The sequence below is a fragment of the Nocardioides sp. NBC_00850 genome (genome assembly GCF_045207335.1).
Taxonomy (GTDB): domain Bacteria; phylum Actinomycetota; class Actinomycetes; order Propionibacteriales; family Nocardioidaceae; genus Nocardioides.
Map to the genome: position 1 here is coordinate 2,931,955 of NZ_CP108845.1, position 56,901 is coordinate 2,988,855.

Sequence of the window (56,901 nt, forward strand, 5' to 3'; positions counted from 1 at the left end):
CTGCTGACCGCCCAGCCTGACCACGACTACCAGCTGGCCTGGCTGACCCGCAGCCCGCGGTTCTTCTCGATGGAGTACACCAAGCTCACCCTCGAGCTGACCTCCCCGGAGTACTCCGCCTACTTCCAGGCGCTTCCCAGCGACAAGCGCGACCGGCTGCTGAAGGCGCAGCAGAGCCTCTACAAGGGCATCTCCGGCGACACCATCGACGCGATCCACGAGGCGCTCTACACCCGGTCGGTCACCGAGGCGGCCGAGACGACGCTGCTGACCAACACCGAGGTGCGCGGCGTGACCCGCACCGAGAGCGGCTACCACCTCGCGCTCCACCACGTGGAGCAGGAGGAGGACTACGAGATGGCGACCGATGCGCTCGTCCTCGCCACCGGATATCGCGCCGGTATCCCGGCCTTCCTGGAGCCCGTCCGCGACCGGCTCCGCCTGGACGAGCAGGGGCGCTACGCCGCCAGCTCGACCTTCTCGGTCGACACCGCCGACCGAGAGATCTGGGTGCAGAACGGCGAGGAGCACACCCACGGCTTCGTCGCCCCCGACCTCGGTATGGGCGCCTACCGCAGCTCGGTGATCCTCGCCGCCATCCTCGGCCGGGAGCCGTATCCGGTCGAGAAGCGGGTCGCCTTCCAGGAGTTCGGCGTCCCGGACCGCTTCAAGATTCAGCCTACGGAGGAGAACCGATGAGGATCACGATCGAGCCGCTCGAGATCGAGGCCCACCTCGCCACCGTCCACTCCTGGGTGACCCACCCGCGCTCGGCGTACTGGATGATGCTGGACGCCACGCTGGAGGATGTCGCCGCGGAGTACGCGCGCATCGCCGGCCACCCGCACCACGACGCCTGGCTCGGCCGGGTCGACGGCGTGCCGGCGTTCCTGGTCGAGACCTACGACCCCGCCCGCAGCGAGCTCGCCGGGATCACTCACGTGCCCGACCTCGCCGCCGGCGACCTGGGCATGCACGTCCTGGTCGCACCGACCTCAGGCGAGCCCGTCACCGGCTACACCACCCGGGTCTTCCGAGCGGTCATGCGGCACTGCTTCGCGGACCCCGGCGTGCGTCGCGTGGTGGTCGAGCCGGACGTACGCAACGAGGCGATCCGGCGCAAGAACACCGAGGCCGGCTTCGTCGAGCTGCGCGAGATCAGCATCGGCGAGAAGACCGCGATGCTCTCGGTCTGCACCCGGGAGATGTACGCAGCCGCGCACCTGCGCCCGGAGAACCTGCGCGTCGCGCACCGCCACCTGGTCGCCAAGGCGATCGCGGAGTTCAGCCACGAGCGGATGATCGCGCCCGTGGCGACCGACACGGGCTGGGAGCTGCAGGGGCCGTCCTCGACCTACTCCTTCACCGGGCGCCGCTTCCAGCTCGAGCACTGGGTGGTGGACCCGGCCTCGATCGTCCGGACGACCGGGGGTGAGGAGGCCGAGGTCGACGCGCAGGCGTTCGTCGCCGAGTTCGCGCCCGATCTCGGGATCCCGGACAAGCTGCTGCCGACCTACCTGGAGGAGCTGGCGGCCACGATCGCCTCCGCCTGCTGGAAGCTCGAGCACCAGACGCTGACCGCCGCCGACCTGGTCGACGCCGACCACCAGAGCGTCGAGGGCGCGATGAGCGAGGGCCACCCGGCCTTCGTCGCCAACAACGGCCGGATCGGCTTCGACATCGACGACCACGCGCGCTGGGCGCCGGAGACGAGCAACGACCTGAGCCTGCTGTGGGTCGCCGTCTCCCGGGACCAGTCCCACCTGGCCCTGGGACGTGGCGAGGAGGAGCAGGCTCTCTACGAGGCCGAGCTCGGCGAGGCGACGCTGGCCCGGTTCGCGGCGAAGCTGCGCGGGCTCGGGCTGGACCCGGACGGGTTCCGCTACCTGCCGGTCCACCCCTGGCAGTGGCGCCACAAGCTGGCGGTCACCTTCGCCACCGACGTCGCCGCGCGCCGGATCGTGCTGGTCGGCGAGGGCGAGGACGTGCACCGCCCGCAGCAGTCGATCCGGACGTACTTCAACACGAGTCGTCCCGAGCGGCACTACGTCAAGACCGCGCTGTCGATCCAGAACATGGGGTTCATGCGGGGGCTCTCGCCGGCCTACATGGCGGCTACTCCGGCCATCAACGACTGGGTCGCCGACCTGGTCGAGGGCGACGCGGAGCTGAAGGAGCGCGGCTTCGGGGTGCTGCGCGAGCTCGCCTCGATCGGCTGGACCGGCGACGTGTTCCACTCCCTGCCGAACCCGTCGCCCTACCGGAAGATGATCGCCGCGCTGTGGCGGGAGTCGCCGGTGCCGCGCCTGGCCGAGGGGGAGCGGTGCGCGACGATGGCGGCGCTGCTCCACCGCGACGCCGCCGGTGCCTCGTACGCTGCCGAGCTGGTCCGCGCCTCCGGGCTGCCCGCCCGCGAGTGGGTGCGCAGCTACCTCGACGCCTACCTGCGCCCGCTGGTGCACTGCCTGCTGGCGTACGACCTGGTGTTCATGCCGCACGGCGAGAACCTGGTGATGGTGCTGCGCGACCACGTCCCGGTGCGGATGTTCATGAAGGACATCGGTGAGGAGGTGGCGGTGATGGGTGATCTGCCGCTGCCCGAGGAGGTCTCCCGGATCCGAGGCTCCTTCCCCGACGACGTCAAGGCACTCGCGGTCCATACCGACATCTTCGACGGGGTGCTGCGCTACGTCGCCGCGATCCTCGATGATGAGGGGGTGCTGTCTGAGACCGAGTTCTGGGCCGAGACGCGGGCCTGCATCGTCGACCACGCCGCCGACCACCCGGAGCTGGCCGACGCGGTCGCGCGCTACGACTTCCTCCGCCCGCGCTTCCGCCACTCCTGCCTCAACCGGCTCCAGCTCCGTAACACCCTGCAGATGGTCGACATCACCGACCAGGCCGAGTCGCTCATGTTCGCCGGCACGTTGGCCAACCCGATCGCATGAGCGTTCTCCTTCGGGACGAGTGGGGCATCCCGCATGTGCGGGGTGCCTCGCTCGCCGAGGTGGCCCGGCTGCAGGGCTGGGCCACCGCGCGGGACCGCGCCTGGCAGCTCGAGATCGAGCGGCTGCGTGGCGAGGGCCGTACCGCCGAGCTGATCGGCCCGGCCGGGCTCGAGTGGGACGCCTTCGCCCGCCGCGCTCGGCTGGCGGCGGTGGCGCAGGCGGCTTACGAGCGGCTCGACGCGGAGACGCAGGGGTTCCTGACGGCGTACGTCGAGGGGGTCCGCTCCGGTCTGGAAGGCGCGGCCTGCCCGGAGCTCGACGGGCCGGACGGGCTCGGTCCCGCGCCGGGGACCTGGCAGCCGTGGACGCCGCTGGCGGTGTTCTGGGTGGCGCAGATCCTCTTCGGGTCGTTCCCCTCGAAGCTCTTCGGCGGCCGGGCGGCGCGGGTGCTCGGGGCCGACGCCGAGCTGTTCCGCACCGAAGGCCTGTCCGGCGGCTCCAACGCGTACGCCGTCGGCGGCGGCCGCACCCGGTCCGGTCTGCCGCTCGTGGCCGGTGACCCGCACCGGGTCTTCGAGGCGCCGAACGTCTATCTCCAGGTGCGGCTGGCCTGCACCGATCCCGACGACGCCTTCGATGTCGTCGGGATGACCTTCCCCGGCGTACCCGGTGTGCAGCACTTCGCGCACGCCGGCCAGGTCGCGTGGGGGATCACCAACGCGATGGCCGACTACCAGGATCTCTACCGCGTCGATCTGCGCTCGGGCGGCGATGTGGTGCGGCGGAGCGTGGAGACGGTGCTCGTCCGAGGCCAGGAGCCGGTCGAGGTCGAGGTGCTGGAGACCGACCGCGGGCCGGTCGTGCTCGGCGGTTCCGACGAGGGCTGGGGAGAGGTGCTGCGCTCACCCGGCCACGAGCTCGGCGACCTCGGCTTCGGGGCGCTGCTGCCGCTGCTGCGGGCCCGCTCGGTCGCCGATGTCGAGGCCGCGGTGGAGCACTGGGTCGAGCCGGTCAACAACTGGGTGATCGCCGACGTGGCCGGCGACGTCGTCCACGCCGTCGGCGGCCGGGTGCCGAGGCGGGACGAGGCGGGGGAGTGGACCGGCTGGGTCGACCCGCTGCCGCGGCGTACGGCGTCGGCGGATGGTTCTGTCGTGACGGCCAACGACCGGTGCATGCCGGAGTTCGAGGTGCTCGCGGCCGGATTCGCGCCGCCGTTCCGGGCGCACCGGATCGCGCACCTCCTCGCCGACGCCGGACCCCTCGACGCTGAGCAGGCGGTGGCGGTGCTCGCCGACACCACACAGACCGCGGGCAAGCCGCTGCTCGCGCTGGTCCCGGCCGATCTGCGGCCACAGGCACTGGCGGGGTGGGACGGCGCGATGGACGGCTCGCCGGGCGCAGCCTGGTACGCCGCGCTGCGTGCCGAGGTCGTGGACCGGATCTGCGCGGCACCGGTGCTCGCGCCGCTGCGGGAGCCGTCGGAGCACGGGCCCCTCTACGAGCCATGGTTCAGCCTGTCCGCACGGGTGGCCGGCGCTCTGCACATCATCCTGGCCGCGGATAAGCCCTTCGGTCTGGACCCGCGAGCGCTCGTCGCCGAGGCGGCGAAGGCCGTACGCGACGCCGGCAGCGAGCCGACGCCCTGGCCGGAGTGCCACCGCTTCTGGCCGCTGCACGCACTGGAGCAGTTCGACCTCCCGCACACGCGGACCGCCCCCGCCACCCCACTGTCCGGCGACACCGACACGGTCCGCTGCAACGCCTGGATCCCGGGCACCACCGTGACCGTCCGGGGCTCGGTGGCGCGCTACGCGTGGGATCTGGCTGACCGCGACAACAGCCGTTGGGTCGTACCCCTCGGTGTCAGCGGATCCCCGGACAGCCCCCATCACATCGATCAGCACGACGCCTGGGCCAAGGGAGGCGCGGTCCGCGTCGTCACCGACTGGTCCCTGCTCACCGAGGAGAAGACATGCCCCTGACCATTCGTGACCTTGAGCCGTCGGCCGACATCGACCTGTTGTGCGACTGGCTGCACGACGATCGGGCCCGGTTCTGGGGCATGGTCGAGAAGCCGCGCGAGGAGATCGAGGAGATCTACACGTGGCTGCAGGAGCAGCCCCATCTGGCTGCGTACATCGTCGAGCTCGACGGCGATCCGGTCGCGCTCTTCCAGACCTGGGACCCCGAGGTCGACGAGCTCGGCACCTTCTACGACCGGCGCCCCGGCGACATCGGCGTCCACCTCTTCCTGGCCGACACCCCGACCCGCAAGGGCCGGACGGAGGAGGTCCTCGAGTTCTTCATCGAGGAGGTCATCTCCAAGTCCGGCGCCCGCCGCGCAGTCGTCGAGCCCGACGCCTCCAACGAGGCCTCCCTCGCCAGGCTCGACGACTACGGTTTCAAACGGGGCCCTGTCGTTCAGCTTCCGCACAAGGTGGCCCAATACGCCTTCCTCGACCTTCCCTGACTCATGCCAGCTTCTGGGCGACCTCGTTGAGGTTCGCGCGGAGCTTGGTGCGGTAGGCGTCGTGCTGCTCGGGCAGTCGTGCGTCACAGAACGCGGCCAGGTCGGTCCCGGTGACCTCGATGACCGAGCGCCCGGCGGCGGCCTCGGTTTCGAAGAGGTCGAGGATTTCGCGGAGGGTGGCGACGATGTCCATGCCGTCGCCGGCGGTGAAGCGCCACATGTAGCTCTTCATCTCTGCGTAGACGGTGCGGTAGTCGGCGGGCAGTTCGGCGGCGCGGGCTTCCATGCGCTTCCAGTCCTTCTTGTCACCCACGAGGCGGCTGAGCAGGTTGTTCATGGTGGTGCTCCCTTTGGATCGGTTGGTGTGTTCCGGGCCCCTTGTGTGGGGCCGTGAAAGAAGCGTGCAGCCCTGACGTAGCGTCAAGGTCAAGCACCGATCCGAAGAAAGTTCTCGAAAGCCTCAGGCTGCGAGGATGTGATCGCGGAGTACGCGGCGCAGCCTGCGTTCTGCCGGCGACAGTGGTGGGTCCGGTGCCCAGGTGTCGGGTGGCGGGCTGATGTAGGTGTGCCCGGTGGGTGTGGTGGTGATGATGGTGCCGTCCGGTCCTGGCCTGGCCCGCCAGCCAAGGGCCTCCTTGGCCTGATTGCACCGTTCGCACAGCCCCTGCAGATTCTCGGCACGGGTCTCGCCGCCGTCGGCATGGCGTTCGACGTGGTCGATGTTGCGGATGGGTGCGTCACAGCCGTTGGTGCGACAGATCCCGACGTCCCGAGTCGCGATGAACTCGGCCAGCCCGTCGGGAGCTTTCCTGGAGCGGGATTCCATCGCGACCAATTGCCCAGCCGGGTCGGTGAACAGCCGGCGGACGAACACCTCAGCATCCGCGAGTGCGTCGCGGGCCCACGTTGCCGGGACGGGTCCGTAGCCCTCCACCAGCGCGGGCTGATCGGCGTTGTTAGCGAGGGAATCGGCGGTCATCACGATCTTGACCTCGATCCGAGGCTTCGCACCGGTGGTGCTGCGGCCGGTGATCCGGTCGACGAGGGTGTCGGCCATGACCTGGCCCCGGGTCCGCGCGTCGCCGGCAGCCGCAGCGGCCTTGGCCGCTTGGTCGAGTGCGGCGAAGACGGCGACGCCGTCCTTGACCGGGAGCAGGGCGCCGAGCCAGGTCATCGTGTCGGGTGCCGGGCGGAGGCTGACCCGACGGTCTTGCGTCGCGTTCGCGGCGCGTGCGACGACGGATGCTTGGTCCAGGGTGATGGCGAGTTTCTTGGCGGCGTTCTCGAGCTGTCGCAGCCCCATCGAGACCGCCTTTGCAGGCTGCGCGTCTGGGCCGGTGGCGCAAAGTTTGTAGTCGATGACGCGACGGTCGTCGAGGGAGAGACACGCGGTCTCGCGGGCCAGGATGGTGGCCTGCCACTGGGAGAACAGCCCCGCCTTCATCAGCGCGAAGGTGTGGGGCATTTCGGTGGTCAGGATCTTCGCCAGGCCGAGCAGTTTGGCGCCCTTCTCGGGCGAGACTCGCCGCGCGAGAGCGATCTGTGAGGCCACGCCCTCGCCAAGCTTCCGGGCAGGTACCCCGGCCTCGGATTGGCGTGCCCGGACGGCTTCGTCGAGACGTACCGCTGCTTCGGCTTGGACCGCTTCGGCGGTGCACTTGATCTTTTCGAGACGGCCGATCCAGTCGACCAACTCAGCCTCGGACGCACCCGAAGGCGGTCCAGCTAGGAGGTGGTCGATGGTCTCGGTCATGCGCCTTATTATATGCGATCGAGCACCCAGCCACGACCTATTTATGCTGGTCAGACCCAAGTTACGCAGTCAGCGAACAAGTAACGTTAGCTCCGCGCCACTCTCTCGCCGCCGCCCCGATACAGGCGAAATCTTTCTCGATCGGGTGCCGGGTCAAGGATGGCCGAAGGCCACCGCGAAGCGGCGGGCGAAGCCCGTCCTTGACGCGGCGCGCGATCGAGAAACAATCAAAGCAAGGGTCGGCGGCGAACCCTGAAACGAAGAACAGTCGCTAAGCGAGGTTTCCCCGAGATGAGGACCGTGTTGGTCTCGACACGCCTCCGCCTAGCGGCTCCGGCGGCTCGACCAGCGGAGCAAGGGCGGCTCGACCAGCGGAGCAAGGGCGGCTCGACCAGCGGAGCAAGGGCGGCTCGACCAGCGTGAACCGTCCCGCTATCCGGCCCATCAGCCCCACGAACGCCTCCAGCCCAACAGGTAGGGTCACGCTGAGACCTGCGACGTGCCGTCGTACGTCAGGAGGACATGTGCAACGTGGCGAAGTCTGGTGGGTGGAGTTCGACGAGCGACGGCCGGTCGTGCTGCTGTCGGGAGACGACGGGTCCGGGATCCAGGTGATGCAGGTCGTCGCCCCGGCGGGTGTCGACATCACCGGTCTGGGCGTCGAAGTGACAGTAGGCGCCACGGAAGGACTGCCGTTTGAAGGCGTGCTTCGGTTCGCGATCCCGCGCCCAGGCTTCACCCCTTGCACGTGGCTGACCACCCTGTCCCGAGAGGACCTGATCGAGCGAGCAGGCGCCCTGTCCTCCGCGAAGCTCAGCGAGATCGACGACGCCCTCCGTCTTGGTGGACTCCGGTAGACGAAGCTGACGGTGTCGACCAGCGGGTCAGTCGGCAACCATCTCGACGAGCCGCCCCATCGCACCGAGCTCAGCATCGTGAACCCCCTGATCAGGAACGATGACGAGCGACCACAGCCGACTCCCGACAGCAACATTGCCGACGACAAGATCCCCGTCATCGTGCGACTCGATACACACGAACGCCCGGTCCCCGATCTCAACCGGCGCCGGAGAGGAGATGCAGTCCTCCCGGCTGGCGGAGAGCCCAGCAGAGACCGAGGTGTCGACCAACGTCGTCACGAAGATGGCGCCCCGGTCGCTGGTGTAGGTGCAGACGTCCTCGTCGGCGGTATGCGACCAGGAGCCGGGGATGGCGCTGGCGACCTGACCAGGTTCGAAGAGACAGGGTCCGGAGGCTTCGACGGGGGAGGAGGTCGACGGGCTCGGGCCAGGGCTGCTGGTGGTGGGCTCCCCGGATCCGCAGCCGGCGAGAGCGGTCGCGGAGAGGACGGCTGCGACACTCAGCAGCTTCCTCGACACGTACGGCTCCTCGGGGTTTCGGGGGTTCCACGCAGTTTCTCAGGTCGAGCCCGGAAAAGGAGTCACGGGGGTTGCCTCGACGGGGCACAATCGCAACCGTGACCTCTGACCTGGCGCAGGGAAACCATCATCACGACGACACTCGGGCCTCCATTCGGGAGCGGCTCGCGGGTCAGCATGTGCTGCTCACGGGAGTGACCGGGTTTGTCGGCGAGGCGCTGCTGCATCTGATGCTGACCGAGGTGCCGGACGTACGTCTCAGCGTCCTGGTCCGGCCCAAGGGGTCGACGTCGGGGGCTGACCGGATCGCGAAGATGCTGACCAAGCCGATCTTCGAGTCCGTCTCGGACGCGGAGGTGAACGTCGTCGAGGGCGATCTCTCCGCTCCGCCGACGCTGCCGGCGGATCTCGACGCTGTGGTGCACTCCGCGGGCGATGTCTCCTTCGACCCGCCGGTCGACGAAGGCTTCGTCACCAACGTCGTGGGCGTCCGCGAGCTGCTCAAGCGGGTGGAGGAGACCGGCCGGGACATCCACTATCTGCACGTCTCGACCGCGTACGTCTCCGGGCGGCGCCGTGGACACATCCCCGAGGGGCCGGTCGACCACTCCGTCGACGTGGACGCCGAGCTGGCCTGGGGCCTGGGGCAGCGCGCGGCCGTCGAGGCCCGCTCGCGCGGTGTCGAGGTGATCTCCAAGCTGCGCAAGCAGGCCGAGCGCGAGCACGGTCGTGCCGGGCTGATGACCGCCGCCGCTGCCGCCGAGGAGGCGCGCAAGAAGTGGGTGAAGGACGAGCTCGTACGCCTCGGCACCGAGCGGGCGCGGTCGCTGGGCTGGACCGACGCCTACACGTTCACCAAGGCGCTGGGCGAGCGGGTGGTCGAAGCCCACGCCGCAGCAGGGCACCGGGCAACGATCTACCGCCCGGCGATCATCGAGTCGGCCGTCTCCCGCCCGTATCCGGGCTGGATCGAGGGCTTCAAGATGGCCGAGCCGCTGATCCTCGCCTACGGCCGCGGCGAGCTGCCGCTCTTCCCGGCCGCCGCCGACACGACGGCCGACATCGTGCCCGTCGACCACGTGGTCGCCTCGATCGTGGCGTGCCTGGCGCACCCGCCCGAGCACGGCGAGCCGGCCTACTTCCATCTCGCCTCCGGCGACCGCAACCCGTTGACGTTCGAGATGCTCTACGACACCGTGCGGGCCTACTTCTCGAAGGAGCCGTTCGCGGCCGGTGACCGGGGTGCGGCCAGGCTGCCGGAGTGGACCTTCCAGGGCGGGGCATCGGTCGAGCGGATGATGGCGACGGGGGAGAAGGTGCACAAGATCGCCGACACCCTGCTCGGACTGGCTCCGCGCAGCGACCGCACCCGCGGCTGGGCGCGCGACCTCGACCGGCGGGGCCGGCGGCTGCAGTTCCTGCGGCGCTACCTGGACCTCTACCAGGAGTACGCCCAGGCCGACCTGCGCTTCGTCGACGCCAACACGCTCGCGCTCTACCGGTCGCTGTCGCCGGCCGACCAGGAGACCTTCGCCTTCGACACCGGCGTGATCGACTGGCATGAATACCTCTACGACATCCACGTGCCCTCGGTGACCAAGCCGGTCCGTGAGCTCGACGAGCTGCGCAAGCTGCGGAAGAGGCCGGACTCCGGCCGGCTGCCGCGGATCTCGACAAGCTCGACCACCCAGGAGACGCGGGTCGCGGCCTTCTTCGACCTCGACGGCACCCTGATGTCCTCCAACGTGATCGAGACCTACCTGTGGCTGCGGCTCGGTGAGCTCTCCGGCACCCAGAAGGCGGCCGAGATCGCCCGGATGGCGAGCAAGGTGCCCGGCTACGTGTGGGCGGACCGCACCGAGCGCGGCACGCTGCTGCGTACGGTCTACAAGGAGTACGCCGGCGCAAGGCTCTCCGAGCTGGACGAGATCGTCGACGAGCACCTGACCACGCACATCCTCGGTCGGCTGGCCCCTGACGCGGTCCGGCGGATCCGGGAGCACCGGGCCGCGGGGCACGTGACGGTGCTGGTCACCGGCGCGATCCGGCCGCTGACCCGGCCGCTGATGCCGCTCTTCGACCACATCGAGGCCGCCGACCTGGCCGTCGACGACCGGGGGTTCTGCACCGGTCACATGGCCGCGTCGCCGCTGGTCGGGGAGTCGCGCGGGGCGTTCGTCCGCGAGTGGTCGCGCCGCGAGGGCATCTCGCCGTCCGACTGCTTCGCCTACGCCGACTCCCACTCCGACCTCCCGCTGCTCGCGGCGGTCGGGCACCCGGTGGCGGTCCGGCCCGACGTACCTCTGTTCCGGCACGCCAAGAAGTCGCACTGGACGATCGTCGACTGGGAGTCGCCGGGCCACGCGAGCCGGACCCTCGACCCGGCCGGGCTGCACCGATGAGGAGGGGCTGAATGCTCGCGCTCGAGATGTACCGCAGCGTCGCCAAGACGGCGCTGGGGAAGGTCGCCGGCGGGCGGCTGCCGCTGCTGCTGACCGGGGCGGCGGCACCGCTGCGGATGGTGACGCTCGACCCGCCGAGGGTCGAGCACGACGGATGGGCGCGGCTGCGGGTCTCCCTCTCCGGCATCTGCGGCTCCGACCTGGGGATGCTGTCGGGGAGGACGAGCCTCTACTTCCAGCCGCTGGTCAGCCTGCCGTTCGTGCCCGGCCACGAGATCGTGGGCGAGCTGCTCGACCCCTGCGGCGACCTGGAGGCCGGGACCCGCGTGGTCGTCGACCCGGTCCTGACCTGCGCCGCGCGCGGGCTGGAGGCGTGCGAGGCGTGTGCGCGCGGCGAGACCAACCGCTGCTCCCGGATCACCGTCGGCGACATCTCCTCCGGACTGCAGACCGGTTTCTGCCACGACACCGGCGGCGGCTGGTCGCAGCAGCTCTCGGTGCACCGCTCCCAGCTCCACGTGGTGCCGGAGGGCTACTCCGACGAGCAGGCGCTGCTCGCCGAGCCGGTCGCCTGCGCGGTCCACACCGCGCGAAGAGCCGCGGTCAAGCCCGGTGACCGCGTGCTCGTCTCGGGTGCCGGCGCGGTCGGGCTGCTGGCCACGCTGGCCCTGCGCGAGCTCACCGACGCCGGCGAGATCCTGGTCGTCGCCAAGCACGCTCATCAGCGCGAGCTGGCGCTGGAGTTCGGCGCCACCGAGGTCGTCGCGCCGTCGGAGACGCTGCGCAGGATCAGGCGCGCGACCAGCGCCTTCATGCTCGAGCCGGAGATGCTCTCCTCGCCCTACCTTCTCGGCGGCGTGGACGTGACCGTCGACGCGGTCGGCTCGAAGGAGTCGCTGCAGACCTGCCTGCACGCCACCCGTGCGGGTGGACGCGTGGTGCTCTCCGGGATGCCCGCCTCCGCCGATCTGTCCGCGGCCTGGTTCCGGGAGCTCGAGGTGGTCGGGACGTACGCCTCCTCGCGCGGCTCCGGCGACTTCGCCACCGCCCTCGACCTGGTCGGCCACGACGCCATGTGCCGCCTGGCCAAGACCGTCGCGCCCTACCCGCTCCATCGCTGGCGCGAGGCCCTCGACCATGCCCATTCAGCCGGTCGGCTCGGCACCGTCAAGGTGGCGTTCGACCCCAGCCGGACCAGCTGAGCACAGCCGTCTTGAAGAAGGAGAGTCATCGATGACACGCCCAGGCTTTGTGCTGGAGGTCGACGACCGTACGCCGCCCCTGCTCGTCCACGAGGGGCTCGGGTTCCGGCTGGAGGAGTTCCCGCAGGGCACCCGGGTGGTCTACCCGCCCGAGTCGCTGCCGACGGTGCCGGACGTGGACGCGGCGATCCGGGAGTCGCTGGAGAACCCGGTCGACTCCGAGCCGCTGCGGGAGCTGATGTTCCCGGGGATGCGGCTGACGATCGCCTTCGACGACCTCTCCCTGCCGCTGCCGACCATGAAGGCTCCCGACGTCCGAGGCCGGATCATCGAGCAGGTGCTCACGATCGCGGCCGAGAAGGGCGTCGACGACGTCGAGATCATCGCCGCGCTGGCCCTGCACCGCCGGATGACCGACGCGGAGATGAAGCACATCGTCGGCGAGCGCGTCTTCCGCTCGTTCGCGCCGCAGGGGCTGCTCTACAACCACGACGCCGAGGACCGCACCAACCTCGAGCACATGGGCGTCACCGAGAAGGGCGAGGACGTCGAGATCAACAAGCGGGCGGCCACCTCCGACCTGCTGATCTACGTCAACGTCAACCTCGTCGCGATGGACGGCGGCCACAAGTCGGTCGGCATCGGGCTGGCGTCCTACAAGTCGATCAAGCACCACCACAACGCCAAGACGATGGTGCACTCGCGCTCGTTCATGGACCACAAGCACTCCGAGATGCACTCCTCGGCCTGGCGGATGGGCCGGCTGATCGGCGAGCACGTCAAGGTCTTCCAGATCGAGACGACGCTCGACAACGAGGTGTTCGGGAAGCCGTACGACACCCTGCTCAAGCGCGAGTGGGAGTGGTCGCTGCGCGACCAGGCCACTGTCCTCGGCCTGCGAAGAGGGCTGGCGGTCGCGCCGCAGAAGATGCGCCACAAGATGTTCCACGACCTGCGGTCCAACTACGGGCTGACCGGGATCACCGCCGGCGCCGTCGAGCCGGTGCACGAGCTCACCGTGCAGCGCGTCCACCAGCAGCAGCGGGTCAAGGTCGAGGGGCAGTCCGACGTGATGGTGATGGGGGTGCCCTATCTCGGCCCCTACAACGTCAACTCGACCATGAACCCGATCCTGGCCGCCTGCATGGGGCTGGGCTACTACTTCAACTCCTACCTGCGCCAGCCGGTCGTGCGCGAGGGTGGCGTCGCGATCCTCTACCACCCGCTCGATGAGGGCTTCAACACCCTGACGCACCCCTCCTACGTCGACTTCTACGAGGAGGTGCTGGCCGACACCACCGACCCGGCGCTGATCGGGCCGAAGTTCGAGGAGCAGTTCGCCACGGACCCCTGGTACGTCCACCTCTACCGCACCTCGAACGCCTACCACGGCGTCCACCCGTTCTACATGTGGTACTGGATCGCGCACGCCCTCGACCACCTCGGCGATGTCATCTGGGTCGGCGGCAACCCCAAGGCCGCGGCGCGGATGGGCTTCCGGTCGGCGTCGACGCTGCGGGACGCGCTCGAGATGGCGAGCTCGACCGTCGGCCCGTCCCCGTCGATCACCTACCTCCGCAACCCTCCGCACCTGCTGGCCGACGTGCGATGAGGTGGGTCAGCGCGTCGCGAGACAGCTGTAACACGCTGTTCGTAGGACTATCCGGTCGTTCTAATAGGGCGAGTAGTCCTACGAACGACGTGTTACACCGCGAGGAGGCGGAGCGATGAGCGGGTTCTGGAAGGAGACCGCCCGCGACGTACGGCTCTTCCAGCGAGGCTGGCGGTGGGGTCACCGGGCGCAGGTGCCGCGGTCGGCGGAGCCGTTCGTACCGCCGGCGACGACGACGGTCTTCGACAACGAGTGGTCGCGCAGGCCGGCCGCGCGAGCGGTCAGGGAGGTCGCGCAGACCGGGCTCGAGGCGGTCTTCCGGTCGCAGGTGAAGACCCAGGTCGAGGGCCTCGATGTGCTCGAGAGGCTCGACGGGCCGGTGATCTTCGTGGCCAACCACGCCTCCCACCTGGACACTCCGCTGATCCTGCTGAGCCTTCCGGACCAGTGGCGGCGGCGTACGGCGGTGGCGGCCGCGGCCGACTACTTCTTCGACACCTGGTGGCGGGCGGTGGGTTCGTCGCTGGTCTTCAACACGCTGCCGATCGACCGTCGCGGGGGCGCGCTCGCGAACGCGCCCGGTGAGGTGCTCGCCGACGGCTGGTCGCTGGTCGTCTTCCCCGAGGGCACCCGGTCCAAGGACGGCACCGTCGGCCGGTTCCGGTCCGGCGCCGCCTACCTGGCCATCGAGTACGGCGTCCCCGTCGTCCCGATCGCCCACCGTGGCACCTACGCGGCGATGCCGCGAGGGGTGAACTGGCCCGGCAAGGACAAGGCCGGGGGCCGCCGCCAGCTGACCGTACGCTTCGGGGAGCCGCTCCGCCCTACCGAGGGCGAGTCGATCCGCGAGTTCGCGCCCCGGATCCGGACGGCGGTGGCGAGGCTGCTGGATGAGGACGCCACGGACTGGTACGCCTCGATGCGCCGCGCCGCCGAGGAGCGCACGCCCGACCCCGCCGGCGAGGAGATCGCCGAGTGGCGCAAGGTCTGGGCGGCCACGGAGTCACCCGACCCCGACCCGGACCGGATCAGGGCCTGGCGCCGCTGAGGATGTGTTGCTGAGCCGGGTCACGCCCAGCGCAGCAGCGCTGCCACAGGGGCGTCGCCGAGCAGGCTGGCGGGCAGGACGTACACCTCCGCGTCGGTGAGGACCGCGGCGGCGATGAGCGCCTCGCCGGCCTCGACCGGACCGGAGACCGGGGCCTCTCCGAAGGTGAGGCCGGGATGATCCGCCGGGTCGAGCATGCGGCCGGCCAGCGCGCCGGGGTCGATCAGCAGGGTCTCGACGCGGCCGGTGACGAAGGCGTCGGCGACGTCGCGTACACCGGTGGCCGCGCGTTCGCCCCTGCCCCAGGCTTCCTCGAGCCGCCGGACCAGCGCTGTGCGATGGCGTACGACAAGGTCCATCAGAGCGCTACGGATCGCGTCGTCGCGAGCCTGGTCGCCGCCGTCCGCGGCACGCTGTCCGCTCGCCAGCTCGACCACCTCGACAGGTTGGCCGGCGAGCTTCTCGCGCAGTCTGCCCACCGTGGTCGGGTCGCCGCCGACGAGCACGAGCTCGTGGCCGTGGTCGCGGACCAGCCTGGTCACCTCCTCGGCGACCTTGTCGGCGTTGTGACGCCAGACGTTGTCGGTGGTCTGCTGCATGCGGAACGCCGCCCACCCGACGTTGTCGTGGACCTTGTGGACGTGCTCGAGCTCGTCGCCCTCCACGGTGGTCGTGCTCGTGGGCTGCGGCAGTCCCGAGTCCCACAGCGAGATCTCGCCACCGGTGTGGTCGGCCAGGACCAGCACGAACGGCATCGACGTCTCGCGCGCGGCGATCCAGGAGCCGAGGTCGGGCAGCATGTCCCAGGTCGCGACCGGGTTGGGGACCGCGGCAACGGCGACCTCGTCGTAGGCGATCCCCTCGGGCGTCGCGACGACGACCCGCGCGAGCGGGGCAGGCTGACGTACGTTCGCCTCCAGCCGGTCGGAGACCTGGGCGACGACGCCCGGGGGAGCGCCCTGGGCGGAGAGCTCCTCACAGGCGGCGCGCACCCGCAGCTCCTTGGCGTGGGCCGCGTTCTCCGAGTCCTGGCTGACATCGGCCAGCACGGTGGCGTACGGCCCGGGTCGGGTCAACAGGTTGGTGAATCCAGCAGTGTCCATATCGGTGTGGTACCCACCGACAGGGGATGTGACACGCGCTCGATCAACCGGCCGCGCAGCTGACCTCGGTGACCTGCCACTCCTCGTCCTTGCCCTCGCCGGAGCGGGTGACCACGAGGGTGAACACGGACCGGCCGCCGTCGGGGGTCAGCTCGACCGTGGCACCGGTCTCGGTGAGGTCGGTGGACGTGATGCGTACCTTCTCCAGGTGGCCGCGCGCGTCGGCCGTCTTCTCGGTGGGCGGTGTCTGGACCGAGGGGCAGGCCCGCGCCCACTGCGCCACCAGCTCCGGCTTCGCCTCGACCGTGGTCCAGCTCGTGGTCCGCGCGAACTGGCTGGCGGCGGTCTCGGACTGCTCGGTGGCGTGCTCGCGGAAGCGTGAGCGCGAGTAGCCGTAGCCGGCCACCGAGATCAGCACCCCGACCAGCAGCAGCACACCGACCTTGACCGCGATCTCGCGCCGCTCGCTGCTTTGCACGGGACGTTCCTATCACCACCGGCCCCAGGACCCGAACCGGCTCGCGGATGAGAGAGCTCTCATGGTCATCTCACGATCACCTCACCGCGGGCCGAGATGGTTCTTGCATGGCGCCGGGAACACCCGGGGCAGAACCTGAAGGGACGAATGATGAAGAAGCTTCCGATGATCCTCGGTACCGGCCTGGTCGGCGTTGTGGCGGCCGGCGTGTTCAGCTACCAGAGCGCTGCCGCTGTCGATGACGACGGCTATGCCAAGCGTGAGGAGAAGTCCAACACCCAGGTGACCACCGTAGACGATGACGACGACAACGACGCCGACGACGTCACCCGCGACGCCGCCGGCAACGACACCGCGACCAACGGCACCGGCGTGACCCGGGCGACCAAGGACAACACCCGGGACAACACCCGCGACAACGTCACGCGCGACGACCAGACCAAGGACAACAACACCAAGGACGACAACACCAACGACCGGACCCAGGGCTGAGTCGAAGATGACCGACACCTGGGGCCTGGTCCAGGGTGACGCGATCACCCCCGAGCTGACCGCGATGCGGCTGCTCGGGGGCGGCTCGTCGTACGAGGCCTTCCTGGCCTTCGACGAGATCACCTACGGGCCGGTCGTCGCCAAGGTCCTGCGACCGAACCTGATCGACAGCGAGACCAGCCGCAACGCGCTGCGGCGCGAGACCGACGCACTGACGCAGCTGCGTCATCCGGTCCTCGTCCGCGGCCTGCGCGAGGACCTCGACGGCGAGCGCCCGTACGTCGTGATGGAGCACGTCGAGGGCCCCCGGCTCTCGACGCTGATCCGCCGCCACGGGCGACTCCCGGAGCAGCAGTACCTGCCGCTGGCGCTCGACCTCGCCTCGGCGCTGCACTACCTGCGGCGCTCCGGCTGGGTGCACCTCGACATCAAGCCGAGCAACCTGATCATGGGCTCGCCGGCCCGGCTGATCGACCTCTCCGTGGCCCGGCCTGTCCCGGCGGCCGCCGCGCTGCGCCACGAGATCGGCACCGACGCCTACATGGCGCCCGAGCAGTGCCTGCCCGGCGAGCGCGGCGAGGTCGGCCCCGCCAGCGACGTCTGGGCCCTCGGCGCGACCCTCTTCCACGCCGTCACCGGCGAGCGGCCCTTCCCCCATGGCGACCCGGACGCTTCGGACCGCGCCGAGCGCTACCCGCAGCTCGTCTCCCGCCCCGGCCCTCTCCCCAGACGTACGCCGCCGGAGATCGTCAAGGTCATCGACGGGTGCCTCGCCCCCGCCGCCGGTGACCGGCCCGCGCCCGCCGAGGTCGCCGAGGTGGTCTCGCCCGCGCTTGAGCGGCTCCCGCGCGCCCCGCTGGGCGGGCTGCGGATCAGCTGATTCAACTTGCGCCGGCCCTCGGGGCATGAATGCTCGGCTGCAATGAGACTGCCGCTGCTAACAACATCCAGCACGGCCGGGTTCACCCGATTGGTCGCCGTCTACGGGTGCAAAATGCGATGGTTCAAGGGATTGCTTCGGGCCCATCTGATGGGGTTGGTCCGTTAAAGATCGATCTTGATTCGCCCTGGGTTTCGTTCCGACATCTTTGACAGGATTGGGAACGATGCCGAAGAAGTATTCCTCCGAGATGCGTGAGCGGGCGTTGCGGATGCTCGCTGAGGCCCGTCCGGAGCACCCGAACCAGATGGCCGCGATCCGTCACGTGGCGGGCATGCTGGGGATGAACGGTGAGACGTTGCGTGGCTGGCTGCGACAGGCCGAGGTCGACGGTGGGCTGGCGCCGGGTGTGACCACCGATGCTGCGGCTGAGATCAAGCGACTCAAGCGAGAGAACGCTGAGCTGCGGCGGGCGAATGAGATCTTGAAGTCGGCCAGCGTGTTTTTCGCCAAGGAACTCGACCGTCCCACGACGAGATGATCCGGTTCATCGATGAACATCGTGATCAGTTCGGGGTCGAGGCCATCTGCCGTGTCCTGGGTGCGGCGGTTCGTGGGTTCATCACTTCGCGTGGCTACCGGGCCGCGAAGACCCGGGCGCCCTCGGCACGGCGGCTGCGCGATGACCTCCTCAAACCCGAGGTCGCCCGGCTGCACGCTGAGAACTATGGCGTGTACGGGGTCCGGAAGATGCACGCCCTGTTGAAACGGCAGGGCTGGGCGATCGGCCGGGACCAGACCGCGAGGTTGATGCGGGAGCTGGGGCTGCAGGGTGTGAGGCGCTCGAGGAAGGTCTTCACCACCCGCCCCGACAAGACCGCTGATCTTCCAAAAGACCTGGTCAACCGGGACTTCACCGCACCCGGCCCAGGCCGGCTGTGGGTTGCTGACGTGACCTATGTGGCGACGTGGTCCGGGTTCGCCTACGTCGCGTTCGTCACCGACGTGTACTCGCGACGGATCGTGGGCTGGAACGTCGCCGCGACACTGAAGGCCGACATCCTCCCGCTACGGGCGCTGGACATGGCTGCCTGGGACGCGGCCCGTGACGGCCGTGACCTGACCCAGCTGGTGCATCACGCTGATCACGGGTCGAACTACCTCGCGGTCGTCTACACGGACCGGATCGCCGAGTTGGGCGCGAAGCCCTCGACCGGCACGGTTGGCGACTCCTTCGGCAACGCCCTCGCCGAGGCCGTCAACGGTCTGTACAAGACCGAGCTGATCCGCCGCCGTGGACCCTGGCGCACCGTCGAACAGGTCGAGCTGGCCACCCTGGAGTACGTGTGGTGGTGGAACAACCGCCGGCTTCATGGCGAGCTCGACTACCGCACCCCTATCGAGGTCGAGCAGGCCTACTACGCTGACCACGATTCAGCCCACCCGGTGACCGCCGGACAGGGAAACCGATAGGAACGAAACCCAGGGCGAATCACCGCTACCTCGACCCCTACGGCAACCTGCTGGCCAACAAGGCCGGCGCCCCTGCCCCCGGGACGTTGCCAGGTAGCCACGGCTACCTAAACCAGCCAGAGAACAAGGTCACCGGGTTCACAGAGCTCGGGGCACGGTTCTACGACCCCACCGTCGGCAGATTCACCTCCGTCGACCCGATTCTGGCCGACACCGACCCGACCGCAGCCCACGGCTACACCTACTCCGGCAACAACCCCATCGGCTACGCCGACGGCTCCGGGCTCATGCTGCTCGACAGCCCCGGCGGTGGTGGCGGCCCCGGCCACCCCAACCCCGTCCTACAACTGGACTCCGCCCAGCCACAACCCCAACTGGATGTACCAGCCGAGAGGTGACTCGGGAGGATCGAGTCGATCCTCGAGTTCTGGCGGGCGCGACTTCACAGCCGGTGCCATCTCGGGGATGGGCGACGGCGCCCGGGAAGTGATCGACTCCTTCAACCCGGTCTCGATCGCCAACAACATCAAGAAGCTCATCGCCGACCCGCCCGACGTGAAGACCTTCTTCAAGTCCATCGTCACCTCCTTCACCCACGCCGACGACTTCAAAGCCGCCTACGACGCCTGGAAGTCCGGCGACCAATACGCCTTCGGCAAAGCAGTCGGCAAACTCGTCGTCGAGCTCAGCGCCGACCTGGTCGGCCTGATCCTGGGCGGAACGAAGGCTGTCACCGGCATCACCAGAGCCCTCAAGGGAGCCACCGCAAGCAAGAAGCTAGACGTCGGAGGCGGAGCTGGAGCTTCGTGTGCGCTGAGATCGTTCTCCGGCGACACCCGCGTCGTCATGGCCGACGGTTCGCTGAAACGCATCGACCAGGTCCACATCGGCGACTACGTCAAGACCCGGAACCCCGTCACCGGTAAGACCTCCGCACATCCTGTGATTGCGACCTGGGTCCACTCTGACAATCTCGTCGCAGCCACCTTCACCGCAGTGCGCCAGGAGGATGAGGTCGCTGGCCGGCACAGCCAAGCCAACGGCGATGACCCAGCGAGCCACCGACTAGGCGTCGCCACCACGCGTATCGCGACCACGGAGGACCACCCATTCTGGAACGCGACTGACGCTCGCTACGAAGAGCTGCGGGACTTCGAACCCGGAGACAGACTCTCGGTGACACGCGGGGAGACAGCCGTCTTCACCGGCCTGAGTTCGGGTGATAGCTCAGTCGGCGTCGCCTTCAACCTGACGGTATCTGGTCCCCACACCTACCTCGTCGCCGAGATGCACGCCCTAGTCCACAACTGTGGCGACGGCGATGACACGGTGGACTATTCGCGACCCAGCAACTACCGTGCAGGAGTTCGGGAAAAGGTTTGGACCAACGCTGTTGAGGCGAGCACGAACCAGGTGCGGGACCCGGTAACCGGGAGGTTCATGAGCAAGGACCAGCCTTGGGATATGGGGCATGTGCCTGGTCATGAGTTCCGTCGGCACGCGGCAGACGCCGCGGATCGCGGAATTAGCCGGAAACAGTTCTTGGACGAGCACAACAACGTTGCCAACTATCGGCCTGAACTTCCTTCTTCGAACCGCGGACATAAAGGTGAGATGCTTGACTAAGCCCAAACTTCCTGAGTCTCGAAAGAGTGTGTCGGACTTCCTGCGTGAGCGTCTGGGAGGCGCTAACTCGGTGCATGCCTACTATGACGCAGACGAAAGTCACGTCGTCGCGGTTGTGGATGCCGATGGCACCCCTCACGCCACGCTCCAGACGTGTGTAACGGCCTCCCTTCACGCCTATCCCAACGAGCTTGAAGGCGAAGATATTCGCGTCGAGCTCCTCATGGTCGGGAAGTCTGGTAACCCAGAGATAGCTGAAATCGTCGCGACGTCAGCATTCTTTGTAATCAAAGATCGCTGGCTTGCGGCGCCCGGCGTCGTGTTCCGGGGCATGGTTCTCGAGCACGTCCCGACGACAACGACACCGAACTTGATGTGGCAAGAGCCGTTTGATTTCGACAACGTGGCCTCGCTCGAAATCGGTGGGGTCGATCCCGTGGTTCATCTCTTGCAGGGAGTTCCCCTGAGCGACTCAGAGGCCTCCTATCTCAGAGAGTTCGGGTTCGACGCGCTGACGACATTGCTCGAAGAGAAGAAGGTTGATCACTTTGACCTGTTTCGAGCATCGGTTGTTTAGGTCGGAGGGCAGAAATTCGAGAACCGTCCAGTTGGGGCCTCGATGGTGCAGTTCAAGGAAGCCTGTTCTAGGGTGGTGAAGTTGGCGGCGTCATTATGGGACATAATTGGCGACAATCGCATTTCGATGCATACGGAGAACGACGTCGAATCGGCGATTGAAAGAGTCCGTCTTCGGCTACAGGACCTCGACCCTGTCGAATTGAGTCAGTTCCAAGACGAACTCCACGCACGCCTCTTCGAACGGACCGCGAAGAGCTCGCCTCGATCTCGGTCATGCTTAGGGACGGAACACTCCTGCCGCAAACTAGCGACGGATTCCTGTACACACGGGCCGCGTGCATACTCGCTGGAAAGTACGCCTTCGAAGCTGCAACATCATCACTCGCAGACTTTCGTCCGATTCGTGGAGCCATTTGCGAACGCCGCTGAGTCTCTTCTGTATCTGGCACCGAACGAATACCTCCGCAAGACAGGGGAGGACATGGGGTCGCGATCGCCCTCGTATGAGTCCGGCTCGAACATGACTTATTGGAGTTCGTAATTGCGGTGTGGAATGGAAGCGTCTGACTGGTCGATGGAGAATCGATCTGGTGTCAACCATGCGCCGAGGTTGACGGCGCCGCCAACTCGATCCAACTTGCTACCCGAATGACGGCGCAATGACGGACTCTGATGGCTTGACGGCCAAGGCTTCTGGAGAAATTGCCAAAGCCTTGTGCGTTGCGTTCAAAGAAGACCTCAATAGTGAGCCAACTCTAGGTGAGTTCCTAGAGGTGCTCGACGCAGGATCTCGCGAGTACTACCACTCCGATGTCTCCTTCAGCGCCAACCTTTCCGGCAGTCAACGCTACAGGCCAGAGACGCAGTCGCGTGTCGTCGAACTCAATGATGCGGCCTTCGTCGACGCAGTCGATCTGCTGCAGTCGGTTGACCCGGCTGGAGCCGAAAGGGGAGATCCGCCCGCAGATCTTGGTCCACAGATCCTTGCTGCTCTCCGCGACGGACACGTGGATTTTTCTGACGTTCCTCTAGGCGACGTGTCGAAGATCTCGGTCGTTGCCAAGGCGCCCAAACAGCGCGTCAAGATCGGCGATTTGATCGCGGTTCCTGCCAGCTTGGGTGGCTACTACATGGGTGTTGCGCTCGAACGAAACCGTTGGGGCCTTGCAGTCGGCTTCTTCACGAGTCGGGCGCCAGTTCCTCGGATCCCGGCCCTGGGTTCGGCGGGAACTGTGATCCATACAGATGAAGAGAGCATCCGCGACGGGAGTTGGAAGATCATCGTGAACGCCCCCGATCTGATTGTTCAATTTCCGACCCCAGTGACCATCTATCACGACGGATTTGTTAAGGCTCCGGGGGTCGACTATGGCGAGTTCGGACTCGCCGAAACCTCCGCCGGATACCTTCGAAAGGTCGACCGCGAAGAAGCCTCTCGAGTTGGGCTCTTGGATCGTACCTATCGCCAATCTCGGATGAGCGAGACGATAGCCCCTTACCTTGACAGTTTGACTGACTAGCCCGGTTCGGTCACCTTTCCGCGGAATCGTGAACGATCCAGCCTGGGGCTTGGTACGCCAGAATGGGGTCGTATCTGCGATCAACTGGAGCCACATGGGAATGCTCAAGGACGAGCATGTGGATTCCCGGGTAGCGACGCGCCTGTGCAAGCGCTACCCCCGACGCTCGCCCGACTCGGCCAGCATCAGGCGATGGTGGTGTCGACGTGCTCCGTGAGACTCCGGCGGGAATCGATGCGTGGCAAATCAAGCAGCACGTGGCTGCGCCTTCTTCCGGCCACGGGTTCGGCCCACGCGGCGTCCGGGCTTCCGCCAGGTCGCCGGCCGTCGGGCTGACCGTGCCGCGGGGTCCCTGAACGAGGTCGAACCCGTCCTCCGAGATCAGGTGGAGTGGGCGGCTCGCCGGCGCGGCGCGATGGCTGGAACCGTAAAGACGTACCCTGAACGCATCGATTCCGACGCCCGGGTCAGGGCTGGAAGCGGTAGCCCATGCCGCGGACGGTCTCGACCCGGGCCGAGCCCAGCTTCTTGCGCAGGTAGCCGACGTAGACGTCGACGACGTTGGAGCCCGGGTCGAAGTCCATGCCCCAGGCCAGGTCGAGCAGCTGTGCGCGGGAGAGGACCTGCCCCGGATGCCGCAGCAGCACCTCCGCCAGCGCGAACTCGCGCGCGGAGAGGTCGCTCTCGCGCCCGTCGACCCGCAGCCGCCGCGTACGCAGGTCCAGACCCACCGAACCGGAGCGGAGCTCGCCCACCTCGGCGTCGGTGTTGTCCTGCTGCCGCAGGCGTACGTTGATCCGGGCCCGCAGCTCGGCGAAGCGGAACGGCTTGGCCAGGTAGTCGTCGGCGCCGCCCTCGAGCGCGGAGACGGTGTCGTGCACCGAGTCGCGGGCGGTCAGCACGACCACCGGCATCCGGGAGCCCTGGGCGCGCAGCTGGTCGAGCACCTCGAAGCCGTCGATGGTCGGCAGACCGATGTCGAGCACCATCAGGTCGAAGGCACCGCTGAGCGCCTCCTCGAGCCCTTCGAGGCCGTCGGCGACGGTGCTGACCTGGTGGCCGTCGGCGCTCAGGCCCTTGGCCAGGAAGGCCGCGATGCGGTCCTCGTCCTCGACGATCAGGATGCGGGCCATGCCTCTCCTTCGGTGCGTGCGGGCAGGGTGATCGTGAAGCGGGCGCCGGAGGGTGTCGCGTCCTCGACGCCCACGGTGCCGCCGTGGGCGGTGGCGATGGCGGAGACGATGGCGAGGCCGAGCCCGAGTCCCGGCCGGTCGCCGGAGCCGGTCTCGGCGCCGCGCGCGAACCGCTCGAAGATCCGGTCCTGGTCCTCGGCGGGCACTCCCGGTCCGGTGTCGCGCACCCACAGCCGCAGGGTGCCGTCGACGGTCGCCGAGCCGACCGCGATCCGGTCGCCGGGCGTGGTGTGTCCGGCGGCGTTGTCGCACAGCTGCAGCATCGCCTGGGTGACCCGCTGCGGGTCCAGGCGCCAGGTGCCGGGAGTGGCCGCGTCGAGGTGCCAGTCGCGGTCGGCGAGGGCGCTGGCCTTGGCCAGGATGTCCTCGGTGAGGGTGTCGACGTCGACCTCCTCCAGGGTGAGGAAGTCGGGCCGGTCGTGCTTGGCCAGCAGGATCAGGTCGCCGACCAGACGGCTCATCCGGTCGACCTCGTCGAGCGCGAGCCGCCGGGTCTGCTCGACCTCGGCCGGGTCGGACTCGTCGAGGAGCTCGAGGTGGCCACCGATGATCGTCAGCGGCGTACGCAGCTCGTGTCCGGCGTCGTCGAGGAACTGGCGCTGGTCGGAGAACGCCTGCTCCAGGCGGGCCAGCATGTCGTTGAAGTTCCTGGTCAGGGCGGAGATGTCGTCGTTGCCCGACTCGGGCAGCCGGGCGGAGAGGTCGCTGGCGTTGACCGCTCCGGTCGCCTGCCGGAGCCTGGTCAGCGGGGCCAGCAGCCGCCCGGACTGCCAGGCCGCGACCACGGTGACGAGCAGCGCGAGGAGGGCGGCCACGATCGTGTAGGTGCGCATCGTGCTGCGCAGCTCGGCACGGTCCTCGTCGAGGTAGGAGACGACCAGGAGGGCGCCCTCGGTGGTGCCCTGGGCGTTGTCCTGCCGCACCGGCTGGCTGGTGATGCGTACCTCGCCGTCCGCGGTGTCGAGATAGGTCGTCCCACCGTCACGGACCACGTCGCGTACGGCGCTGCGGAACCGTGGCGATTCGACCAGCGGGTCCTCGGGGAAGTGCGCGCGCGGCCGGCCGTCGACCCAGGCGACGAGGAGCTCGTCGTCGTCGGGCACGTTGCGGCTCAGGAACGTCCGCAGCAGGCCCTCCACGTCGTACGGCGCCCTGGTCTCGGGGTCGATGCCCTCGGTGCGCAGCCTGGAGAACTCGTCGAGCTCCTGCTCCATCTCGCGTGTGGTCGCAGCGTCGACCCGGCTGAGCTCGACGGCGTAGACGATGAGACCGGCGCCGGCCAGGGCGAGGGTGACCAGAAGGGCGACCGAGGCGGTGATCCGGGCGCGCACGGACAGCCCCCGGCGCCGCGGGGGCGGTGTGGTCCCGGGTGGCTGAGGGTCAGTCGTCGTCATGGCGGTCGTCGCGGTCATCGTCGTCGTCATCATCATCGTCGACGGGACCAGGGGTGACGACCGGGACACCCGAGGGATCCGTGCTCGATGAGGCGCCCGGAGATCCGGGCGAGGAGGGCGAGACGGTCTCCGAGGGCAGCACGACGGGCTCGCGCGGCGGCGGGTCGTTGTCGGAGGCTCCGGCGATGGAGCCGGCGAGGTAGACGCCGACCGCCACCAGGACGACCAGCGGGAGGACGAGTTTCAGGGTGCGGGACATGACCCTCCGATAGTGCCTGACCACCTGTCCGATGTGGGGGTCCATGAGAGACCTCTCATCGATACAGTGATCCGGGTCACCACTTGCACCTGGAGGTAACGCCCGTGTTCGTCCCGTTCAGCGTCAACGACTTCATCGACCGTGCCGCATCCGTCTACGGCGAGCGGGTGGGCATCGTCGACGAACCCGACCAGCCGGCGGCCTCCCTCGGGGAGGTGACGTACGCCGAGATGAAGTCGCTCGCCAAGCGGATGGCGGCGAGGCTCGACGAGCTCGGCATCGAGGTGGGGGAGCGGGTCGCGATCGTCTCCCACAACTCGGCGCGACTGCTGACCGCGTTCTACGGCGTCTCCGGCTACGGCCGCATCTTGGTGCCCGTCAACTTCCGGCTCCGTCCCGACGAGGTCTCCTACATCGTGGAGCAGTCCGGCGCCTCGGTGCTCTGGGTCGACCCCGAGGTCGACGAGGCCCTGAAGGACGTGACCGCGAAGCACCGGTTCGTGCTCGGCGACGACGCCAACCTCTACGCCGAGGAGGGTGTCGAGCCGAAGCCTTGGGAGCCGGACGAGAACGCGACCGCGGCGATCAACTACACCTCCGGCACCACCGCCCGGCCCAAGGGCGTACAGATCACCCACCGCAACATCTGGACCAACGCGCTGACCTTCGCGCTGCACGCCGGCTGCAACGACCGCGACGTCTACCTGCACACGCTGCCGATGTTCCACGCCAACGGCTGGGGGATGCCGTTCGCGGCGACCGGCCTCGGCATCAAGCACATCGTGCTGCGCAAGGTCGACGGGATGGAGATCCTGCGCCGCGTACGCGATCACGGAGTCACCTACATGTGTGCCGCGCCCGCGGTGGCGGCCGCCGTGCTCGACGCGCTCCCGCAGTGGCAGGCCACCGAGGGCGAGATCCCCGGACGGGACAGGGTCCGGATCATCATGGCCGGTGCTCCGCCGCCCACCAAGACGGTCGTCCGCGTCCAGGAGGAGCTCGGCTGGGAGTTCATCCAGATCTACGGCCTCACCGAGACCTCGCCGCTGCTGACCATCAACCGCACCCGCGCCGAGTGGGACGACCTCGACCCGATGGAGCGTGCCGCGAAGCTGACCCGCGCCGGCGCGCCCGCGATCGGGGTGAGCCTCGACATCTCGCCCGACAAGGAGGTCCTGGCCCGCTCCAACGTCGTGCTCGAGGGCTACTGGGAGAAGCCGGAGGAGACCGAGAAGGCGCTGGCCGACGGCTGGTTCCACACCGGCGACGGCGGCAGCCTCGGCGACGACGGCTACCTCACCATCTCCGACCGCATCAAGGACGTGATCATCACCGGCGGCGAGAACGTCTCGAGCGCCGAGGTGGAGGACGTGCTCTTCCTGCACCCCTCGGTCGCCGAGGTCGCCGTCATCGGCATCCCCAGCGAGAAGTGGGGCGAGACCATCCTGGCCCTCGTCGTCCTCGCCGAGGGCGCGCAGGCGACCCAGGAGGAGCTGATCGCCTGGAGCAAGGAACGAGCCGCGGGCTACAAGGCGCCGACGGTCGTCGAGTTCCGCGACTCCCTGGCGCGTACGGCCACCGGCAAGCTGCAGAAGTTCAAGCTCCGCGAGCCCTATTGGGGCGACCGCGAGCGCAAGGTCAACTGATATGTGCGAACCCTTGTCAAGGGCAGGGTGAGGCGCCGTCGGGGCTCGAGGCTTCCGGCGGCGCCTCTGCTTCGTCAGCTTGGCTCGGTGAGCGTGTCGTTGGCGACGCGCGGTCAGACTGATATGCGCGGGTTGGTTACCGCAGGACGGTGGTTCGGCTGGAGTGGTTCCGCGTGTCTAGGGACGGGCGTGGCCTTTGTCGATGGGCTGCTCATAGTTGAGTCGCGGGTCACTCCACGCGCTGCCATCGAGCCTTTGTGCCGGTGAAGCAGCACAAGGAGAGGGGGTCAATCCTCGTCGAGGACGGCCAGCGACCAGCACCAGCCGGCCAGCTCTCGCGCGATCGCGACGTTGGCGACGGTGCTGCGTTTGCGACGGTCGATGAACGTGACCCAGCGCTGGTGCAGTCGTCGGTTGCCCTCGTCGCCACGGGCCCGGGCCGGGGCGGGTGCGAGGTCCCAGCGCTCGCGCATGACCTTCCCGACCCAGTAGCGCGGGCGGTGGTGCCAGGCGGCCTCGACCAGGAGCCGTCGGGCGTGGCCGTTGCCGGTCTTGGTGATCGGCCCCAGGGTCCGTGAACTGCCCGAGGAGTACTCGGAAGGGACCAGCCCGACGAAGGAGCCGATCGAGTTGCCGCTGAATCGATGCCAGTCGCCGATCTCGACCGCGAGTGCGAACCCGGTCAGGGTGCTGACACCACGCAGGCAGCCCAGCCGCCGCACCACCGGGGTGAACTCCGAGTCTGCGGCCATCTGTTCGATCGCGCCGTCGAGTCGGTCACGGCGCGCCTTGGTCACCAGCACCGTCTCGTAGTCGGCGTCGAAGGTCAGACGGGTCGCCCGCGATGTCAGCTGTGTCAATGCCTCGTTCCTCAGCCAGGCGTCGTGCTTGCTGGTCCAGGCGTTACCGCCGTAGTAGACGATCCCGTAGCGCAGCAGCAGCTTCGAAAGTCGGTGCCGGGCACTCATCAGGTCACCGCGGCAGTCCTCACGGGCACGAACCAGATCACGGGCAGCCTCCTGGACCACCGTCGGGATCGCCACCGGGGTGTACTCGTCCAGCCGCAGCAGCCGCGCCAGGTGGACTGCATCCTTGGCGTCGGTCTTGACCCGCTCACCCGGTGGCTTCTGCAACTTCGAGGGCGCTACGACCTCGCACCGGATCCCGGCCGCGGTCAGGTGCCGGTACAGGCCGAATCCGGTCGGGCCGGCCTCATAGGCAACAGCGACCGGGCCCGGCAGACGGGTCAGCCAGGACTGGATGTGCTCGTAGGCTGGGGTCAGCTTGGTCTGGGACAGCTCGCCCGTGACGCCATCGATCGCTGCTGCCGCGACCGATCGGGCGTGCACGTCGAGCCCAACACTCGTACGCTCGGTAAACACCGGGGCCTCCCACAATTGTCGGAAAGGCCGAGCAGGCGGCCCCTGCTCGGTAACCCACGAATCTTGTGCGTGAGGCTCCGGCCCACAACCCCCAGGGCAGCCCTCGATCACCAGCCTCCGTGCCGTCGCGTCGGAGAGTGTCAACGTGGAGCACGCGCAGCGCAGCGAGCATGAACGACGTTGACACCGACCAGCGACAGCACACCATCAGCCATCGAGGCAGCCCAACAGATTGAACCGCGACCCTCAGTGGGTCACTCCATACCGTCTAGACGATCTGGCGCACGGGGTGAGCCTCGCGCTCACCCCGTGCACCGGACGGTGGGTCGCTCAGGCCATCGCCCTGGGGCGACGTCGGGCGGCCCGACGGATCACTGAGCCCGGCTTCGAGGCCAGGAGCGGGTCGAAATCGTCGGTGATCGGGGTCAGGTCGGCCTCCTCCACGAAGACCGCGCCGTCGCGTACCTCTGCGACGAGGTCGCGACCGAGCACGGCACCGGCGGTGCCCATGCCGCCCCAGATCGTGGCGTTGATGCCGAACATGTGCTCGGTGCTGCCGCCGGCGAGGAACAGCCCGGGGATGTGGGTGCTGACCCGCGGCCGGAAGGGGCCGAGGTTCTTGATCAGCGGCGCGATGCCGTAGCAGGAGCCGTCGCTGGTCAACGTGAATCGCTCCTGGGTGATCGGCGTGGAGGCCTCGCAGAAGACCATCCGCTCGCGGATGTCCGGGATCATCAGCTCGGCGGTGTCGAGCACCCGCTGGGTGAGCTGCTCCTTGAGCTGGAGGTAGCGCTCGTCACGGCCGTAGGACGCTCCGTCGGTCGGGTCCTCGGAGACGTTCCAGAACTCGTGGTCCTTAGGCGCCCAGCTGACCAGCTCGAGCGTGGAGTACCCCGCCGGTGCCGAGTGTGTACCCTCGGGGTCCTTGGCGGTGGGGCAGCTGATCCCGACGGGCATCTGGTCGGGACAGCGGCCTGCCTCGACCTCGCGGTAGTAGCCGTCGACGTCGTTGGTGGGCCACACCCACGCCAGCGGCGGTGTGCCGCGTTCGCGCAGGTCGACGTCGAGGGCGACGTAGACCGCGAACATCGGCAGCGTCATCTCGAGGTCCTTGAGCCGGCGCCGCAGGCGGCGGGTCAGGTGCTCGTCGCCGACCAGGTCGGCCCAGGTCTTCCTGAAGTCCGCGGCGGAGACGACGACTTCGGCGCGGATCTCCTCGCCGTCGGCCAGACGTACGCCGACCGCCCGTCCGTCCTCGATGAGGATCCTCTCGACGCGGGTCTTGGTGCGCACCCGGCCACCGTGCGTGGTGATCACGTCGGTGAGGTGGGCGCCGATGACCTGCCCGCCGCCGCGCGGGTAGTAGGCGCCGGCCTGGAGGTAGTGGTGGAGGAAGCCGGCGTGCATCGCGGTGGGCGTGCGGTAGGGCGGCCAGGTGTAGTCGCCGTTCTCTGCGAGGATCACGGCCTGCGCGTCGGCGCTCAGTCCGCAGGCGTCCATCAGCTTCGTGATCGGCCGGATGCCCCAGCGCAGCAGGTGGTAGAGGCGCAGCCGCGGCTGCTCCCCGGCGGAGATGATCCGCATGATCCGTACGCAGCGGCGCAGCCCAGCCTCCTCGCTGGGGAAGGCCGCGATGAGCCGGTCGAGGTACGTGTCCCAGCCGGTCGGCGTCTGGAAGGTGGTGCCAGGGATCATCACCTGGCAGTGGCCCTCGGGTCGCTGGCGCAGCCACTTGATCCGCTCGGTCAGCGCGAGGCCGGACAGCGCGGTCTGCATCCGACCGCCGGGGCCGCACTCGCCGACGTAGTGGGTGCCGACGTCGAACTCGAACTTGTTGCCTGCGCGGCGGAAGACCTGGGTGCTGCCTCCGACGACCTGGTTGGCCTCGAGCACCAGGACCCGCTTGCCGTTGGCTGCGAGGTAGGCCCCGCAGGTGAGGCCGCCCGGCCCGGCGCCCACCACTACAGCATCCCAGGTGTCGTCGTAGGCCTCATGGCCCGGAGTGGGGGGTGTCGCAGTCCGCGTCATCGCCGGTCGCTTTCGGAGCAGTAATTTGGAGTCGGACTCCAGTTAACTCGTTTCGACCCGTTCCGCCAAGACCCGCTGTCCGTCAGGCGGGAGGCGGAGCCTGGATCAGACCCTCGAGCAAGACCAGGCCGGCTTCGATCACGGCCAGCTCGACGCGCTCGGGCTCCAGCGCCAATGCGTCCCGGCGCAACGCCAGCGCGGCGACCCCGTTCCAGGATCCGAAGAGGAAGTAGGACAACAGCTCCGGATCCACCTTCCGGATCGCGCCGGAGTCCACCGCATCGCGGATGCTCTGCTCGAACTCGCCCCGCAGCTCGCTGAACCGCTCGACGACCTGATCCTCCACCGCCGACCGGGGGCCTCGTTCGCCGGTGACCATCAGGTACTTCACAACCGTCGGGTGCTCCAGCAGCAGCTTCAGGTAGGCCGACCCGACGCCGGCGAAGCGCTCGAGCGGAGTCGTCTGCGCGGCGTAGGCCGAGCGGAGGGTCTCGGTGGCCACCGTGAGCACTCGCTCAGTGACGGCTGCCATCAGCCCGTCCTTGGTGCCGAAGTGCACATAGACCGAGGCCGGAGAGATCCCCGCCAAGGCGGCGACGTCCTCGATCCGGATCTCCTCAGGGGCGTGCCGCGACAACAACTGCTCGGCGGCATCGAGCACCCGGGCGCGGGTTCGCTCCCGGCGACGCGTCCCGCGGGCCACGGCGTCGCCGGCCGGATCCTTCGGCTTCTGGGCGTCGTTCACCCGATCAGGGTAGGGCGCAGGCCGCGTGGCCACCTGGGGTGTCCCGCGCGCCTGGGACAGTAGCGCCGACTCGGCGGGGATCGTCTGGACGAGTTACTCGGTCGGGGGCTCCGGTGGGGTGCCACCGTCACCACCTTCGGGTGGGGTACCGCCGCCCGGCGCGCCGCCCATGGAGGCCTCGGTGGCGGTGTCGACGGCGACGGCGAGCGAGCCCCTGTAGCCGGCGCTCGGGCTGCCGGTGAACTTGCCCATCTCGAGGTCGTAGCCGTCGCTGAAGACGTTGTCGTTCTCGAGGCTTACCTTGGTCAGGTTCTCGGCCGAGCCCTCGTAGGCGTCGTCCTGGTAGACCTTGCTCAGCATCTTCTCCGGGAATGCGACCTGCGAGGTGGCGATCGCGTTCTCCCCGGTGGTGGCCGAGTCGGCGTCGGGGTAGACCTCGAAGTGCATGTGCGTCCAGCGGCCGTCGTAGCAGCCGGGCACGATCGTCTTGAAGGTCACCTGACCCTTGGCGTCGGCGACCTGGACACCGCGGAGGTACGTCTCGTCCTCGACGCCTTCGGAGTACATCGAGTAGCGGCCCAGCGCGTCGCACTGCCACAGGTAGACCGCGACCCCCTCGAAGGGCACGTTGTGATTGGCCATGTCGGTCACCGTGAAGGTGAACTCGAGCGGCACGCCCTCGACCGTGGTGCCGCCGTCGAGGCTGGAGGTGATGTCGCTGCGTACGATCCCGGACTCGGTCAGCACGTTGGTGCCGTTGGTCCCGTCGGCCGGGTAGGGGCCGTTGGTCTCCTGCGGGATCTCCCCGTCGGCGGTCGTGGAGGTGTTGGCGGCGGAGCCGCCTGTGGAGGTGCTGGAGGAACCCGACGAGCTCGCCCCACAGGCGGCCAGGGCGGCCGCCCCGACCCCGGCCCCGACGAGCCCGAGGACCCGGCGGCGGGTCAGCAGCGTCGAGATGTCGAAGCCGGCACCCTGGTCGACCACCTCCTCCTCCGGGCGGGCCAGCAGGCGGCCCTCATAGGCGGGGCCTTCAGGGGTGTTCTCGGGTTCGGGTACGCGGCTCATGGGTTCTCCTTGACGTCGGTCCTGGTGCGTTGACCTGACTCTGACGTCCGGATCCGTGAGGACCTCCTGCCCCGGCTGTGGGGTTCCTGTGAAGGCCGCCGAGGATCAGCCGACGCTCGGGCGCGGGGCGGACTGGAGCTGGTCGGCCTGCTCCTTGGACAGCTTCGAGGCGTAGCCGCAGTAGGTGCAGTCCATCCGGCGCGACTTGCTGACGGGGAAGAGCGGGATGAAGAAGAGTGTGAACTTGTTGACGACCTCGAACAGGCGCTGGGCTGCCTGCTGGCGGCAGTGTGGGCAGACCAGCGAGAGCGTGGCCAGCAGTCGCGTGTAGGTCTTGAGGCCGAAGATGATCACGCCGACGAGTCTTGCACGCGATCAGCGCCGATGGACCTCGCGACCGTCGACGTAGGTGTTCGTCACCCGGGTCCGGGCGAGGACGGTCGTGTCCTCGCCGAGGATGTCGTGGTCGACGACGACCAGGTCGGCTGCGTACCCGGTCTCGATCCGGCCCGTGGACCCTTCGAGACGGTTCAGGTGGGCGGTGCCGGTGGTGTAGCCGGCGAGGGCCTCGGCGACCGTCAGCGCCTCCTCGGGCAGCAGCGGGGTGGCGTCGGCGGGCTGGTCGGGGGAGCGGCGGTTGACCGCGACGTGCATGCCGAGCAGCGGCGCCGGGTCGGAGACCGGCCAGTCGCTGCCGCACGCGATCCGGGCACCCGTACGCAGCAGCGACCCGAACACGTACTGCTGCTTGCGCGCGGCCGGTGCCAGGAACGGCAGGGTCAGCACCTCCACCGCCTCGTCCAGGCACGCCCACAGCGGCTGGATGTTGGCGGTGACCTCGAGGGCGGCGAACCGAGGGACGTCGGCCGCGTCGACGACCTGGACGTGGGCCAGATGGTGGCGCAGACCGCTGGCCCCGTTGAGCGCCCGCGCGTGCTCGATCGCGTCCAGGCTGTCGCGGACCGCCCGGTCCCCGAGCGCGTGGATGTGCGCCTGGAACCCGTTGGCGTCCAGCGCCGCGACGTACGTCGCCAGGGCGTCGGCCGGGATGAAGGAGAGCCCGCGGTTGTCGGTGAGATGGCCGTGGGAGTCGAGGTAGGGGTCGAGCATGGCGGCCGTGTGCGTCTCGCAGACGCCGTCCTGCATCAGCTTCACGCTGCCCGCGTCCAGCCCCACCTGAGCGGCAAGAGCGCGGCGCGAGATCAGCTCGGGAAGCTGCTCCAGGCCGCGGTCGCGGTCCCACCACTGAGCGAGGACGACCTTCGCGGTGAGCACGCCGGAGTCGTTGGCGGCGACGTAGGTCGGCAGCGAGTCGGGCATGCCGAGGCCGGCGCCGACCAGCGCGTCCTGCCAGCCGACGATGCCGACGGAGTGGAGATGGCGCTGTGCGGTGAGCAGCGCCTCGGTCAGGTCGCCCGAGGTCGGGGCGGGGACCAGCGAGCCGACCAGCTCCATCGCACCCTCGTGCAGCGCGCCGGTGGGCCGGCCGGCCGAGTCGCGCTCGATGCGCCCGTCGGCGGGATCGGGCGTGCTGGCATCGACACCCGCGAGCTCGAGCGCGCGGCTGTTCACCCAGGCGGAGTGGTGGTCGCGGTTGGGCAGGAAGACCGGCCGGTCGGGAAGGAGCCGGTCGAGGGGCTCGGCACTCGGCACCCCGCCCGGGAAGGAGTCCATCGACCAGCCGCCGCCGGTGACCCAGGCGCGTCCCGGGTTGGCCGTGGCGTAGGACCCGATGGCGTCCAGGTAGCCCTCGAGGGTCGAGAGACCGGTCAGGTCGCACTGGTTCATCTCCAGCCCGGCCTGGATCGGGTGCACGTGGGAGTCGTGGAAGGCGGGCAGGACCCACTGGCCGTCGAGCTCCTCGACCACCGTCTCAGGGCCGGCCAGAGCGTCGAGCTCCTCGCCGATGGCCACGATCCGCCCGTCCCGGACGGCGAGAGCCGTGTCCGCCCAGCGGCCCTCGCGCAGCACGCGACCACCGCGCAGCAGCAGGTCCGCCGGGAGGGCGTCACCGCCCATCAGTTGACGGCCATGGTGTCGGTGACCGAGGAGCCCGAGCGCTTGAGCACGAGCGCCACCAGGCCGAGGACCAGGAGCGTGAGGACCAGCAGGATCGTGGAGACGGCGGCGATCTCGGGCTTGAGACCGGAGCGGACCGAGGAGAGCACGTAGACCGGCCACGAGGTCGTGCCGGAGACGTTGATGAACGAGGAGATCACCGTGTTGTCGAGGCTCAGCGTGAAGGCCAGCAGCCCACCGGCGAGCACCGCCGGTCCGACGAGCGGGATCGTGACCTTGAAGAACGTCGCCACCGGCCGCGCATAGAGGTCCGCCGAGGCCTCCTCCAGCGACGCGTCCAGACCGACCAGGCGGGCCCGGACGATGTAGGTGACGACCGCGGTCGCGAAGAGCGAGTGGCCCACCACGAGGCGTACGTAGCCGTTGTTGAACGGCAGCAGCGACCAGTCCTGCCCGAGCGTCACGAACCAGGGGAGCAGCGCGATGCCGTCGACGATCTCGGGCGTCACCGAGACCAGCAGCAACAGCAGCGTGAACGGGCCCGCCCAGCGGCCCGGGAACCGGGCCATCGCCATGCCGGCCAGGGTGCCGAGCACGCTCGCCAGCAGCGCGGCGACCACGGCGGTCTGCAGGGAGACGGCGACGGTGTGGCGTACGGTCGGGCGCTCGATGATCGCCGTGAACGGCTCCAGGCTGAAGCCGTCCCAGGCGGTGAGCAGTCGGCCGCCGTTGAAGGAGTAGATGCCGATCACGATGATCGGGGCGAACAGGAAGAGGAAGACGAGCGTGGTCCACGCGCCGAGCGCGAGATTGGTGCCGGAGGGTCTGCTCATGCCGTCACCACCTCCTTGGTGTGCAGCCTCGTGTCCGGAGGCGGGACGGTTCCGATGACCAGCTTGCTGCGCCTGTGCAGGAGCCATCCCACGCACCACATCAGGGCGATGGCGAGGACGACGATGAGCATGGTGAGCAGGATGAGGACGACCGCCATGGCCGAGCCCAGCGCCCAGTTCTGCGCGGTCAGGAACTGGCTGGCGATCAGGGAGCCGACCATCGTTCCCTTCGCGCCGCCGAGGACCGCCGGGGTGACGTAGTCGCCCATCATCGGGATGAAGACCAGGACGATGCCGGCGATGATCCCGGGCCGCGCCAACGGCAGGGTGACCTGGAAGAACGTCCGCACCCGGTCGGCGCCGAGATCCTTGGACGCCTCACCGAGGGCGTTGTCGACGCGGTCGAAGGCGACGTACATCGGCAGGATCATCAGCGGCAGATAGTTGTAGATCAGCCCCAGCAGCACCGCGCCTCGGGTGTTGAGCAGGTCGTGCGGGTCGGCGACCAGGCCGACGTCGGTCAGGAACCCGGCCAGGGCGCCCTCGGAGGACAGGATCACCTTCCAGCCGATCGTCCGGATCAGGAAAGAGGTCCAGTAGGGGACCATCACCAGGGCGACCAGCAGCCCGCGGCGGTGTGCGGGGACCTTCACCGCCATGAAGTACGCAGCCGGCAGCGCGATCAGCAGGCAGGCGACCGTGCCCAGCACGCTCATCCACAGCGTCGCCCGGAAGATTGTGAAGAAGGTCGGGCTGAACGCCTCGGCGTAGCGGTCCAGCGACATCACCGCGTTGCTGTGGGTGCCGAACATCCCGGGTTTCTCACCGAAGCTGTACCAGGCGATCTGCAGGAACGGCACCACGAAGAAGACCGTCAGCCACAGCCACGCGGGGACAGCGAGGACAAAACCGGGGAGACGCTTACGCACTGGCGGCGGCCTTCAGCTTGTCGTAGACCTCCGTACGCCGGTCCTGAGCCTCGTTGACAGCGCCGTTCTTCATGGTGGCGAGCTGCTCGTCGTTGAAGAAGATCATCTCGGGCAGCTCGACCTTGCGCTCCGCGGCCATCTCCTCGATGCCCAGCGCGCCGGTGTTGTAGCCGATGTAGTCCATCTCCAGGAACGAGTTCTCCGGCTCCAGCACGTAGTCGAGGAACGCGTGCGCGGCCTCGGGGTGGGGCGCACCGGTCGGGATGCACCAGTTGTCCATCCACAGCTCGGTCGTCGGGCCGGGCAGGACCCACTTCCAGCGGTCGGGCTGCTTGTGCTCGAGGATCCCGAGGCGGGAGTCGCCGTTCCAGTTCTGCATCAGCGCGAAGGTGTTCTGCTGCATCGCGCCGGTGGCCGGGTAGGAGTCGAAGCCGGCGATGTGCGGTGCCCACTTCTCGACCGCCTCGGCCTCGTAGGCGTCGTAGTCGGCCATGTCCTCGGTGTTCCAGTCGATGCCATTGGCCCAGAAGTAGAGGCCCGCGACACCCTGCGGGTCGTCGAGCAGCGAGGTCTTGCCCGAGGCCTCGTTCTGCATTGCGTCGATGAAGTCGTCCCACGTCGCCAGGTCGCGCTTGATCACGGTGGTGTCGTAGACGAACCCGGTGGTGCCCCAGCACTTGCACACCGAGTACTCGTTCTCCGGGTCCCAGTCCTGGCCGAGGAACTTCGGGTCCACCTTGGCCATGTTGGGGATCAGGTCCTTGTTGAGCGGGACGATGATCTCGTTCTCGATCAGTTGCGGGATGTAGACCCCGGTCGGCACGACGATGTCGTAGCCGCTGGTGCCCTCGGACGCGACCAGCTTCGAGATCAGCTCCTCGTTGGAGCCGTAGGAGTCGAGCGTCACCTTCGGGCCGGTCTTGCCGAAGGCGTCGATCACCTCGGGGGAGTCGTAGTCACCCCAGGTGTAGATCGACAGCGACTTCTCCACCGGCCCGCCGGTCGCGCCGCCGCCCGGCTCGACCGCGCTGGATGCCCCGCCACCGCCGTCCGAGCCGCACGCGCTCAGCGCGACGCCGGCACCGGCGAGAGCTGCCAGGCTCAGGAAGTGGCGCCGCGAGAGCTCCTGACGGATCGCTCGCGCGCCGGCATGGCTGGCCAGGATGCGTACGTTGCCACTCTTGTTTACAGGCTTGTTCACTGTGGGCTCCTAGCGGTGGACGGGTCGAGCGGAGTATCGAGAGGGAAGAGACGTACGTCCTCGGCGGCCCAGCCGCAGAGGACCGGGTCGCCGGGGGAGAGCCGGGCGGCGCCATGGGTGGGGCGGCGGATCAGCAGGCTGAGCTCGTCGGTGACCTTGACGAGGTACTGGATCACCTCGCCGAGCGGGGAGACCTGGAGGACCTCGCCGGCGACGGAGTTGAGGCTCTCCGTCGCCGTCCCGGACTCGGCCCGGGGCTCGATCGAGATCATCTCGGGGCGGATCGCGGCCTGGTGGGCTTCGCCGGGCTTCCCGTCGGGCTTCGCGGGACCCTCGACCACCACGAAGGGGGTCTCGACGGTGGTGCCGTCGGCGCTGACCTCGCCGTGCAGGAAGTTCTGCTGGCCGACGAAGCCGGCGACGTACGCGCTGGCGGGCTGGTTGTAGACGGTCTCGGCGTCGGCGAGCTGCTCGATCCGCCCGGCGCGCATGATCGCGATCCGGTCGCTCATCGCGAGCGCCTCGTGCTGGTCATGGGTGACGAAGACGAAGGTGATCCCGAGGCGGGACTGGAGCAGCTTGAGCTCGAGCTGCATCTCCTCGCGCAGCTGGCGGTCCAGGGCGCCCAGCGGCTCGTCGAGGAGGAGGACGCCGGGGCGGTTGACCAGCGCGCGGGCGAGTGCCACCCGCTGCTGCTGGCCGCCGGAGAGCTGGGCCGGACCGCGGTCGGCGAAGTCGAGCATCCGCACCATCCGCAGCGCCTCGACGACCCGTTCGCGGACCTCGGCCCTGGGTGTCTTGCGCTGCTGCAGGCCGTAGGCGACGTTCTCCGCGACGGACTTGTGCGGAAACAGCGCGTACGCCTGGAAGACCGTGTTCACATCGCGCTGGTAGGGCGCGAGCCTGACCACGTCCTTGCCGCCGATGATGATGCTGCCGGAATCGGGCTTCTCGAAGCCGGCGATCATGCGTAGCGTCGTGGTCTTGCCGCAGCCCGAAGGGCCGAGCAGCGAGATGAACTCGCCGGCCCGGATCTCCAGGTCCAGGCCGGCGACCGCCGTGGCCTGGCCATAGGTCTTGGTCAGGCCGGTGATGGTTACCGAGCCGGAGGGTTGGTCCGGGGTAGCTGTCGTGGTCATCGCTGCTCCAGTCGATTGTTCACTTAGCGCTGCATTCCACCACAGGATCCGGGGAAAAGTACGGAATCAGTTGTAAAAGAACGGTTACGAACTTGATTTCGTGTACGTCGCCGCCGCTGAGTGCGGCCCCGGTCTCGGGATCTAGGGTTTACCCCATGCCGACCCCGCCCACTCTGTCCACCGTCACCTCGTTGCTGGACGACTGGTACCCGCCCGCGACCGCCGACGAATGGGATGCCGTCGGGCTGGTCTGGGGAGAGCCCTCGCAGTCCGTCTCGAAGGTGCTTCTCGCCGTCGACCCGACCCTGCCGGTCGCCGAGGAGGCGGCCGCGTGGGGTGCGGACCTGGTCGTGGTCCATCATCCGCTGTTCCTGAAGGGTGTGCACGGCTTCGCCGCGACGACCCCCAAAGGGCGTACGCTCTCGACGCTGGTCTCCGCTCGGTGCGCGCTGCTCACCGCGCACACCAACGCCGACCAGGCCCTCGGCGGCGTCTCGGAGTCGCTGGCGCTCGCGCTCGGTCTGAGCTCGCTGCGGCCGCTGGTGCCGGGGCTCACCGACGATGTCGGGACCGGCCGGGCCGGGACCGTGGAGCCGACCACGCTGGGCGCCTTCGCCGAGTCCGTGGCAGCCGCACTGCCCGCGACTGCGGCCGGGATCCGGGTCGCCGGCGACCTCGACCGGCCGGTCTCATCGGTGGCGCTGTGCGGCGGCGCGGGCGACTTCCTGCTCGACCAGGTGGCTGCGTACGACGTCTATGTGACCAGCGATCTGCGCCACCATCCGGCCTCGGAGTTCCTCGAGAAGGGCGGTGCGCTGATCGACATCCCACACTGGGCGGCGGAGTGGACCTGGCTGCCTGTCCTGGCGAGGCGACTGAACGAGGCTTTGGGAGATACGGTGGAGACCCGGGTCAGCCAGATCGTCACCGACCCGTGGACGCTGCGTCTGTAAGAAAATCGTGTGTGAATAGCTGAGGAGAATCCGCTGAAAGCCGACCCGTTCGCCCAGGTGAAGCTGCTCGACGTGTGTGAGCTGGACTCGCGCGCGCTGCAGCTGCGCCACCGCCGTGCGCATCTGCCGCAGGCCGCCGTCGTGGCGGAGCTGCAGGCATCGAAGAAGACCACCGACGATGCCGTACGCGACGCCCGGATCACGCGCGACGACCTCGAGCGGGTGCAGAAGAAGGCCGACGCCGACGTCGAGGCGGTCAAGACCCGCCGCCGGCGCGACCAGGAGCGGATGGACTCCGGGGCGATCAGCAGTGCCAAGGACCTCGAGCGCATGCAGCACGAGCTGGCCACCCTCGACCGCCGGATCTCGGTGCTCGAGGACGAGGAGCTCGAGGTCATGGAGCAGCTCGAGGAGGCTCAGGCGAGCGTGACCCGGCTCGAGGCCGAGCTCGCCGAGATCACCGAGAAGCTCGCCGTCGCGGTCGACTCCGTCGACGTCGAGACCTCGAAGATCGACGGCGAGCTCGCCGGGGTCGCCGAGGAGCGGGCGCCGGCGCTCGAGGGCATCCCCGATGACCTGCTCGCCCTCTACTCGCGGCTGAGCGAGAAGATGGGTGTCGGTGCCGCCGAGCTTCGCGCCCGCCGCTGCGGCGGCTGCAACCTCCAGCTCGACCCCGCCGAGATCTCCCGCATCCGCGGCCTCGCCGCCGACGAGGTCGTGCGCTGCGAGGAGTGCTCCCGCATCCTGGTCCGCACCGCCGAGTCGGGTCTGTGAGCGAGAAGACCGCGCGCGGCTGGGGAGCCGGCGCGGCGGCGACGACGCTGGTTCTCGTACGCCACGGGGTCACCAAGCACACCGCCGCCAAGGCGTTCTCCGGCGGCCTCGGCGGCGACAACCCGCCGCTGACCCAGGAGGGCCGCGAGCAGGTGATGCTCACCGCGGAGTGGCTCAAGCCGCTCGCGTCCTCGGTCTCGACCGTCGTGACCTCGCCGGTCCTGCGCACCGTCGAGACCGGTGAGCTCGTCGCCGGTGCGCTCGGTGCCAGCCTGGTCGAGGAGCCCGCCTTCGCCGAGATCGAGTTCGGGGAGTGGGAGGGGCTCACCTTCGGTGAGGTCGCCCAACGGTTCCCCGACGAGATGAAGGCCTGGATGGGGGCCACCGAGGTCGCGCCCCCGGGCGGCGAGTCCTTCGACTCCGCTCAGGCCCGCGTGCTCGACGGCCTCTCGCGGGTCCTCGAGGCCCACGCCGGCGAGACCGTCGTGGTCACCTCACACGTCTCGCCGATCAAGCTGATCGTCGCCCACGCCCTGGGCGCCCCGATCGGCGGAGTCTTCAGCATGGAGCTCTCGCCCGCCTCCGTCACCGTCGTCTCCTTCTTCGCCGACGACCGCGCCTCGATGCGCCTCTTCAACGGCCTCCCCGTCTCCCGCGACCCCTTCGCCGCCGGACTCTTCTGACGCCGAGTCGGCTCGTTATAACGAGCCGACTCGGCGGGCCGTCGCCCCGCTGGTCGAGCCGCCGGAGCCGCTAGGCGGAGGCGTGTCGAGACCAACACAGTCCTTATGGCGACCGCTTGCCATGACGGCGAGCGAGGTCGTGCAGCCGGTCGAGGTCCCCGGCTATCAGTGCCTCGCGCTTGGCCCGGCTCCACCCTTGGACCTGTTTCTCGCGTCGGTAGGCATCGGCCATCGTCTGATGTTCTTCGGCGTACGCAAGGGTGACCGGTAGACGCCGAACCGTGAACTCGGCACCGAGGCCGGCGTTGTGCTCGGCGATGCGTTTCTCCAGGTCGAACGTGCTTCCGACGTAGAGCATGTGATCGCGGCAGCGGAGAATGTACATGTAAGGCATGTCCCGATTCTGGGCGCGACCACCGACAGTTTCGCCGCAGGTGACCGTGTTGGTCTCGACACGCTCGCTGGCGCTCGCGGCTCGACCAGCGGTTGCCGCGCTGGTCGAGCCGCCGGAGCCGCTAGGCGGAGGCGTGTCGAGACCAACACAGTCGCTATATGGCCGAACGGGCGGACCGGGACTCAGATCTCGGCGACGATGATGTCGAGCTGGGTGCCGGTCTTGGTGGCGGGGCCGGTCTCGACGGTCCAGCCGAGGTCGCGGAAGGCGTCGGCGAGCTTGGCGGGGGTGCGGGGGTTGGCGCCGGACTCGAGGAGGGCTCGGACGAGGCGGCCCTTGGTGGCCTTGTTGAAGTGGCTGACCACCTTGCGCTGGCCGTTGTGCTCGTGGAGGACGCGGACGGTGGCGGTGCGGGCGGCGACCTCGTCGGGGCGCCAGAAGGCGGCGTACGTCCCGGACCGGAGGTCCACGAGCAGGCCGTCGCCGAGCGCTTCGGTGATGCCGGCGCCGAGGTGGGCGCGCCAGTGGGCCTGGACGCCGCCGATGCCGGGGAGGGTGGTGTCCCCCGAGAGACGGTACGCAGGGATCCGGTCGGCCAGGCCGACGAGGCCGAACACGGAGCTGGTCACCATGACCCGGCTGGTCGCGCGGCGCTTGGCGGCGGGGGACAGGGTCGCGGGGGAGAGGGCGTCGTAGAGGACGCCGGTGTAGATCCGGTCGGCGCGCGCGGTGGGGGCCTCGAACAGTTCGGCGTTCAAGGTGACGAGCTCGAGCTGGGTCTTCGGGATGCCGAGGATGTCGACGGCCTCGTCCGGGCGCGTGGTGCAGAGCTCGACGAGCGCGTCGATGACCTTGGCGCGGGCCGGGTTGAGCCCCGGGAGGCGGAGGTCGTCGAGCGCGAGCGGGTTGCCGCGTACGGCCGCGGTCTTGCCCTCCGAGGGCGGCAGCAGGATCAGCACGGGGACTATCGTGCCGCCCTGGACCAGGATGGCCGAATCGAGGATTGGGTATCTTTCAAAGCGCCCGTGACCTGGGAGAATGCGCGAGCCTACCGTCAAGTCATGATCGTTCTGGCCGCCGAGACCGCCTCCGGGCCCAACCTCGCCGGCTTCCTCGTCGTGATCATCATCGTCGGCCTGTTCTGGCTGATCCAGGACGTCTCGAAGAAGGCTCGGGCGCGGTCGGAGCACCTCCGGGCGAGGCGGTCGCTGACCTCCTCCCAGCGCCGGGCGGTGGCGAAAATCGACAGGTCGGCGAAGGCGTACAACGGGTCCACGAAGCGCCTGTGGGACCAGTTCGGCGCCTTCAAGGGCAACCCGAAGGCGTTCGGCAAGGATGCCGCCGCGCTGCACAAGAAGTACAAGGACTCGAAGAAGAAGTAGCCACTACAGTTCTGGCCATGGGCTCCGCACGCATCATCCGGGTCGCCAGTGCCGACAACGGTGTCGCCGCCACCACGCTCCGCGACGGGATCGCCGCGCTCCAGGCCGAGCTGGGGGTGACCCCCGAGTTCCCGCCTGAGGTGGAGGAAGCGGCGGCCGCCGCCGCGGCCAACCCCAGACTCCCGGAGCTGGACCGCACCGACCTGCCGTTCGTCACGATCGACCCCGAGACGTCGATGGACCTCGACCAGGCGCTCCACCTGGAGCGCGACGGGGACGGCTACGTGGTGCACTACGCGATCGCCGACGTGACCGCCTTCGTGGCGCCCGGCGATCCGGTCGACCTGGAGGCCAACAAGCGCGGCGAGACGCTCTACGCCGCTGATGCGAAGATCCCGCTCCACCCCAAGGTGCTCTCCGAGGACGCCGCCTCGCTGCTCCCGGACCAGGTACGTCCCGCCCTGCTGTGGACCCACAGGCTCGATGCGTCCGGGGAGGGGACCGACACGTTCGTCGAGCGTGCGCTGGTCAGGTCGCGGGCCAAGCTCTCCTACGACGGTGTGCAGAAGATGTTCGACGGGGACGGGTTCGGCGAGACGGACTACGCCGACTCCCTCCAGTTGCTGAAGGAGATCGGCGAGAAGCGGATCGCCCTCGAGGCGGCCCGCGGCGGAGTGAACCTGCCGCTGCGCGACCAGGAGATCTCGGTCCAGGGCGATCAGTGGTCGCTGGAGTACCGCGACCTGCTGCCGGTCGAGGACTGGAACGCCCAGATCTCGCTGCTCACCGGCTTCGGGGCGGCCGACCTGATGGTCTACGCCCGCGTCGGACTCCTCAGGACCCTCCCCGAACCCGACCCCCGAGACGTCCAGCGGCTGCACCGCACCGCTCGCGCGCTCGGGCTGGAGTGGCCGGCGGAGATGCTCTACCCCGACTTCATCCGCTCGCTCGACGGCAAGAACGGCAAGCACGCCGCGATGGCGATCGCGTGCACCCGGCTGCTGCGCGGGAGTGGGTACGCCTCGTTCAACGGCGAGCTCCCCGAGCTGACCGAGCACTCGGCGCTGGCGAACGAGTACATGCACGTGACGGCGCCGCTGCGCCGGCTGATCGACCGCTACGCCGGCGAAGTCTGCCTGGCGCTCTGCGCCGACCAGCCGGTCCCCGGCTGGGTGACCAGCGCGTTCACCACCCTCCCGGACACGATGCGTGCCTCCTCGCGCACCAGCGGTGCCTACGAGCGCGGCGTCGTCGACCTCGTCGAGGCCGGGGTGCTGTCCAAGCGGGTCGGAGAGACCTTCACCGCGGTCGTCGTCGAGATAGACGACGAGGACAAGCAGAAGGGCTCGATCACCGTCGAGGAGCCCGCCATCGAGGCCCGGGTCACCGGCGCGACGGCCCTCCCGCTCGGCGAGGAGGTCGAGGTGCGGCTGGAGACGGCCGACGTCGTCGCCCGGAAGGTCGGCTTCACCCTCGCCTGACCTCCCGGACGTACGCCGGTCGAAGATCAGGAGATCAGCTCGTCGAGGCGGTTGTAGACCTCGGCGGAGCCCTCGATCACCCGGCTGTGCTCGCCCTCGATGGAGACGGGTACGTCACCCTGGACGGTGATGCGCCGGACCTCGCGCGGCAGCTCGTCGAAGTCGGCGACGGCGTAGTGCTGGGTGGCGCGGTTGTCCCAGATAGCGACGTCGCCCTGCTGCCAATGCCACCTGACGGTGTTCTCCAGGGCGGTGACCCGGTCCTGGAGGAGGTTGAAGAGGATCGCGCTCTCCTTCTGGTTCAGGCCGCTGAAGTGCTTGACGAAGTGGCCCAGGACGAGCGCGCGCTCGCCGGTCTCGGGGTGGATCCGGACCGCCGGGTGCTCGGTCCGGTAGATCGTCGAGACGAACTCCTCGCGCTTGCGCGCGGCCACGTCGTCGGTGGACTCGGCCTGGTCGGGGCGTACGTAGTCGTAGTCGTTGGAGTGGACCGCCCACAGGTTGTCGACCAGCGCCTTGAGCTGGGGGTGGAGCCGCTCGTAGGCGGTGGCGGTGTTGGCCCAGACGGTGTTGCCGCCGTACTCGGGGATCTCTGCGCCGCGCAGGATCGAGAACGCCGGCGGCCGGTCGACGAAGGTGACGTCGGTGTGCCAGGAGTTGGCGGCCATGCCGCGGTTGGCCTTGAGGGTCAGGACGCGGGCGCTGCCGGTGTTCACGGTCGGATGGGCCGTCGTCAGCGGCCCCAGGCGCTCGCCGAACGCGATCTGCGCGCGGTCGTCGAGATGGTTTTGGCCGCGGAAGAAGACGACCTTGTTCTCCAGGATCGCGGACCGGATCTCGGCGATCGTCTCCGCGGGGAGGTCGCCGGAGAGGGCGACGCCGTCGATGCGGGCGCCGATCCGGCCGCCGACCTTGTGGACGGTCAGCTCGTTGACGGGGGATGCTTCGGTGATGGTCATGCGTGGTCTCCTCTGTCGGCGTCGGCTTGATCTGAATAAAGTCTAGTGAAATACATGACTTAAGACCACGGGTGTCTCACGAGACGTTTGGGCACTCTGACCGGTGATGCGGGTGGGAGTCGGTCGATATCGTGCGCTCATGACGCACGCAACACCCGAGACCGTGTTCACCTATGGCTCCCCGCAGCTCAAGTTCGGCACCGGCGCATCGGCCGAGATCGGCTACGACCTGGCGTCGCTGGGCGCGCGCCGCGCCCTCGTGGTCACCGATCCCGGCATCTCCGCGACCGGGCTGCCGCAGCGGGTGGCCGAGCAGATGAAGGCGTACGACGTCACTGCCGTCGTCTTCGACGGCGTCCATGTCGAGCCGACCGACGAGAGCATGCGCCAGGCGGTCGAGTTCGCTCGCGAGAACGGGCCGTTCGACGCGATCGTCGCGGTCGGGGGCGGGTCGAGCATCGACACCGCGAAGGCGGTCAACCTGCTGACCACCAACGACGGCGACCTGATGGACTACCTCAACGCGCCGGTGGGTCGCGGACTCGCGCCGGCCAACCCGCTGCTGCCGCTGGTCGCGGTGCCGACCACAACCGGGACCGGGGCGGAGTCGACGACCGTGTGCGTGCTCGACGTGCTCTCGCTCAAGGTGAAGACCGGGATCTCGCACGCGCGCCTGCGCCCGACGCTGGCCGTCGTCGACCCCGACCTGATGATGACCCAGCCGGCCGGGGTGACCGCCGCGTCCGGGATGGACATCCTGTGCCACGCGCTGGAGAGCTACACGGCCCGGCCCTACACCTCCTACGACCGCAAGGAGCCCGCCCAGCGGGTGCCCTACTGCGGCGCCAACCCGATCTCCGACATGTGGTCGGAGAAGGGGCTGTCGCTGCTGGCGGGCTCGTTCCGGCAGGCGGTCGCGCACGGCGACGACACGCTCGCCCGCGGTGACATGGCGTTCGCGGCGACCTTCGCGGGCCTGGGCTTCGGCAACGCCGGCGTGCACATCCCGCACGCGTGCGCCTACCCGATCGCCGGGCGGGTGCGCGACTTCCACCCCAAGGACTACCCGGGCGACGAGGCGCTGGTGCCGCACGGGATGGCGGTCTCGCTGACCGCTCCGGAGGCCTTCCGCTACACCTTCGACGCCGCCCCCGAGCGGCACCTCCGCGCAGCCCGACTGCTGGCGCCCGGCTTCGACGAGTCGAAGGAGGAGCCCCGTGACGTACTGCCCCGGGTGCTGAGCGACCTGATGCGGGACATCGGCATCCCGGCCGGGATCGGCGAGGTCGGCTACGTCGCCGGAGACATCCCCGACCTGGTCGAGGGGGCGCTCAAGCAGCAGCGGCTGCTCGCCACCGCGCCGAAGCAGCCGTCGGCGGAGGACCTGACCGGGATCTTCGAGAGGTCCATCACGCTCTGGTGAGGAATGCCCGGCGGGACTACGGCGTTCGGTTGGTTGTCTAATTCAACCAAACTCTCCGGAGGTTCACTCGGTGACGTCAGTCCCGCCGCGGCTCTTGCTCGCGCTCGCCCTGCTCTCGGCATCCGCGCCGCTTGCGATCGACTTCTACCTGCCCTCCTTCCCGCAGATCGGCACCGACCTCGGCGCCGCGGCGAGCAACGTGCAGCTGACCCTCACCGCCTTCCTGATCGGGCTCGCGCTCGGCCAGATCGCCTGGGGGCCGATCTCCGACCGCTTCGGACGGCTCAAGCCGCTCCTGATCGGGTCGGTCGTGGCCGCGGCGGCCGGTGTGCTGGCCGCGCTGGCACCCACCGTCGAGCTGCTGATCACGGCCCGCTTCATCCAGGCGCTCGCCGCCGCGGCGGGGATCGTGATGGCGCGGGCGATCGTGGCCGACGTACTCCACGGCTTCGCCGCCGCCCGGGCGATGTCGATCATGATGTCGATCAGCGGGATCGCGCCGATCCTGGCCCCGGTGATCGGCGGTGCCATCGCCGGGTTCGTGCCGTGGCGCGGGGTGCTCGGCATCGTGGCCGCGATCGCCGTCGCGCAGGTCGTCTGCGTGCTGCTGGTGATCCGGGAGAGCCTGCCGGCCGAGCGCCGGACCAGCCGGGTCGAGTACGCCGACCTCGGCCGTCTCCTCGCCAAGCCCGCCTTCCTCGGCTACACGCTGACGCAGTCGCTCACGTTCGCCACCCTGATGACGTACGTCTCCTCCTCCTCGTTCCTCTACCAGTCGGTGATCGGTACGTCGGCGGCGGTCTACGGCATCGGGTTCGCGGTCAACGCCGCCTTCCTGACGGTCGCCGGGCTCTTCTCGGCGCGGCTGGCCAAGCGGCAGGTGCACCCGGCGCAGATCATCCGCTCGGCACAGCCGGTGCTGGCCATCGGCGCGCTGTTCGTGCTCGTCGTCGCGCTGGCGCCGGTGCCTAAGGCGCTCATCCTGCTGCCGATCCTGGTCGTCACCACCTGCGTCGGCTTGATCATGGGCAACACCGGCGCACTGGCCATCGAGCAGGCCCGTCCCTCGGTCGGCGCCGGCTCGGCGCTGATGGGCGGGATCATGTTCCTCGGCGGTGGCCTCGCCTCCCCGCTCGGCGCCGTCGCCGGTGAGCACACCGCGGTGCCGCTCGCGATCACCATGGTGGTCACCTCGGTCCTCGGCGCCGTCGCGTTCTCCCTCGCCCGGCGCTCGGTCGCCCGCAACCCGGAGTCCGAGGCGGCCTTCGCCACCGCGGCCTGACAACCCTGCCGAGGCGTCACTCACGTCGGCCGAGTGGGCACGGTGATGCCCACTCGGCCGACGTACCTGACGCCTCGGCCGACGCGGGCGACTTCTCGGCGCTGACTAGGCTTCGCGGAGTGAAGCTCCGTGTCCATCAGCAGCGGGCGCTCTCCGCCCTGGGCGCGGCCTGGGATGCGGGGCGTTCGCGGGCGTGGGTGGTGCTGCCGCCGGGGGCCGGGAAGACGCTCGTCGGGCTGGAGACGGCACGCGATGCGATCGCGGACGGGGCGAAGGTCGTCGTACTCAGCCCCAACACGGCCATCCAGGGGCAGTGGCTGCGCCAGGCGGCCGCGCTGGGTCTCTCGGCGTCCTCGTCGCGGGATCTGGAGGCGCCGCTGACGTCGCTGACCTACCAGTCGGTCGCGGTCTTCGGCGACCCCGACGACGAGGCTGAGACCGGGGAGAGTCACCTGGCCAGGCTGCACGACAACGGCCGGGCGCTGGTCTCGGCGCTGCGTACGGCCGGGCCGCTGCTGCTCGTGCTGGACGAGTGTCACCACCTGCTCGAGGTCTGGGGTGAGCTGCTGGGCGAGATCCTCCTGCTGCTGCCGGAAGCTCGGGTGCTCGGACTGACCGCGACTCCTCCTGAGGCGCTGACCAAGGAGGAGTCCGCGCTGGTCGGGCTGCTGTTCGGGGAGATCGTCTTCTCGACCTCGATCCCGGCCGTGGTGCGCGAGGGCGACCTGGCGCCCTTCGCGGACCTGGTCTGGCTGACCGCGCCGACGCCGAGCGAGCGGGCGTGGCTGCGGGGGAGCGCGGAGCGGTTCGAGGAGCTGCTCACCGCGCTGACCTCGGCCGATCTGGGCAGCGTGCCGTTCCTGAGCTGGCTGGACCGGCGGTACGTGTCGCGGCCGGCCGGAGCTCCGTCCTGGGCCGAGCTCGCGAAGGCGTGGCCCGATCTGGCCACGGCGGCCCTGCGGGCGCACCATCTCGGGCTGCTCGCCCTGCCCGAGGGGGCGACCCTGACCGAGGCGCACCGTCGCGACCCGTCGGCCGAGGACTGGGTGGCGCTGATCGGTGACTGGGTACGCGGGCATCTGGCCGCCTCCGAGGCGGAACCCGACCAGGAGGCGCTGGCCGCGATCAAGCAGGCGCTGCCGGCGGTCGGCTACTCGCTGACCCGGCGTGGCATCCGGGCCGGGCGCTCGCCCGTCGACCGGGTGCTGGCGCGCTCGGAGGCGAAGACGACCGCGACCGCGGCCATCGTGGATCACGAGCGGCTGGCGCACGGCGACTCGCTGCGGCTGCTGGTCGTCACCGACCACGAGCGGGCCTCGGCCACGCTGCCGGTCGACCTGCGTGGGGTGATCGCCGAGCAGTCCGGGTCCGCGCGGGCGGTGCTCGCGACGCTGTGCGGGTCCCACGATGACGTCCTGCTGGTCACAGGCGCCACCGTCGCAGGGCCGGCGGCGACCCTCGCCGCACTGGTCGAGCACATCGCCGAGACCGACCCCGCTCTGGCCGAGGGCCTGGAGATCGAGCCGGGGGAGGCGTACGCCACGCTCGTGGGGCGCTGGGGCAGTCGCCAATGGGTCGGGCACGTGACCCGGTTCTTCGAAGCTGGCGGCTGCCGGGTGCTGGTCGGCACGCGCGGGCTGCTCGGGGAGGGCTGGGACGCCCGATCGGTCACCGGGATCGTCGACCTCACCGCGGCCACGACCACGACGGCGGTCGTGCAGCTGCGCGGCCGGTCGCTGCGTACGGATCCCGCTCGGCCCGACAAGGTCGCGGTCAACTGGACGGTCGTCTGCGTCGAGGAGGAGCACCCGCGCGGCGACAACGACTGGAAGCGCCTGGTCCGCAAGCACACCGGCTTCTTCGGCGCCGACGAGGACGGCTCGGTCGTCGACGGCGTCGGCCACATCGACGAGACGTTCTCTCCGTACGCCGCCCCGCCGGAGTCCGACTTCGACGAGGTCAACGCCCGCATGGTCGCGCGTTCGGAGGACCGTACCGCGATCCGGGAGCGGTGGCGGATCGGGGAGCCGTACGCCGACGTCGCCGGCCGCACCGTCCGGATCCGGCTCCGCCGGGCGGGCGTGCTGCGCGCGCCGTCGGGGGCGGTGCTGGCTCCTCGGCCACCGGCGTTCCGGCTGCGGGAGGGCCGGGTGCCGGAGTGGCGCCTGCCGGCCAGGGCCGTCCTCGCGTCCGCGGCGCTGTTGAGCATCGGGCTGGTCCTGGCGCTCGCCTTCGGTGCTGCAGGCGGTGTCGCGGGGGCCGTCGGTGGCGTGGTCGGCGGGCTGTGGGCGCTGTGGGCCGTGAACGTCTATCGGGACGGCACTCGGATCGCCTCCCAGCTGCGCCGGCGCCCGAGCGTCGGCGCGGTCGGGGCGGCGGTCGCCGACGCGCTGAACACGACCGGACAGACCTCGGTCGGCGCTGCCGGGCTCGAGATCGCGGTGGACACCGACGGCAGCTACCGCCTTCATCTGGCCGGGGTTCCCGAGGAGGAGTCGGCGCTCTTCGCCGCCTCGCTCGAGGAGGCACTGGCGCCGATCGCCGCGCCCCGCTACCTGGTCTCGCGTCCGGTCGTGGGCGACCTGGACGCTCTCGAGAGGCTGAGGCTGGGCGTCTCTGGCAGGCACGCCGCGGACGCCGAGGCCTGGCACGCGGTGCCCGCCGCCCTCGGCCGTCGTGCAGCCGACGCGAAGTCGTTCCTCGCCGCCTGGGAGCACTGGGTCGGCGGCTCCGGCCTGCTCTACACCGGCTCACCCGAGGGCGCCGGCGTACTGGCCGCCCAACGCGGCGCCGACCCCTTCGACGTCACCGCCGTCATCCGCCGCCACTGGTCCTGAGCCGAGACGTCACCCCCGTCGGGCGAGACGGCACTTACGTCGGCCGAGACGGCACTTGTGACAATCGAGTTGTCAGTTATGGCGACGTACCGGAGTGTTGCCCGCATGGACTCGGATGTTCGGCACCGGCATGCGTCATCCTTCGGAGCGGCGGCGAACGCGTACGCCACCCATCGCCCCGACTACGCGCACGACGCGATCCGGTGGGCACTCGAGCCTGCGCCCGGGCCGCGGGTGCTCGATCTCGGCGCCGGCACCGGGAAACTCACCGCGACCCTGGTGCAGATGGGCGCGGCCGTCACGGCCGTCGAACCAGACCAGGCGATGCTCGCCGAGCTGCGAAGGGGCCTCCCGGAGGTCGCCGCGTCGTCGGGCAGCGCCGAGTCGATCCCACTCCCGGACGCCTCCGTCGACGCGGTCCTCGCCGGCAATGCGATGCACTGGTTCGACATGGCCAACGCCGGCCCGGAGATCGCCAGAGTGCTGGCACCGGGCGGGGTGCTCGCCGGTCTGTGGAACACCGTCGACGACGGCGTCGACTGGGTCGCCGAGCTGGCGAGGGTCAGCGGCCCCGCGGCGATCGGGCCGCGCGACACCCCGGACGCCTGGCGTACGGAGACGGCCGACCTGCACCTGCCGAGGACGGACGCACCCGCGAGGTTCGGCTCCCCGGAGCAGGCCGGCTTCCCGCACGGGCAGATCCGCACCGCCGACTCGCTCGTCGCGACGCTCGGCACCCGGGCCGGGATGCTGGTCATGCCGGACGAGGAACGGGAGTCCACCCTCGCCCGGATCCGGCGCCACCTCGCCACCAGGCCGGAGACGTCGGACGGCGAGTTCACCCTTCCGATGATGACCTGCGTGCTCCGCGTACGACGACGCTGAGGGCCACGGCTCGTTCTGGCTCCCAGATGACAGGTTTCTGGCAGTCCGCGGACACCTGTGTCAGATTCTGGACCGATCCCAGACGGTGCTGATCGGTTGGCTTGTCACGTCAACCACCAGCCCCACCGAAGGGACACCATCATGACCTCCACCATCACCCGACGCATGGTCGGCGCCGTCGCTGCCGTCGGCCTCGCCGCCACCGGCACCTTCGCCACTGCCAGCATCGCCAACGCCGAGGTCGGCACGGGCAACACTGCCGCCGCGGTCTCCGCCCAGGCGACCCAGAACTTCGGCCTCACCGCGACCGAGGCCAAGATCGTCCAGGGGAAGCTGCTGAAGAAGTTCGGCTACACGGGCAAGCAGTACCCGGGCAAGATCGACGGCAAGCTCGGCCCCAATAGCTGGAAGGCGTTCCAGGTGTACCTGAAGAAGGGCTACGCCTACACCGGCAACATCGACGGCGATCCCGGGAAGAACACCATCAAGGCGCTGCAGCGCCTGTTGAACGACCGCGTCCACAGCAGGCTCACCGTCGACGGTGTCGCCGGGCCGAAGACGCAGGCGGCGTTCAAGACGTACGCGAAGTGGCTCAAGACCCACTGATCCCGTACGCCTCGTGACACCCGGCCGCCGGCGAGATGCCGCGGCCGGGTCTCACATTTCCGAGGCTGGGGTCCAGGTCGGGAACTTGGCGGTGCGGCCGTCACCGGAGGAGCGGCCAGTGAGGCGGCGGTGGATCCAGGGGCCGACGAACTCGCGGTAGTAGGCCAGACCCTTCTTGCCCGCGGCGGCCTCGAAGTCGAGGTCCCACCAGCCCTCGGGGACATCTACGCCGAGCGAGTCGAGGACGCGGGCGGCGACGCGGTGGTGGCCCCGGCCGTTCATGTGGAGGCGGTCCTCGGACCAGAAGCGGCCGTCGGTGAGGGTGGTGTCGGGCCAGTTGTAGGCGCGCACGACGTCGTCACGGTGGGCGATCCGCTGCTCGACCAGGCCGACGAGCTCGTCGCCGCGACGCTGGAAGACCTTGCCGAGCGGGAGCCGGGCCGAGGGGTTGGCGCCGGAGAGCAGGATCAGCGTGATCCCGTTGGCGTCGCAGGCCTCGAGCACGGGGTTGAGGAGGTCGGCGATCGCGTTCGCGTCGGCCTTCGGGCGGAGCATGTCGTTGCCGCCGCCGTTGAAGGAGAGGTGGGTCGGCTTCAGCGCCAGCGCGGCGGGGAGCTGCTCCTCGACGATCGGGCGGATCAGACGCCCGCGGATCGCGAGGTTGGCATACTCCACTCTCGTCCCGGAGGCGGCCCAGCCCTGGGCGACCAGATCGGCCCAGCCGCGTACATGACCGTCAGGAGTCTCGTCACCGACTCCTTCCGTGAACGAGTCACCGATCGCGACGTAGCGCACTGCCTCCACGAGCCCTCCCAAGCACCAAACTGCGAATATCCATCGCCAGCCTCTGGATTCTAGTCCGCCCCGGGTCTGAGGAGCACATCCGTCCCCGGGCTGACGTCCGGGCCGCCTCGGCTCCTCTACGGTGGGTGCGTGGAGGAGTTGGTACGGCCCTGGCGGCTCGGCCCGCGTGGGCGATGGTGGTTCGACGTCCTGCTCGCGGGCACCCTGTTCCTGATCATCCCGTTCTACGCGATCCAGGCCCTGCTGGACGGCGGCGCGGCCCAGGACGTCTCCAGCGCCAGCCATGTCGTCGACCTGGTGCTCGTGGTGGTCCAGCTGGTGCCGCTGCTGTGGCGGCGTCGGCACCCGGTGATCGTCTACGCCGTCGTGGCCTCCGCGTGCGCGCTGCAGGTGCTCCTCCTCGACTACCCGCTCGTCTCCCAGGTCTCCTTCCCGATCGCGGTCTACTCGGTGGCGCGCTACGCAAGGCCACGCTGGGGCCTGGCCGCGCTCGCGGTCGGTCTCTTCGGGTCCGTTCTCGGTGCCTACGACTGGCTGGGCGCCGTCGACGCCGCGTCCAACAACGCGTCCCAGGACGCCATCAACTGGAGCACCTACGTCCCGGTCGTGCTCTCGCTCGCCACGTTCCCCGTGGCCGCCTGGGCGCTCGGTGCGCTGGCGCGAACCCGGACGGCGTACGTCGACTCGCTGATCCAGCGCAACGAGCAGCTGCGCCGCGAGGCCGAGCAGCGTGCCGAGCTCGGAGCGACCCAGGAGCGGGCGCGGATCGCGCGCGAGATGCACGACGTGGTGGCCCACGGGCTGAGCGTGATCGTGGTCCAGGCCGACGGCGCGCGCTATGCCGCCGAGCAGGACCCGGCCCTCGCCCCGAAGGCACTGGAGACCGTCGCGCAGACCGCCCGCGAGGCGCTGGCCGAGATGCGGCAGCTGCTCGGTCTGCTGCGCGACGGGGACACGCTGACCCGTCCGCAGCCGCGGCTGGGCGACATCGCGACGCTCGTCGAGGAGACCCGCGCCGGTGGGATGGAGCTGACCGCGAACCTTCCCGAGCCTGGTCTCGCCGTGCCCGAGGGTGTCGCGCTGACCGCCTTCCGGGTGGTGCAGGAGTCGCTCAGCAACGTACGCAAGCACGCCGGCCCGGGCGCCGCGGCCAGAGTCACCGTGACGGCCGATGACGGCAGCCTCACGATCGAGGTCGCCGACGACGGCCGCGGCGCGGCAGCGGACGCCACCGCGCAGTCGGGCGGCCTCGGCCTCATTGGGATGCAGGAGCGCATCTCCGCCCACAACGGAACGCTCGAGACCGGCCCGGCTTCCGGCGGCGGCTTCCGTGTCTACGCAAGACTCCCGCTATGACGATCCGTGTCTTTCTCGTGGACGACCAGGAGCTCGTCCGTGCCGGCTTCCGGATGCTGATCGACTCCCAGCCCGACCTGAGCGTCGTCGGTGAGGCCGGCGACGGCCAGGAGGCCGTCGCCGCGCTGGGCCGGACCGAGGCCGACGTGGTCCTGATGGACGTACGCATGCCCCGCATGGACGGCGTCGAGGCGACAGGTCTGATCGCCGGCCGCCAGGACGCACCCCGGGTGATCGTGCTGACCACCTTCGACCTCGATGAGTACGCCTTCGCCGCGATCCGGGCGGGCGCCGCGGCGTTCCTGCTCAAGGACGCCCGCCCCGAGGACCTGCTCACCGCGATCCGCACCGTGCACGCCGGCGACTCGGTCGTCGCGCCGAGCACCACCCGGCGCCTGCTGGAGCACTTCGCCGCCTCCGCTCCCGCGACCGCCGGGCCGGCGATCGAGGGGCGGCTGGAGGCGCTGACCGAGCGTGAGCGCGAGGTGCTCACGCTGGTCGGCCGCGGCCTGTCCAACACCGAGATCGCCGAGACCTTCGTGGTCGCCGAGGCCACCGTGAAGACCCACGTCGGCCGGCTGCTGGCCAAGACCGGTTCTCGTGACCGCGTCCAGTTGGTGGTGCTGGCCTACGAGACCGGCCTGGTCGGCCGCTGACCCCGGAGAGCCCTAGGCGAGGTGGTGCACCGGCGCTAGGTCGTAGACCGGCGTCTCGATCCCCTCGAACCGGGCCTTGAGCTGCAGCGCGAGGTAGAGCGAGTAGTGGCGCGACTGGTGCAGGTTGCCGCCGTGGAACCACAGCGCCTCCTGCTGGGTCGGCTTCCACATGTTGCGCTGCTCGCCCTCCCACGGCCCGGGGTCCTTGGTGGTGTCCGAGCCGAGACCCCAGCACTTGCCGACGCGATCGGCGACCTCCTGGCTGATCAGGTCGGCGGCCCAGCCGTTCATGGAGCCGTAGCCGGTGGCGTACACGACCAGGTCGGCGGGAAGCTCGGTGCCGTCCTCTAGAACGACAGCCGACGAGGTCAGGTGGGAGACCTGCCCCTGGGCGAGCTTCACGTCGCCGTTGGCGACCAGTTCGGCCGAGCCCACGTCGATGTAGTAGCCCGAGCCGCGGCGCAGGTACTTCATGAACAGCCCGGAGCCGTCGTCGCCCCAGTCGTGCCGGAACCCGGCCTTCTCCAGACGCGCATAGAAGTCGGCGTCGCGCTCGGCCATCTGCTGGTAGAGCGGGATCTGGAACTCGTGCATGATCCGGTAGGGGAGCGAGGCGAAGACCAGGTCGGCCTTCTCCGTGGTCATCCCGGAGGCGACCGCGCGCTCGGAGTAGAGGTCGCCGAGGCCGATGTCCATGAGCGTGTCGCTCTTCACGATGTGGGTCGAGGACCGCTGCACCATCGTCACATCGGCGCCGTGCTCGAACAGCGCTCCGCAGATGTCGAAGGCGGAGTTGTTGGACCCGATCACCACGACCCGCTTGCCCTCGTACGCGTCCGGCCCCGGGTGCTTGGAGGAGTGGTGCTGCTCGCCCTCGAAGATGTCCATGCCCGGCAGGTCGGGGATGTTCGGCTTGCCGGACATCCCGGTGGCCAGGATGAGCTGCTTCGGGTGCAGCGTGATCTCCTCGCCGCCGCGCGAGACGGTGACCGTCCACTCGCCGGCCTCCTCGTCGTAGGAGGCGCTGGTGGCCGTGGTCGAGGACCAGTAGGGCACCTCCATCACCTTGACGTACGACTCCAGCCAGTCGCCGATCTTGTCCTTGGGCGCGAAGACCGGCCAGTTGTCGGGGAACTTCAGGTAGGGCAGGTGGTCGTACCAGACCGGGTCGTGCAGGCACAGCGACTTGTAGCGGCCGCGCCACTGGTCACCGGGCCGCTCGTAGCTGTCGATGACGAGAGACGGCACTCCCAACTGACGCAGCCGCGCGCCGAGCGCGATCCCGCCCTGCCCGCCACCGATGACCACCGCGTACGGCTGCTCGGTCAGGCCCAGCGTCTCCGCCTCGGCCTGCCGCTTCTCGGCCCAGGTCACCCGGTCACGGTTGACGCCGTGCTCGGCACCCTTCGGGCGACGTACGCCGCGGGGCTCCTCGTGTCCTTTGAGTTCATAGAGCGTGGTCAGGAACGTCCACGCCTTCGGACGGTCGTCCTCGACCTTGAGGCGCAGCAGTCCGCGGCCGCGACCGATCGCGGTCTCGAAGGTGAACCAGGCGGTGGTCACCCCGTCCGCGGTCGCCTCCGGCTCCTCCAGCGCGAAGCCGGCGGGGTCGACGCGGTCCAGGG

At 69.3% G+C, this 56,901-nt stretch carries 52 protein-coding genes (2 of these 52 cut by a window edge); 29 read left to right on the top strand and 23 right to left on the bottom strand.

The window, feature by feature from the left end; all coding sequences use genetic code 11:
• The 4 genes in view from OH802_RS14270 to OH802_RS14285 are tightly spaced (each overlapping or abutting the next) and all read left to right on the top strand, a layout consistent with a single transcriptional unit that may run on beyond the window.
• On the top strand, positions 1-699 hold the 3' portion of the coding sequence (locus OH802_RS14270) for a lysine N(6)-hydroxylase/L-ornithine N(5)-oxygenase family protein (RefSeq protein WP_406028971.1). 654 nt of this gene lie to the left of the window's left edge; the window shows 699 of its 1,353 coding nt (coding positions 655-1,353); its start codon lies beyond the left edge, outside the window; the stop codon is at positions 697-699.
• On the top strand, positions 696-2,948 hold the full coding sequence (locus tag OH802_RS14275; RefSeq protein ID WP_406028973.1) for a GNAT family N-acetyltransferase: 2,253 nt from the start codon (positions 696-698) through the stop codon (positions 2,946-2,948). Before OH802_RS14270 ends, OH802_RS14275 begins: the two co-directional genes overlap by 4 nt.
• On the top strand, positions 2,945-4,933 hold the full coding sequence (locus OH802_RS14280; protein ID WP_406028975.1) for a penicillin acylase family protein: 1,989 nt from the start codon (positions 2,945-2,947) through the stop codon (positions 4,931-4,933). The genes OH802_RS14275 and OH802_RS14280 overlap by 4 nt, the downstream gene beginning before the upstream one ends.
• Complete coding sequence (locus tag OH802_RS14285; protein WP_406028977.1) at positions 4,924-5,421, top strand: GNAT family N-acetyltransferase; 498 nt, start codon at positions 4,924-4,926, stop codon at positions 5,419-5,421. Before OH802_RS14280 ends, OH802_RS14285 begins: the two co-directional genes overlap by 10 nt.
• A gap of 1 nt (position 5,422) precedes the next feature.
• Here OH802_RS14285 and OH802_RS14290 read toward each other — a convergent pair whose 3' ends face one another.
• Both OH802_RS14290 and OH802_RS14295 read right to left on the bottom strand, forming a co-directional pair.
• Entirely contained in the window at positions 5,423-5,758 is a 336-nt protein-coding gene (locus OH802_RS14290; RefSeq protein ID WP_406028979.1) for a DUF1048 domain-containing protein, read from the bottom strand.
• A 123-nt stretch (positions 5,759-5,881) separates the two neighbouring features.
• Entirely contained in the window at positions 5,882-7,174 is a 1,293-nt protein-coding gene (locus OH802_RS14295) for a DUF222 domain-containing protein (RefSeq protein WP_406028981.1), read from the bottom strand.
• A 524-nt stretch (positions 7,175-7,698) separates the two neighbouring features.
• On the opposite strand from OH802_RS14295, the gene OH802_RS14300 reads away from it, so the two are divergent.
• Positions 7,699-8,031: a type II toxin-antitoxin system PemK/MazF family toxin gene (locus tag OH802_RS14300; RefSeq protein ID WP_406028983.1), complete on the top strand. Its 333-nt coding sequence runs from the start codon at positions 7,699-7,701 to the stop codon at positions 8,029-8,031.
• A 27-nt stretch (positions 8,032-8,058) separates the two neighbouring features.
• Here the strand turns inward: OH802_RS14300 and OH802_RS14305 are convergent, their stop codons facing one another.
• On the bottom strand, positions 8,059-8,553 hold the full coding sequence (locus tag OH802_RS14305) for a hypothetical protein (RefSeq protein WP_406028985.1): 495 nt from the start codon (positions 8,551-8,553) through the stop codon (positions 8,059-8,061).
• A gap of 98 nt (positions 8,554-8,651) precedes the next feature.
• Between OH802_RS14305 and OH802_RS14310 the strand changes: the two genes are divergently transcribed.
• The 4 genes from OH802_RS14310 to OH802_RS14325 all read left to right on the top strand — a co-directional run bounded on the left by OH802_RS14310 (position 8,652) and on the right by OH802_RS14325 (position 14,817).
• Positions 8,652-10,955 (top strand): HAD-IB family hydrolase, encoded by a 2,304-nt coding sequence (locus tag OH802_RS14310; RefSeq protein ID WP_406028987.1) that lies wholly within the window; start codon positions 8,652-8,654, stop codon positions 10,953-10,955.
• 11 nt (positions 10,956-10,966) lie between these two features.
• Positions 10,967-12,157, top strand: a complete 1,191-nt coding sequence (locus tag OH802_RS14315; protein WP_406028989.1) for a zinc-binding dehydrogenase — start codon at positions 10,967-10,969, stop codon at positions 12,155-12,157.
• A gap of 31 nt (positions 12,158-12,188) precedes the next feature.
• Positions 12,189-13,769, top strand: a complete 1,581-nt coding sequence (locus OH802_RS14320; protein WP_406028991.1) for a lactate racemase domain-containing protein — start codon at positions 12,189-12,191, stop codon at positions 13,767-13,769.
• A 115-nt stretch (positions 13,770-13,884) separates the two neighbouring features.
• A complete protein-coding gene (locus tag OH802_RS14325) occupies positions 13,885-14,817 on the top strand; it encodes a lysophospholipid acyltransferase family protein (RefSeq protein WP_406028993.1) in 933 nt (310 codons plus the stop codon).
• A 20-nt stretch (positions 14,818-14,837) separates the two neighbouring features.
• On the opposite strand, the gene OH802_RS14330 is transcribed toward OH802_RS14325, so the two are convergent.
• Together OH802_RS14330 and OH802_RS14335 are read right to left on the bottom strand one after the other, a co-directional pair.
• On the bottom strand, positions 14,838-15,920 hold the full coding sequence (locus tag OH802_RS14330; RefSeq protein ID WP_406028995.1) for a Vms1/Ankzf1 family peptidyl-tRNA hydrolase: 1,083 nt from the start codon (positions 15,918-15,920) through the stop codon (positions 14,838-14,840).
• A 43-nt stretch (positions 15,921-15,963) separates the two neighbouring features.
• Positions 15,964-16,398: a hypothetical protein gene (locus tag OH802_RS14335; protein ID WP_406028997.1), complete on the bottom strand. Its 435-nt coding sequence runs from the start codon at positions 16,396-16,398 to the stop codon at positions 15,964-15,966.
• Positions 16,399-16,563: 165 nt separating this feature from the next.
• Between OH802_RS14335 and OH802_RS14340 the strand changes: the two genes are divergently transcribed.
• From OH802_RS14340 to OH802_RS14370, 7 genes are all read left to right on the top strand, one after another.
• Entirely contained in the window at positions 16,564-16,890 is a 327-nt protein-coding gene (locus tag OH802_RS14340; RefSeq protein ID WP_406028999.1) for a hypothetical protein, read from the top strand.
• A gap of 7 nt (positions 16,891-16,897) precedes the next feature.
• Positions 16,898-17,770: a serine/threonine-protein kinase gene (locus OH802_RS14345; protein ID WP_406029001.1), complete on the top strand. Its 873-nt coding sequence runs from the start codon at positions 16,898-16,900 to the stop codon at positions 17,768-17,770.
• Positions 17,771-17,996: 226 nt separating this feature from the next.
• Positions 17,997-19,243 (top strand): IS3 family transposase gene (locus tag OH802_RS14350; protein ID WP_406029003.1). Its coding sequence is split into 2 segments (ribosomal slippage): positions 17,997-18,276 and positions 18,276-19,243, totalling 1,248 coding nucleotides; the frame shifts between segments, so codons are not numbered across the junction.
• Positions 19,244-19,329: 86 nt separating this feature from the next.
• A complete protein-coding gene (locus OH802_RS14355; RefSeq protein WP_406029005.1) occupies positions 19,330-19,641 on the top strand; it encodes an RHS repeat-associated core domain-containing protein in 312 nt (103 codons plus the stop codon).
• Positions 19,642-19,708: 67 nt separating this feature from the next.
• Positions 19,709-20,869: a GH-E family nuclease gene (locus tag OH802_RS14360; RefSeq protein WP_406029007.1), complete on the top strand. Its 1,161-nt coding sequence runs from the start codon at positions 19,709-19,711 to the stop codon at positions 20,867-20,869.
• Positions 20,862-21,446, top strand: coding sequence for a suppressor of fused domain protein (locus OH802_RS14365; protein ID WP_406029009.1), 585 nt, complete (start codon positions 20,862-20,864; stop codon positions 21,444-21,446). The genes OH802_RS14360 and OH802_RS14365 overlap by 8 nt, the downstream gene beginning before the upstream one ends.
• A gap of 661 nt (positions 21,447-22,107) precedes the next feature.
• The gene (locus tag OH802_RS14370) at positions 22,108-22,968 is read left to right on the top strand and encodes a hypothetical protein (protein WP_406029011.1); all 861 of its coding nucleotides are present in this window, start codon (positions 22,108-22,110) and stop codon (positions 22,966-22,968) included.
• Positions 22,969-23,435: 467 nt separating this feature from the next.
• Here OH802_RS14370 and OH802_RS14375 read toward each other — a convergent pair whose 3' ends face one another.
• Genes OH802_RS14375 through OH802_RS14385 form a run of 3 tightly spaced genes read right to left on the bottom strand, consistent with a single transcriptional unit; the run spans position 23,436 to position 25,814 of the window.
• The gene (locus tag OH802_RS14375) at positions 23,436-24,101 is read right to left on the bottom strand and encodes a response regulator transcription factor (protein ID WP_350666096.1); all 666 of its coding nucleotides are present in this window, start codon (positions 24,099-24,101) and stop codon (positions 23,436-23,438) included.
• Positions 24,086-25,555: a sensor histidine kinase gene (locus tag OH802_RS14380; RefSeq protein ID WP_406029013.1), complete on the bottom strand. Its 1,470-nt coding sequence runs from the start codon at positions 25,553-25,555 to the stop codon at positions 24,086-24,088. Before OH802_RS14380 ends, OH802_RS14375 begins: the two co-directional genes overlap by 16 nt.
• On the bottom strand, positions 25,542-25,814 hold the full coding sequence (locus OH802_RS14385; protein ID WP_406029015.1) for a hypothetical protein: 273 nt from the start codon (positions 25,812-25,814) through the stop codon (positions 25,542-25,544). The genes OH802_RS14380 and OH802_RS14385 overlap by 14 nt, the downstream gene beginning before the upstream one ends.
• Positions 25,815-25,918: 104 nt before the next feature.
• Between OH802_RS14385 and OH802_RS14390 the strand changes: the two genes are divergently transcribed.
• Positions 25,919-27,460, top strand: coding sequence for an AMP-binding protein (locus OH802_RS14390; RefSeq protein ID WP_406029017.1), 1,542 nt, complete (start codon positions 25,919-25,921; stop codon positions 27,458-27,460).
• Positions 27,461-27,747: 287 nt separating this feature from the next.
• Here OH802_RS14390 and OH802_RS14395 read toward each other — a convergent pair whose 3' ends face one another.
• From OH802_RS14395 to OH802_RS14440, 10 genes are all read right to left on the bottom strand, one after another.
• The gene (locus OH802_RS14395; protein ID WP_406029019.1) at positions 27,748-28,842 is read right to left on the bottom strand and encodes an IS110 family transposase; all 1,095 of its coding nucleotides are present in this window, start codon (positions 28,840-28,842) and stop codon (positions 27,748-27,750) included.
• A gap of 330 nt (positions 28,843-29,172) precedes the next feature.
• The gene (locus OH802_RS14400) at positions 29,173-30,870 is read right to left on the bottom strand and encodes a phytoene desaturase family protein (RefSeq protein WP_406029021.1); all 1,698 of its coding nucleotides are present in this window, start codon (positions 30,868-30,870) and stop codon (positions 29,173-29,175) included.
• An 82-nt stretch (positions 30,871-30,952) separates the two neighbouring features.
• On the bottom strand, positions 30,953-31,615 hold the full coding sequence (locus OH802_RS14405) for a TetR/AcrR family transcriptional regulator (RefSeq protein WP_406029023.1): 663 nt from the start codon (positions 31,613-31,615) through the stop codon (positions 30,953-30,955).
• A gap of 93 nt (positions 31,616-31,708) precedes the next feature.
• Entirely contained in the window at positions 31,709-32,680 is a 972-nt protein-coding gene (locus OH802_RS14410; protein ID WP_406029025.1) for an intradiol ring-cleavage dioxygenase, read from the bottom strand.
• A gap of 105 nt (positions 32,681-32,785) precedes the next feature.
• Entirely contained in the window at positions 32,786-33,034 is a 249-nt protein-coding gene (locus OH802_RS14415; RefSeq protein WP_406029027.1) for a zinc-ribbon domain-containing protein, read from the bottom strand.
• A gap of 21 nt (positions 33,035-33,055) precedes the next feature.
• Positions 33,056-34,699 carry an amidohydrolase gene (locus OH802_RS14420; protein WP_406029029.1) on the bottom strand — a complete coding sequence of 548 codons (1,644 nt, stop codon included), beginning with the start codon at positions 34,697-34,699 and terminating at the stop codon, positions 33,056-33,058.
• Entirely contained in the window at positions 34,699-35,532 is an 834-nt protein-coding gene (locus OH802_RS14425; protein WP_355228615.1) for an ABC transporter permease, read from the bottom strand. Before OH802_RS14425 ends, OH802_RS14420 begins: the two co-directional genes overlap by 1 nt.
• Positions 35,529-36,461: an ABC transporter permease gene (locus tag OH802_RS14430; RefSeq protein ID WP_406029031.1), complete on the bottom strand. Its 933-nt coding sequence runs from the start codon at positions 36,459-36,461 to the stop codon at positions 35,529-35,531. Before OH802_RS14430 ends, OH802_RS14425 begins: the two co-directional genes overlap by 4 nt.
• Positions 36,454-37,662: a spermidine/putrescine ABC transporter substrate-binding protein gene (locus OH802_RS14435; RefSeq protein ID WP_406029033.1), complete on the bottom strand. Its 1,209-nt coding sequence runs from the start codon at positions 37,660-37,662 to the stop codon at positions 36,454-36,456. The genes OH802_RS14430 and OH802_RS14435 overlap by 8 nt, the downstream gene beginning before the upstream one ends.
• Positions 37,659-38,801 (bottom strand): ABC transporter ATP-binding protein, encoded by a 1,143-nt coding sequence (locus OH802_RS14440; RefSeq protein ID WP_406029035.1) that lies wholly within the window; start codon positions 38,799-38,801, stop codon positions 37,659-37,661. The genes OH802_RS14435 and OH802_RS14440 overlap by 4 nt, the downstream gene beginning before the upstream one ends.
• A gap of 155 nt (positions 38,802-38,956) precedes the next feature.
• Here OH802_RS14440 and OH802_RS14445 point away from each other — a divergent pair, with 155 nt between their 5' ends.
• The 3 genes from OH802_RS14445 (at position 38,957) to OH802_RS14455 (ending at position 41,211) form a co-directional block, all read left to right on the top strand.
• A complete protein-coding gene (locus OH802_RS14445; protein WP_406029037.1) occupies positions 38,957-39,754 on the top strand; it encodes a Nif3-like dinuclear metal center hexameric protein in 798 nt (265 codons plus the stop codon).
• Between the two features lie 72 nt (positions 39,755-39,826).
• Complete coding sequence (locus OH802_RS14450) at positions 39,827-40,528, top strand: zinc ribbon domain-containing protein (RefSeq protein WP_406029039.1); 702 nt, start codon at positions 39,827-39,829, stop codon at positions 40,526-40,528.
• Positions 40,525-41,211 (top strand): histidine phosphatase family protein, encoded by a 687-nt coding sequence (locus OH802_RS14455; protein ID WP_406029041.1) that lies wholly within the window; start codon positions 40,525-40,527, stop codon positions 41,209-41,211. Before OH802_RS14450 ends, OH802_RS14455 begins: the two co-directional genes overlap by 4 nt.
• Positions 41,212-41,314: 103 nt before the next feature.
• Here the strand turns inward: OH802_RS14455 and OH802_RS14460 are convergent, their stop codons facing one another.
• Together OH802_RS14460 and yaaA are read right to left on the bottom strand one after the other, a co-directional pair.
• A complete protein-coding gene (locus tag OH802_RS14460; protein ID WP_406029043.1) occupies positions 41,315-41,605 on the bottom strand; it encodes a GIY-YIG nuclease family protein in 291 nt (96 codons plus the stop codon).
• Between the two features lie 182 nt (positions 41,606-41,787).
• Positions 41,788-42,564: a peroxide stress protein YaaA gene (gene yaaA, locus OH802_RS14465; RefSeq protein ID WP_406029045.1), complete on the bottom strand. Its 777-nt coding sequence runs from the start codon at positions 42,562-42,564 to the stop codon at positions 41,788-41,790.
• A 102-nt stretch (positions 42,565-42,666) separates the two neighbouring features.
• On the opposite strand from yaaA, the gene OH802_RS14470 reads away from it, so the two are divergent.
• Together OH802_RS14470 and OH802_RS14475 are read left to right on the top strand one after the other, a co-directional pair.
• On the top strand, positions 42,667-42,987 hold the full coding sequence (locus OH802_RS14470) for a hypothetical protein (protein ID WP_406029047.1): 321 nt from the start codon (positions 42,667-42,669) through the stop codon (positions 42,985-42,987).
• 17 nt (positions 42,988-43,004) lie between these two features.
• Positions 43,005-44,468, top strand: a complete 1,464-nt coding sequence (locus tag OH802_RS14475) for an RNB domain-containing ribonuclease (protein WP_406029049.1) — start codon at positions 43,005-43,007, stop codon at positions 44,466-44,468.
• Between the two features lie 26 nt (positions 44,469-44,494).
• Here OH802_RS14475 and OH802_RS14480 read toward each other — a convergent pair whose 3' ends face one another.
• The gene (locus OH802_RS14480) at positions 44,495-45,427 is read right to left on the bottom strand and encodes a TauD/TfdA dioxygenase family protein (protein WP_406029051.1); all 933 of its coding nucleotides are present in this window, start codon (positions 45,425-45,427) and stop codon (positions 44,495-44,497) included.
• 139 nt (positions 45,428-45,566) lie between these two features.
• Between OH802_RS14480 and OH802_RS14485 the strand changes: the two genes are divergently transcribed.
• The 5 genes from OH802_RS14485 to OH802_RS14505 all read left to right on the top strand — a co-directional run bounded on the left by OH802_RS14485 (position 45,567) and on the right by OH802_RS14505 (position 52,460).
• Positions 45,567-46,850 (top strand): hydroxyacid-oxoacid transhydrogenase, encoded by a 1,284-nt coding sequence (locus OH802_RS14485; RefSeq protein ID WP_406029053.1) that lies wholly within the window; start codon positions 45,567-45,569, stop codon positions 46,848-46,850.
• Positions 46,851-46,920: 70 nt separating this feature from the next.
• Positions 46,921-48,132 (top strand): multidrug effflux MFS transporter, encoded by a 1,212-nt coding sequence (locus OH802_RS14490; protein WP_406029055.1) that lies wholly within the window; start codon positions 46,921-46,923, stop codon positions 48,130-48,132.
• A 119-nt stretch (positions 48,133-48,251) separates the two neighbouring features.
• Entirely contained in the window at positions 48,252-50,969 is a 2,718-nt protein-coding gene (locus OH802_RS14495) for a DEAD/DEAH box helicase family protein (protein ID WP_406029057.1), read from the top strand.
• Positions 50,970-51,074: 105 nt separating this feature from the next.
• Entirely contained in the window at positions 51,075-51,854 is a 780-nt protein-coding gene (locus OH802_RS14500) for a class I SAM-dependent methyltransferase (RefSeq protein WP_406029059.1), read from the top strand.
• 141 nt (positions 51,855-51,995) lie between these two features.
• Positions 51,996-52,460, top strand: coding sequence for a hypothetical protein (locus tag OH802_RS14505; protein WP_406029061.1), 465 nt, complete (start codon positions 51,996-51,998; stop codon positions 52,458-52,460).
• A 51-nt stretch (positions 52,461-52,511) separates the two neighbouring features.
• Here OH802_RS14505 and OH802_RS14510 read toward each other — a convergent pair whose 3' ends face one another.
• Entirely contained in the window at positions 52,512-53,264 is a 753-nt protein-coding gene (locus OH802_RS14510) for an SGNH/GDSL hydrolase family protein (RefSeq protein WP_406029062.1), read from the bottom strand.
• A gap of 129 nt (positions 53,265-53,393) precedes the next feature.
• Here OH802_RS14510 and OH802_RS14515 point away from each other — a divergent pair, with 129 nt between their 5' ends.
• Both OH802_RS14515 and OH802_RS14520 read left to right on the top strand, forming a co-directional pair.
• Positions 53,394-54,620 carry a sensor histidine kinase gene (locus OH802_RS14515; RefSeq protein WP_406029064.1) on the top strand — a complete coding sequence of 409 codons (1,227 nt, stop codon included), beginning with the start codon at positions 53,394-53,396 and terminating at the stop codon, positions 54,618-54,620.
• Positions 54,617-55,276 (top strand): response regulator, encoded by a 660-nt coding sequence (locus OH802_RS14520; RefSeq protein WP_406029066.1) that lies wholly within the window; start codon positions 54,617-54,619, stop codon positions 55,274-55,276. Before OH802_RS14515 ends, OH802_RS14520 begins: the two co-directional genes overlap by 4 nt.
• 12 nt (positions 55,277-55,288) lie before the next feature.
• Here the strand turns inward: OH802_RS14520 and OH802_RS14525 are convergent, their stop codons facing one another.
• On the bottom strand, positions 55,289-56,901 hold the 3' portion of the coding sequence (locus OH802_RS14525; RefSeq protein WP_406029068.1) for a flavin-containing monooxygenase. It continues 214 nt past the right edge of the window; the window shows 1,613 of its 1,827 coding nt (coding positions 215-1,827); the start codon falls outside the window, past its right edge — the gene reads right to left on this strand; the stop codon is at positions 55,289-55,291.

What these genes read in the sequence shown, in the direction of transcription:
- OH802_RS14440 (WP_406029035.1), bottom strand. Translation starts at nt 38,801, where the DNA reads ATGACCACGACAGCTACCCCGGACCAACCCTCCGGCTCGGTAACCATC.
- OH802_RS14480 (WP_406029051.1), bottom strand. Translation starts at nt 45,427, where the DNA reads ATGACCATCACCGAAGCATCCCCCGTCAACGAGCTGACCGTCCACAAG.
- OH802_RS14500 (WP_406029059.1), top strand. Translation starts at nt 51,075, where the DNA reads ATGGACTCGGATGTTCGGCACCGGCATGCGTCATCCTTCGGAGCGGCG.
- OH802_RS14425 (WP_355228615.1), bottom strand. Translation starts at nt 35,532, where the DNA reads ATGAGCAGACCCTCCGGCACCAATCTCGCGCTCGGCGCGTGGACCACG.
- OH802_RS14380 (WP_406029013.1), bottom strand. Translation starts at nt 25,555, where the DNA reads ATGACGACGACTGACCCTCAGCCACCCGGGACCACACCGCCCCCGCGG.
- OH802_RS14330 (WP_406028995.1), bottom strand. Translation starts at nt 15,920, where the DNA reads ATGGACACTGCTGGATTCACCAACCTGTTGACCCGACCCGGGCCGTAC.
- OH802_RS14470 (WP_406029047.1), top strand. Translation starts at nt 42,667, where the DNA reads ATGATCGTTCTGGCCGCCGAGACCGCCTCCGGGCCCAACCTCGCCGGC.
- OH802_RS14375 (WP_350666096.1), bottom strand. Translation starts at nt 24,101, where the DNA reads ATGGCCCGCATCCTGATCGTCGAGGACGAGGACCGCATCGCGGCCTTC.
- OH802_RS14325 (WP_406028993.1), top strand. Translation starts at nt 13,885, where the DNA reads ATGAGCGGGTTCTGGAAGGAGACCGCCCGCGACGTACGGCTCTTCCAG.
- OH802_RS14285 (WP_406028977.1), top strand. Translation starts at nt 4,924, where the DNA reads ATGCCCCTGACCATTCGTGACCTTGAGCCGTCGGCCGACATCGACCTG.
- OH802_RS14505 (WP_406029061.1), top strand. Translation starts at nt 51,996, where the DNA reads ATGACCTCCACCATCACCCGACGCATGGTCGGCGCCGTCGCTGCCGTC.
- OH802_RS14295 (WP_406028981.1), bottom strand. Translation starts at nt 7,174, where the DNA reads ATGACCGAGACCATCGACCACCTCCTAGCTGGACCGCCTTCGGGTGCG.
- OH802_RS14475 (WP_406029049.1), top strand. Translation starts at nt 43,005, where the DNA reads ATGGGCTCCGCACGCATCATCCGGGTCGCCAGTGCCGACAACGGTGTC.
- OH802_RS14410 (WP_406029025.1), bottom strand. Translation starts at nt 32,680, where the DNA reads ATGAGCCGCGTACCCGAACCCGAGAACACCCCTGAAGGCCCCGCCTAT.
- OH802_RS14340 (WP_406028999.1), top strand. Translation starts at nt 16,564, where the DNA reads ATGATCCTCGGTACCGGCCTGGTCGGCGTTGTGGCGGCCGGCGTGTTC.
- OH802_RS14280 (WP_406028975.1), top strand. Translation starts at nt 2,945, where the DNA reads ATGAGCGTTCTCCTTCGGGACGAGTGGGGCATCCCGCATGTGCGGGGT.
- OH802_RS14520 (WP_406029066.1), top strand. Translation starts at nt 54,617, where the DNA reads ATGACGATCCGTGTCTTTCTCGTGGACGACCAGGAGCTCGTCCGTGCC.
- OH802_RS14290 (WP_406028979.1), bottom strand. Translation starts at nt 5,758, where the DNA reads ATGAACAACCTGCTCAGCCGCCTCGTGGGTGACAAGAAGGACTGGAAG.
- OH802_RS14315 (WP_406028989.1), top strand. Translation starts at nt 10,967, where the DNA reads ATGCTCGCGCTCGAGATGTACCGCAGCGTCGCCAAGACGGCGCTGGGG.
- OH802_RS14445 (WP_406029037.1), top strand. Translation starts at nt 38,957, where the DNA reads ATGCCGACCCCGCCCACTCTGTCCACCGTCACCTCGTTGCTGGACGAC.
- OH802_RS14385 (WP_406029015.1), bottom strand. Translation starts at nt 25,814, where the DNA reads ATGTCCCGCACCCTGAAACTCGTCCTCCCGCTGGTCGTCCTGGTGGCG.
- OH802_RS14320 (WP_406028991.1), top strand. Translation starts at nt 12,189, where the DNA reads ATGACACGCCCAGGCTTTGTGCTGGAGGTCGACGACCGTACGCCGCCC.
- OH802_RS14400 (WP_406029021.1), bottom strand. Translation starts at nt 30,870, where the DNA reads ATGACGCGGACTGCGACACCCCCCACTCCGGGCCATGAGGCCTACGAC.
- OH802_RS14485 (WP_406029053.1), top strand. Translation starts at nt 45,567, where the DNA reads ATGACGCACGCAACACCCGAGACCGTGTTCACCTATGGCTCCCCGCAG.
- OH802_RS14275 (WP_406028973.1), top strand. Translation starts at nt 696, where the DNA reads ATGAGGATCACGATCGAGCCGCTCGAGATCGAGGCCCACCTCGCCACC.
- OH802_RS14460 (WP_406029043.1), bottom strand. Translation starts at nt 41,605, where the DNA reads ATGCCTTACATGTACATTCTCCGCTGCCGCGATCACATGCTCTACGTC.
- OH802_RS14370 (WP_406029011.1), top strand. Translation starts at nt 22,108, where the DNA reads ATGACGGACTCTGATGGCTTGACGGCCAAGGCTTCTGGAGAAATTGCC.
- OH802_RS14360 (WP_406029007.1), top strand. Translation starts at nt 19,709, where the DNA reads ATGGGCGACGGCGCCCGGGAAGTGATCGACTCCTTCAACCCGGTCTCG.
- OH802_RS14345 (WP_406029001.1), top strand. Translation starts at nt 16,898, where the DNA reads ATGACCGACACCTGGGGCCTGGTCCAGGGTGACGCGATCACCCCCGAG.
- OH802_RS14420 (WP_406029029.1), bottom strand. Translation starts at nt 34,699, where the DNA reads ATGGGCGGTGACGCCCTCCCGGCGGACCTGCTGCTGCGCGGTGGTCGC.